Origin of the sequence: Pararobbsia alpina, assembly GCF_902859895.1 — a bacterium.
GTDB lineage: Bacteria > Pseudomonadota > Gammaproteobacteria > Burkholderiales > Burkholderiaceae > Pararobbsia > Pararobbsia alpina.
In genome coordinates this window covers 1-45,895 of record NZ_CADIKM010000035.1, presented here as the reverse complement: position 1 = coordinate 45,895, position 45,895 = coordinate 1, and the positions used below count along the sequence as shown (strand labels likewise).

General features: G+C 61.2%; 37 protein-coding genes and 1 pseudogene. 15 read left to right on the top strand and 23 right to left on the bottom strand.

Going from position 1 to position 45,895, the window contains the following annotated elements; all coding sequences use genetic code 11:
- From HV670_RS23475 to HV670_RS23460, 4 genes are all read left to right on the top strand, one after another.
- Positions 1 to 505: sensor histidine kinase (locus HV670_RS23475; RefSeq protein WP_175107403.1), on the top strand; the 505-nt coding region annotated here is incomplete at its 5' end.
- A 273-nt stretch (positions 506 to 778) separates the two neighbouring features.
- Positions 779 to 1,228 (top strand): hypothetical protein, encoded by a 450-nt coding sequence (locus tag HV670_RS23470; RefSeq protein ID WP_175107402.1) that lies wholly within the window; start codon positions 779 to 781, stop codon positions 1,226 to 1,228.
- A 30-nt stretch (positions 1,229 to 1,258) separates the two neighbouring features.
- Entirely contained in the window at positions 1,259 to 3,220 is a 1,962-nt protein-coding gene (locus HV670_RS23465) for an MFS transporter (protein ID WP_246257867.1), read from the top strand.
- Positions 3,221 to 3,304: 84 nt separating this feature from the next.
- Positions 3,305 to 3,670: a VOC family protein gene (locus HV670_RS23460; RefSeq protein WP_175107401.1), complete on the top strand. Its 366-nt coding sequence runs from the start codon at positions 3,305 to 3,307 to the stop codon at positions 3,668 to 3,670.
- Positions 3,671 to 3,721: 51 nt separating this feature from the next.
- On the opposite strand, the gene HV670_RS23455 is transcribed toward HV670_RS23460, so the two are convergent.
- The 5 genes from HV670_RS23455 to HV670_RS23435 are packed head-to-tail and all read right to left on the bottom strand — an operon-like array spanning position 3,722 to position 10,295.
- Positions 3,722 to 4,774: an ABC transporter permease gene (locus tag HV670_RS23455; RefSeq protein WP_175107400.1), complete on the bottom strand. Its 1,053-nt coding sequence runs from the start codon at positions 4,772 to 4,774 to the stop codon at positions 3,722 to 3,724.
- Complete coding sequence (locus tag HV670_RS23450) at positions 4,771 to 6,381, bottom strand: sugar ABC transporter ATP-binding protein (RefSeq protein ID WP_175107399.1); 1,611 nt, start codon at positions 6,379 to 6,381, stop codon at positions 4,771 to 4,773. The genes HV670_RS23455 and HV670_RS23450 overlap by 4 nt, the downstream gene beginning before the upstream one ends.
- 49 nt (positions 6,382 to 6,430) lie before the next feature.
- A complete protein-coding gene (locus HV670_RS23445) occupies positions 6,431 to 7,657 on the bottom strand; it encodes an SfnB family sulfur acquisition oxidoreductase (protein ID WP_175107398.1) in 1,227 nt (408 codons plus the stop codon).
- Between the two features lie 16 nt (positions 7,658 to 7,673).
- Positions 7,674 to 8,885 carry an SfnB family sulfur acquisition oxidoreductase gene (locus HV670_RS23440; RefSeq protein ID WP_175107397.1) on the bottom strand — a complete coding sequence of 404 codons (1,212 nt, stop codon included), beginning with the start codon at positions 8,883 to 8,885 and terminating at the stop codon, positions 7,674 to 7,676.
- A gap of 12 nt (positions 8,886 to 8,897) precedes the next feature.
- Positions 8,898 to 10,295 carry an LLM class flavin-dependent oxidoreductase gene (locus HV670_RS23435; RefSeq protein WP_175107396.1) on the bottom strand — a complete coding sequence of 466 codons (1,398 nt, stop codon included), beginning with the start codon at positions 10,293 to 10,295 and terminating at the stop codon, positions 8,898 to 8,900.
- 263 nt (positions 10,296 to 10,558) lie between these two features.
- Here HV670_RS23435 and HV670_RS23430 point away from each other — a divergent pair, with 263 nt between their 5' ends.
- From HV670_RS23430 to HV670_RS23420, 3 genes are all read left to right on the top strand, one after another.
- Positions 10,559 to 10,888, top strand: coding sequence for a hypothetical protein (locus HV670_RS23430; RefSeq protein ID WP_175107395.1), 330 nt, complete (start codon positions 10,559 to 10,561; stop codon positions 10,886 to 10,888).
- Between the two features lie 308 nt (positions 10,889 to 11,196).
- Positions 11,197 to 12,357: an MFS transporter gene (locus tag HV670_RS23425; RefSeq protein WP_175107394.1), complete on the top strand. Its 1,161-nt coding sequence runs from the start codon at positions 11,197 to 11,199 to the stop codon at positions 12,355 to 12,357.
- 435 nt (positions 12,358 to 12,792) lie between these two features.
- Positions 12,793 to 13,968: a porin gene (locus HV670_RS23420; RefSeq protein ID WP_175107393.1), complete on the top strand. Its 1,176-nt coding sequence runs from the start codon at positions 12,793 to 12,795 to the stop codon at positions 13,966 to 13,968.
- Between the two features lie 876 nt (positions 13,969 to 14,844).
- Here HV670_RS23420 and HV670_RS23415 read toward each other — a convergent pair.
- Both HV670_RS23415 and HV670_RS23410 read right to left on the bottom strand, forming a co-directional pair.
- Positions 14,845 to 16,491 carry a tetratricopeptide repeat protein gene (locus tag HV670_RS23415; protein ID WP_281362452.1) on the bottom strand — a complete coding sequence of 549 codons (1,647 nt, stop codon included), beginning with the start codon at positions 16,489 to 16,491 and terminating at the stop codon, positions 14,845 to 14,847.
- Positions 16,492 to 16,556: 65 nt separating this feature from the next.
- Complete coding sequence (locus HV670_RS23410) at positions 16,557 to 17,744, bottom strand: GGDEF domain-containing protein (protein WP_175107391.1); 1,188 nt, start codon at positions 17,742 to 17,744, stop codon at positions 16,557 to 16,559.
- Positions 17,745 to 18,568: 824 nt separating this feature from the next.
- Here HV670_RS23410 and rpoD point away from each other — a divergent pair.
- Complete coding sequence (rpoD, locus tag HV670_RS23405) at positions 18,569 to 20,551, top strand: RNA polymerase sigma factor RpoD (RefSeq protein ID WP_175107390.1); 1,983 nt, start codon at positions 18,569 to 18,571, stop codon at positions 20,549 to 20,551.
- Between the two features lie 133 nt (positions 20,552 to 20,684).
- Here the strand turns inward: rpoD and HV670_RS23400 are convergent, their stop codons facing one another.
- The 4 genes from HV670_RS23400 to HV670_RS23385 form a co-directional block, all read right to left on the bottom strand.
- Positions 20,685 to 21,836, bottom strand: coding sequence for a 3-deoxy-7-phosphoheptulonate synthase (locus HV670_RS23400; protein ID WP_175107389.1), 1,152 nt, complete (start codon positions 21,834 to 21,836; stop codon positions 20,685 to 20,687).
- A gap of 128 nt (positions 21,837 to 21,964) precedes the next feature.
- On the bottom strand, positions 21,965 to 23,620 hold the full coding sequence (locus HV670_RS23395) for an ABC transporter permease (protein WP_175107388.1): 1,656 nt from the start codon (positions 23,618 to 23,620) through the stop codon (positions 21,965 to 21,967).
- Positions 23,614 to 24,684 (bottom strand): ABC transporter ATP-binding protein, encoded by a 1,071-nt coding sequence (locus tag HV670_RS23390; protein ID WP_175107387.1) that lies wholly within the window; start codon positions 24,682 to 24,684, stop codon positions 23,614 to 23,616. The genes HV670_RS23395 and HV670_RS23390 overlap by 7 nt, the downstream gene beginning before the upstream one ends.
- Positions 24,685 to 24,987: 303 nt before the next feature.
- Positions 24,988 to 25,923, bottom strand: coding sequence for a LysR family transcriptional regulator (locus HV670_RS23385; protein WP_175107386.1), 936 nt, complete (start codon positions 25,921 to 25,923; stop codon positions 24,988 to 24,990).
- 97 nt (positions 25,924 to 26,020) lie between these two features.
- Here HV670_RS23385 and HV670_RS23380 point away from each other — a divergent pair, with 97 nt between their 5' ends.
- Positions 26,021 to 26,854: an MBL fold metallo-hydrolase gene (locus tag HV670_RS23380; RefSeq protein WP_175107385.1), complete on the top strand. Its 834-nt coding sequence runs from the start codon at positions 26,021 to 26,023 to the stop codon at positions 26,852 to 26,854.
- Positions 26,855 to 26,992: 138 nt separating this feature from the next.
- Here HV670_RS23380 and HV670_RS23375 read toward each other — a convergent pair whose 3' ends face one another.
- The 5 genes and pseudogenes from HV670_RS23375 to copM all read right to left on the bottom strand — a co-directional run bounded on the left by HV670_RS23375 (position 26,993) and on the right by copM (position 30,085).
- A complete protein-coding gene (locus HV670_RS23375; protein WP_175107384.1) occupies positions 26,993 to 27,376 on the bottom strand; it encodes a DUF3564 family protein in 384 nt (127 codons plus the stop codon).
- Between the two features lie 85 nt (positions 27,377 to 27,461).
- Positions 27,462 to 27,637: pseudogene (locus HV670_RS31225) on the bottom strand (SagB/ThcOx family dehydrogenase); the annotation flags it as partial.
- A gap of 147 nt (positions 27,638 to 27,784) precedes the next feature.
- Positions 27,785 to 28,912, bottom strand: a complete 1,128-nt coding sequence (locus tag HV670_RS23370) for a VIT1/CCC1 transporter family protein (RefSeq protein ID WP_175107383.1) — start codon at positions 28,910 to 28,912, stop codon at positions 27,785 to 27,787.
- 277 nt (positions 28,913 to 29,189) lie between these two features.
- On the bottom strand, positions 29,190 to 29,444 hold the full coding sequence (locus HV670_RS23365) for a hypothetical protein (RefSeq protein ID WP_175107382.1): 255 nt from the start codon (positions 29,442 to 29,444) through the stop codon (positions 29,190 to 29,192).
- Positions 29,445 to 29,647: 203 nt separating this feature from the next.
- On the bottom strand, positions 29,648 to 30,085 hold the full coding sequence (gene copM / locus HV670_RS23360; RefSeq protein WP_175107381.1) for a CopM family metallochaperone: 438 nt from the start codon (positions 30,083 to 30,085) through the stop codon (positions 29,648 to 29,650).
- A gap of 330 nt (positions 30,086 to 30,415) precedes the next feature.
- On the opposite strand from copM, the gene HV670_RS23355 reads away from it, so the two are divergent.
- The 6 genes from HV670_RS23355 to HV670_RS31920 all read left to right on the top strand — a co-directional run bounded on the left by HV670_RS23355 (position 30,416) and on the right by HV670_RS31920 (position 36,568).
- Entirely contained in the window at positions 30,416 to 32,062 is a 1,647-nt protein-coding gene (locus tag HV670_RS23355) for a sigma-54 interaction domain-containing protein (RefSeq protein WP_246257865.1), read from the top strand.
- 319 nt (positions 32,063 to 32,381) lie between these two features.
- Positions 32,382 to 32,867 (top strand): OsmC family protein, encoded by a 486-nt coding sequence (locus HV670_RS23350; RefSeq protein WP_175107406.1) that lies wholly within the window; start codon positions 32,382 to 32,384, stop codon positions 32,865 to 32,867.
- Positions 32,868 to 32,934: 67 nt separating this feature from the next.
- Positions 32,935 to 34,074: an acyl-CoA dehydrogenase family protein gene (locus tag HV670_RS23345; RefSeq protein ID WP_175107380.1), complete on the top strand. Its 1,140-nt coding sequence runs from the start codon at positions 32,935 to 32,937 to the stop codon at positions 34,072 to 34,074.
- A complete protein-coding gene (locus HV670_RS23340) occupies positions 34,071 to 35,495 on the top strand; it encodes an FAD-dependent oxidoreductase (RefSeq protein ID WP_246257863.1) in 1,425 nt (474 codons plus the stop codon). Before HV670_RS23345 ends, HV670_RS23340 begins: the two co-directional genes overlap by 4 nt.
- A gap of 136 nt (positions 35,496 to 35,631) precedes the next feature.
- Positions 35,632 to 36,081 carry a cyanase gene (gene cynS / locus HV670_RS23335; protein WP_175107379.1) on the top strand — a complete coding sequence of 150 codons (450 nt, stop codon included), beginning with the start codon at positions 35,632 to 35,634 and terminating at the stop codon, positions 36,079 to 36,081.
- 358 nt (positions 36,082 to 36,439) lie between these two features.
- Positions 36,440 to 36,568: a hypothetical protein gene (locus HV670_RS31920; RefSeq protein ID WP_281362451.1), complete on the top strand. Its 129-nt coding sequence runs from the start codon at positions 36,440 to 36,442 to the stop codon at positions 36,566 to 36,568.
- Between the two features lie 221 nt (positions 36,569 to 36,789).
- Here the strand turns inward: HV670_RS31920 and HV670_RS23330 are convergent, their stop codons facing one another.
- The 7 genes from HV670_RS23330 to HV670_RS23300 form a co-directional block, all read right to left on the bottom strand.
- Positions 36,790 to 38,229, bottom strand: coding sequence for an efflux transporter outer membrane subunit (locus HV670_RS23330; RefSeq protein ID WP_175107378.1), 1,440 nt, complete (start codon positions 38,227 to 38,229; stop codon positions 36,790 to 36,792).
- Positions 38,226 to 39,125: an efflux RND transporter periplasmic adaptor subunit gene (locus HV670_RS23325; RefSeq protein WP_175107377.1), complete on the bottom strand. Its 900-nt coding sequence runs from the start codon at positions 39,123 to 39,125 to the stop codon at positions 38,226 to 38,228. The genes HV670_RS23330 and HV670_RS23325 overlap by 4 nt, the downstream gene beginning before the upstream one ends.
- Before the next feature lie 7 nt (positions 39,126 to 39,132).
- Entirely contained in the window at positions 39,133 to 39,360 is a 228-nt protein-coding gene (locus HV670_RS23320; RefSeq protein WP_175107376.1) for a DUF1656 domain-containing protein, read from the bottom strand.
- The gene (locus HV670_RS23315) at positions 39,357 to 41,402 is read right to left on the bottom strand and encodes an FUSC family protein (protein WP_175107375.1); all 2,046 of its coding nucleotides are present in this window, start codon (positions 41,400 to 41,402) and stop codon (positions 39,357 to 39,359) included. Before HV670_RS23315 ends, HV670_RS23320 begins: the two co-directional genes overlap by 4 nt.
- 337 nt (positions 41,403 to 41,739) lie before the next feature.
- Positions 41,740 to 42,570 carry a formate dehydrogenase accessory sulfurtransferase FdhD gene (gene fdhD / locus HV670_RS23310; RefSeq protein ID WP_175107374.1) on the bottom strand — a complete coding sequence of 277 codons (831 nt, stop codon included), beginning with the start codon at positions 42,568 to 42,570 and terminating at the stop codon, positions 41,740 to 41,742.
- 220 nt (positions 42,571 to 42,790) lie between these two features.
- Positions 42,791 to 44,554: an MASE4 domain-containing protein gene (locus tag HV670_RS23305; protein WP_217478500.1), complete on the bottom strand. Its 1,764-nt coding sequence runs from the start codon at positions 44,552 to 44,554 to the stop codon at positions 42,791 to 42,793.
- 327 nt (positions 44,555 to 44,881) lie between these two features.
- Positions 44,882 to 45,124: a DUF4148 domain-containing protein gene (locus tag HV670_RS23300; RefSeq protein WP_175107373.1), complete on the bottom strand. Its 243-nt coding sequence runs from the start codon at positions 45,122 to 45,124 to the stop codon at positions 44,882 to 44,884.
- Between the last annotated feature and the right edge of the window lie 771 nt (positions 45,125 to 45,895).

The window sequence follows — 45,895 nt, the reverse complement described above, 5'->3', positions numbered from 1 at the left end:
AATCGAGAGCAATGCGCGGCGAGGCAACTTCGTGACGGTCGATCTCGTCGCGGTCGCCGACGACGTCATCGAGTTCTATGAGCCGACTGCGGAAGAAAAAGGCATCGTATTCGACTATCGACGCACTGCGCCCGGCGCGATCGAAGTGCACGGCGACCGCAATCTGCTGTTCGAAGCGCTCGCAAACCTGGTGGAAAACGCCATCAAGTTCGCGCCGGATGCAGGTCACGTGTCAGTGCATGTGTTCCACGATGCTACGGGTTTCGGCATCACGATCGCTGACGACGGCCCGGGAATCGCACCGGAGGAGCGACAGGCGGTGTTGCGCCGCTTCTATCGGAGCGAGGCCAGCCGTCACACGCCTGGCAACGGCCTCGGACTGAGCCTGACGCACGCCGTGGCCGGCATGCATGGCATGTCGATCCGTTTCAACGATGTGCCTACGGGATGCAGCGTAACGCTCATCAGAAATAGCGGAGCGGCGCTTATCCGAATGGCGGACTGACGATGACGGCGCCATCACCGAGATGAACCTGCATGTGCTCGCGTACAATCTCAAGCGCGTCATGGCCATCGTCGCCCTCTATTAATCTACACCATGGCCACCTTCATGGCAGCGTCTTTTTGCCCTCAGACTTTCTGCACAATACTCAGAACACCACCAAGCAGCCGGTCACTGGTCGTTCCGACCGATTGCTAACCGCCCACGTCGAATAGAAACGTGCACTCACGGATTGCGCTGAATGGACAGAAGCGGACGCTACACAATAAGATTGGCTTGATTGTTGTATTCGACTATTCGTGGATTCGTCTCGCCAACCGGAAACCGTCTGACGCCGCGTTCGGCAATCGCCACAGGCATCCAGGCCGGTTCAGCGGCGCTATCGCTGGTATCTTTGATCATTCGCATGAGTCGGTTTCTTATACGTACCGCGCGATTGTCGCCGATTTACTACTTGGTCGACCGGCTGTTCATGGCCGCAATGCGTCAATCATGTTTGAGAGGCGTCAAGGCCCGGTACCCAACAACGCGCAGCGACAAATGATAGTTCCGAAATGGCGAGAGGCGCTTGTCGCTCCCGTCAGTTCGACCCACAATTTCAGAATTATCCGCTTTACTTTTTCATGCGGATGGTCTTTTATTAAACTCTATGGATCCCGTATTGATCGAAATGCCAAAGATCGCGCTGCGGTGTTGATTCCTAATAGCCATAACGCGCCAACGTAACCCAAAGAATAATCGCTACGGTGACGAGATATGAGCATGGCATCAGCGGCGGAAGAAGACGCAGACGGTATGTCGGGACAATCGACCCAAGGCGCAGTAGAGCGGCAGCTGGAAAAGATTATCGTGGCGATTCACGGAGTCGGGAATCAGCGCCGAAGCGACACCATTCGAACCGTAGCCCATCGATTCGGCGCTCTAAACGCCCCACCATTGCCGGTCATGCCGCTCGGTTTCTTCAGCGTCGCCAGCAGTGGAGAAGTGTACGTAAGCCAACTCGACGTGAGAGAAGATCACCCGCTATGGAATGTCGGCTTCGCTGAGGTCTACTGGGCTGACGTGCCGCGCGATGTCGTGACAAAAGGCGACACGCTCGAAGAGAGCAAGGCCTGGGGCCAGACAATTGTCGGTCGTGCGCAGGCGCTGTATAGAGGCCAGGTCAGTCAAACGGCCTGTCAGGTTTCAGATGCTGATTTCAACATGACTGCAAGCGTGACGGAGGAGATTGTAGAGGCGATCGCAGTAATGGAAAACTTGTCCTGGGTGGCCGGCAAGGCGGGGTTGTTCAAATTTGATCTGGCGCCGCTACTGACCGATTACATAGGTGACGTTCAGCTGGTGGCCGAGTTCCGGTCGTATCGTAAGGAAATTGTGGACCGGTTTCACGACGTGCTTAGTCAAATCGTCGAGCATTTCCGCAAGCGTTATCCAAATTATCCGCACGATCCCGAAATCCATGTGATAGCCCATAGCGAGGGCACGGTCATCAGCTTCCTTGCAATGCTGGACGCGCTTTCCTCTATGCCGGACAGCGCAAACAATTATGGTTGGATTCAATGCGTCCGCGGATTCATGACAATCGGTTCGCCGATCGATAAGCATATTCTGCTTTGGCCCAAGCTCTGGCCGGACAACAACCTCGAAACAGCCGACTTCGAAGACTGGCGTCCCGACAAGCCCGTATTGCTTAAAGACGCAAACAAAGACACGCGAATTTGCTTGCCGAAGCCGATTAAATGGCGCAATTACTATGATTTCGGCGATCCGATCGGCTTCCAGCTCGACACAACGAGAAGATATTTGCGCGAGCAGCGTTGTGGCGCGTTTCAGTTCGGGTTCAAGGACGATTTCGGTTTCAGCCGTTATCCCTTTCCCGGCAAGGCGCACACTGACTATTGGTCCGACACCAACTTGTTCCGACACTTCGTTGACAGTGTGGTTCTACCGGATCCATTGAGTAAAACCAAAGAAAGTGACGTGAAGCCGCCGAAGAACAGGCCGTTAATGAGTGGCATCAGCTTGTCGATTCCCTACGTCTTATGCGTGTTCCTGCATCTGGCGGCGGTGTACATCATGTTCAAGGCGACCACTGCGTTTTTAGTGCAAGGTCAATGGAGCACGGTGGATGTCTTCCGCACCGTGGTTTCGTTGTCGGTCCTTCTGTGCAGCGTGACTGTCGCGAGCCGCTTGCCGCGCCTCGTCCGACGGTCCTCCCTTCGTTGGCTTTTACTTGCGGCGGTGATTTTCTTCTGTGGTGTCGTCATCTGCTTGCTGACGCTTCCAGCGAAGGTCAGCGATTTCCTTGCAGGTCCGTTCTTGAATCTCATCTGGGTGACGTCGACGTTTGGCGCTTATTCCGGCCGTGCTTTCCTAGTATTGATTGCGGTCATCATCCCGGTGACCTGCTGGCTTTTACCGCGTCGGCCGCGCGTGGGGAGGCGCGTGATGGTCGGATCAGGGACCGCTGTGATTGCACTGGCCACCTTATGCGCTTACCCGGCCCACTCGACCTCGGCACCGCCCCTTTGGCCACTCGTCCTGGCTGCGCTGATGTTTCTGTACCTCTGGTGGCTGGGCATTCTGGCCTTCGATCTCAGCTTCATATGGCACCGATACATTCGCAACTCAGTCGCCCTCGACACGTTGCGCGACTGGCGAGAAAGGAGGGACACGACGCCCCGAACACTCAGTTTTAGACAACCAAAAGATTGGTAACCCGGACGGGCGTGCTAAAGCTCCCGGTCGCCGTGGTTGCGCCGCTGACCAACGCCAACGCGCTTGTAACGAAAGGAATTCACCATGATCGACCATATTGGACTTCGCACCCCGCAATTCGATGCGCTCGCGCGCTTTTACGAGGCGTGCCTGGCGCCGCTCGGCTACACGAAGCTTTTCGCGTGGGAAGGAGCCGCAGGATTCGGTCGCAATGACACGGCGCCGCTGTGGCTTGGCGCGTCGACGACGAGGCCGACCGGCATCCATATCGCCCTGTCGGCATTGGACCATGCTGCGGTCGATGCTTTTTACAAGGCCGCTCTAGATGCCGGGGCGGTCGATAACGGGAAGCCGGGGCTGAGACCGGACTATCACGCCAACTACTATGCGGCGTTCGTGATCGATCCCGATGGCAACAATCTCGAAGCGGTTTGCCACGTCGCCACATGACGTCTCGGCTCAAGGGTTAGGAGGAAGTTCGCCCGGAACGAAGCAGAGCCCTCAGCGCGCCTTGCGGCTCAGACTGAACGTGACGGCCAGGGCACTGACCAGAATCAATCCCTTCACGAAGTCCTGTGTGTAGTACGGCGCGTTGAGCATCGTCAAACCGTTCAGCAGCACGCCGACAAAGATCGCGCCAATCACGGTGCCGAGCACGTTCGGCCGGTTGGCGCCCCAGACCGCGTAGCCGATCAATGCAGCAGCGACGCTGTCGAGCAGCAGCGAGTTGCCGACGCTGACATCGCCTCGGCCGATTCGGGCCGAAAGCAGTACACCGCCCAGCGAAGCAATGACGCCGGACACGACATACGCCGTGACCCGATAGCGCTGGGTCGGCGCACCGGCGAGGCGTGCCGCGGTCTCGTTGCCCCCGACCGCATAGAATACGCGGCCCCAGCGGGTGAATTCCATGAGGAACCACAAGGCGAGTGTAATCGCCGCGAGCACCATGACGGGCACCGGCACGACACCCCCGATCCTCAGGCGGCCCAGGCTGAGAAATGCATCGGGAAACGAGCCGGTCGCGGTCGTGCCGTCGGGAAGGATCGTGCCGGTCGTCAGCGAGCGGCCGCCCGTCGGAATCAATTGCAAGCCGGCGAGCAGGAACAGCGTGCCGAGGGTCGCGAGCTGATCGGGAATGCGCAGCCTGACGATCAGAAGGCCGTTCAGCAGGCCTGCCAGCACACCGAATGCGATACACCCGGACACAGCCGAAACCGCCGAGCCGTGCAGCACCACGAGGATGTAGCTCGCCGTCATTTGTGAGAAGGCTGCGATACTCCCCACGGAAAGGTCGAAGCCGTTGACCGCGAGCGTGATCGTGATACCGACGCCGAGCAGGGCGACGATCGAAACGGCCTGCATGATGCTGAATATATTCGCGACGTCGAGGAAGGAGGGCTCTCTGGATTGAAACAGGATGACCAGTCCGGCGAGCAGGATGAAGATGGCGGCTTGCGCCAGGCGCTCGCGCAGCGCGGTACGCTGGTGCGCCCCGAGGCGCGTGATGTCGGGGCGGCCGGGCGCAGGCGATGAGTGGGTCGGGGTCTTCATGGGGAAGCCGCGGTGTAGTTGGAAAGAGAAGGGGATCCGGGCGGAGATGTAACCGCCGTGGTCACAGCAGCCGACGCCGCAGCCGCCGGGGGCGTGCTCGTGTCAGTCCTGGCTGCCGTCGCCGCGACGAGCTGCGCGATATCCATCTCGTGACGCGGGTGATCGGCCACCACGGTGTGCCGGTCCATGACGACGATCCGATCGGCGACTTCGAGCGCTTCCTCATGGTCGCTGACGAAGACGATCGTCGCGCGCGTCGAGGCTTCCTCGCGAATCGCACGGATGATGTCATCGCGCGCGCCGATATCGACGCCCTGGAACGGCTCGTCAAGCAGCAGCAATCGAGCGGGATGAGCGTGCCAGCGCGCAATGACGACCTTCTGCTGATTACCGCCCGACAGTGTCTCAAGGCGATCGCCCGGACCCGAACACTTGATGCCGAAACGGCGAATGGCTTCAAGTGCCACCTCGTTTTCACGGCGCGTATCCACGCGTCCAAGCGGAAACCAGCGGGACAGAAAGGGAAAGCTGAGGGTACCGGCGATCGATGCGAACGGAACGCTCGCCGGAAACAGCGACGTGCGCCAGCGATCCTCACCAGCGAAGAACACGCCCGCACGAATGGCGTCGGCTGGCCGAGCGGGCTTCCACGCGTTTCCTTCGAACGACATCGTGCCGCCGGCAAGCGGCCTGACGCCGACGATCGCTTCGGCAAGCGTCGTTTTTCCCACACCGACCGCGCCGGTGATCGCGACGACTTCGCCGATGCCGACTTGCAAGTCGAAGGGCTCGCGATCGCTGCGCAAGCGCACCCTCGAGAGCGACAGCGCCGGTTTTACTGCCCTGAGCGTTGCGCGAGAATGGGCGGTTTTCAGGTCGCGGCCGATCATCGTCTCGATCGCCGCCTGAAAATCGATTGGCCGACTGAAAGTGGCTCCGACGCGTCCGTCACGCAGCACGACGGCGCGATCGGCGATGCGCTCGAGATCGGCGAGCCGGTGCGAGATATAGAGGATGGCCGTCCCGTTGTCCCGCAGGCGCTCGATGACCTCGAACAGCCGTTGCGCCTCGGTGTCCGACAGACTGGCGGTCGGTTCGTCGAAGATTACGACTTTGGGGCGGCCCGCCAGCACGCGCGCGATCGCGATGAGCTGTCGATCGGCGATCGTCAACCTGTCGAGCCGTTCGCTCAAGTCGAGTTCGAGCCCGATGCGCGCGGCGATTTCCCGCGCGGCCCTCAGTTGGGTTCGGCGCGTGCCGATGAAAGCCTGGCCCGGTGCGCAGAAACGGTCGAGCAGCAGGTTTTCCGCCACGCTCAGACTGGGTACGCCCGTGTCCGCGATCGCCTGGTGAACGGTAACGATGCCAAGTGCTTTTGCATGTTGCGGCGTGGCTGGCCGAATCGTCACGCCATCGAGTGCGATGTGCCCGCTATCGAAGGGGTGCACGCCTGCGAGGATCTTGACGAGGGTCGACTTCCCGGCGCCATTGGCGCCCATCAGCGCGATGACTTCGCCCGCGGCGACAGTGAGGTCCACCCGATCGAGAACAATCGTCGAGCCGAAGCGCCTCGATATCCCGGCCAAAACAAGTTTGCTGATCGTCATGGTTCAGGGTCGGGTGAACAGTGTGGCGCGGGTTGGCCTCGAATGCAGCCTAGATCGCACCATGCCGCGGCGGTGCCGTGCCGTTCAAAAGGTAGTTGCCGACGGCAAAATACTTCCAGCGCACAGGATCATGAAGCGTGTGCGCGCGGGCATTGCGCCAGTGCCGGTCGAGGTTGTGCTGTTCGAGTGTCGATTGCGTGCCGGCGAGCTCGAATAGTTTGTTGGTCGCGAGAATGGCCGCTTCGGTCGTCAGGGCACGCGCTTCGGCGACGGCCACCGAAGCCCCCGCAACGGATGACGCGTCGGGTGCATCACGTGCCTCGTCGATCGTGCGTGCCGCACGCTCGAGCAAGGCATCGGCTGCGCTGATGCGGATCTGTATCTCGCCGACCTGGATGAGTGTCAACGGGTCGTCGACCGCGCGTTCGGCCGTGCTGTCGATCCAGGGGCGCGTCTGCCGGCGCGCGAATTCGAGCGTGTCCTGCAGGGCCGCGTGAGCAATGCCTGCGTCGACTGCCGCATGGATCAGTTGCCCGACGGGTCCGGTCAGCGTTGGCTTGGTGAACGCGGCCTTGTACGGCAGCACGGCGTCCGGTTCGACCCGCACGTTGTCCAGCACCGTCGTGCCGCTGCCGGTGCCACGCTGGCCGAAGCTCGACCAGTCGTCGATCACGCTCACGCCTCGCGCATCGGACGGCACAATCACGAAGACCTGGTCATCCTCGCCATGGTTCGCCCCAACGGGAATCCAGTGCGCGAACAGCGCGCCCGACGAGTAGAACTTCTTGCCATTGAGCACAAGCCCACCCTCGGCATCATCGAGGCGCGTCTTGAATTCGGCGACGCTGCGCGTGCCGATTTCGGACAAGGCATTGCCGAACCGGTCGCCATTCAGTACGCGATGGAAATAGAAGCGCTTTTGCGCTTCGTTGCCCGTCGCGCGCAGCACTTCGAGCAAATAGAAGTGATTCTGCGGAACTTGCCCGATTGAAGGATCGGCGGCTGAGACGGTGCGCACGACATCGACCAGCGTGCCTGTCGAGACGTCGATGCCGCCGTACTCGCGCGGCACGGTGATGGCCCAGAGGCCGCTTTGCGAAAAGCGCTCGATCTCGGCATGAGGGCGCGCGCGCACGCGGTCGCGCTCGGCCGCGCCTGCCGCGATGCTTTGAGCGAAGGCATGGGCTGCGGACCGCGCATCGTCGTCCGACTTGATGCGCCGGACAACGGAGGCTGCGGATGGAAAGCGCTCGGTGTCGATATCGGTCTGGGTCATGAGGGCGCTCTCGATCTCAATTCCATGCGTGACGTGGGGGTTCGACGCCATTCAGGACATAGTTGCCGATGAGGTGGTATTTCCAGCGGACCGGATCGTGGAGGGTATGGGTGCGCGCATTGCGCCAATGGCGGTCGTAGTTGTGTTCGGAGAGCACGGACTGCGTGCCGGCGAGTTCGAACAACTTCTCGCCTGCGCGCAGGGCGGCTTCGGTGGTCAGGACCTTCGCCTGCGCGACCGCGACCGATGCGCGCGCGATGTCCGCCGCCGACGGTGTGTCCGGCAACGCGTCGATGACCTGGGCGGCCTTCTCGAGCAGTGCTTCGGCGGCATGATGCCGGATCGCGAGGTCGCCGACTTCGCGGATCGTCAGGGGATCATCTGCCGCGCGCTCGACACCGCTGTCGACCCAGGCGCGCGAGCGCTTGCGCACGAAAGCAAGGGTGTCGTCGAGCGCGGCCCGGGCGATGCCCGCATCGATGGCTGCCTGGATGATCTGCGAGACGGGGCCGTTGCACGTGGGACGATCGTAGGCCGCATAGGCCGCAATCACCGACTCCGGCGGCACATGGACTTGATCCAGCTTGATGGTGCCGCTGGCCGTCGTGCGCTGACCGAAACCGGACCAGTCGTCGACGACGCTCAGCCCCGGTGCATCGGAGGGCAGGAAGGCCAGCACGCCGCGGTCCTCGTCATCGAGCGCGAGGATCGGTACCCAGTGCGCAAACAGGGCGCCGGTCGAATAGAACTTGGTGCCGTTGAGCCGATAACCGTCGCCATCCGCTCGCAGGCGGGTCTTGAGGTCCAGCACGTTGCGGGTGCCACGTTCGGAGAACCCATTGCCGAAGCGCTTGCCCGCGAGTACCTCAGCGAAGAAGCGTTCCTTTTGCGCATCGGTGCCGACCTGGCTGAGCACATCGACTATGCCGAGGTGGTTCTGCGGCAATTGTCCGAGCGAGGGATCGGCTACCGAGATGATCTTGATGACCTCGGTCAGGGTCACGAACGAGACGGCCGCGCCACCGTAGTCCGCGGGTACCGTGATGGCCCAGAGGCCGCTTTGGGAAAACACATCGATTTCGTCGCGGGGCAGGCGGCGTTCGCTGTCGCGAACGGCGGCCTCCTTTGCAAGGATTTCGGCAACGCTATGCGCGGTGGCGATCGCCTCCGCGTCGTTGCGAATGATGTGGGCCGGGCGTGTGGAAGCGGATTGTGCGATTGCGTTCATGAGAGGTCTCGGTTATGCGAGTTCGGGAACGAGGCCGCGGCGCTTGACCGCTTCGATGTCGCGATAGCCGGCGCCTGGATGCTCGGGGGGCAGCAGCGGGCCGCGTCCGAACAGCTTTTCGCGCAGGGTTCCCTGCGTGTAGGCGGTGCGATACACGCCACGCCGCTGCAGTTCGGGCACCAGCAGGTTCACGACGTCTTCGAACGTTTCGTGGGCGACCGCATAGGCCAGATTGAAGCCGTCGACATCGGTGTGTTCGACCCACTCCTGCAGGATGTCGGCGACGGTCGACGGCGAGCCGACGAAAACCGGCCCCATGCCACCGATTCCGCCCCAGGCCGCGAGTTCTTCGACGGTCCACGACTTCGCGCCGCCGGCGAGATGTTCGATCGCGGAGACGATGGCGTTCGTTTCGACCTTCTTCACCAGATCGGTCGGCGCATACTGGCCGAAGTCGATTCCCGTCCAGCCCGACATGAATGTGAGCGAGCCGTCGTACGACGTGTAGCGCCGGTACTCTTCGAATTTGGCCTGGGCCTTTGCGTCGGTTTCGTCGAGGATGACGGTCACGAGGTTGTAGATTTTCAGTTGCTTCGGATCGCGGCCTGCCGCCGCGGCCTGCAGTCTCACATCGGCGACGTAGTCCTTGAGCACGGCCTGGGTCGGCGCGGCGACGAAGACACATTCGGCGTGCTGCGCGGCGAATGCCTTGCCCGGGCCGGAAGCGCCCGCCTGGTACAGCACGGGTGTGCGTTGCGGCGAGGGCTCGCACAAGTGGTAGCCGGGGACCTCGAAATACTTGCCCTTGTGCCCGATCTCGTGGACTTTTTCGGGATGGGTGAATATGCGGTGGGTGCGGTCGCGCACCACGGCGCCTTCTTCCCAGCTGCCTTCGAACAGCTTGTAGAGCACCTCGATATATTCGGCCGCGACTTCATAGCGATTCGAATGCTTGCGCAGGCCCCCCTCGCTGATGTTCTTCGCACCGCTTTCAAGATAGGACGTCACGATGTTCCAGCCGATTCGTCCCTTCGTGTGATGATCGGCTGTGGAGAGACGGCGCGCGAAGGTATAGGGATGCTCGAACGTCGTCGAAGCCGTGATTCCGATTCCGAGGTGTTCGGTGACCATCGCGATCGGTGCGGCGAGTTGCAGGGGATCGTTGACGGGAATCTGGGCCGCCTGGTGAAGGGCGTGATAATTGCTGCCTTTATAGACGTCGTAGTAGCCGACTACATCGGCGATGAAGATTCCGTCGAAGAAGCCCCTCTCGAGAATCTTCGCAAGATCGGTCCAGTATTCGAGGTCCTTGTACTGCGCCGACCGGTCGCGCGGATGTGACCACATGCCCGGCGACTGATGGCCGACGCAGTTCATCTCGAACGCGTTGAAGTGAATGGCTTTGCTCATGGCGGCCTGCTATGGGGCGGTTTCTAGGAGTCGTTTCAGGCGAGAAGCTAATGTAGCCGTGGCTCAATCCGCCTGCTCTATCGATTCGAGCTTTAGATATGAGTCAGTTGATTAGAACGATATTCAAGAGGCAGCGAATATTGGGGGGTCTTTCCGGCGCTTTGAACCGATAAGCATTCCAGAAAAACGCGCTTGTGCATTGCGTTACAGATGACTAGAGTGGGGTAGTCAGGTAGTCAATTGCTCCGTTTCGGAGGTGAGCCATGTCCACGCGAGAACCTGCCCGGGGACTATCCTTTCTGGGCCGCCTCAAGCAGGGATTCAGGCAATGGAAGCGCGGCCCCATGCCAGACTGCGCGTGCGGGGCGAGCAATTTGGCCGCCCCGGTCGACAGGCGGACCCAATGCGCGACGGCCGGACGCGGGCCGACCGGGCAAGCCGGGCCTGTCGAGCATATCGAGCCGGACCCTGAGCGCCTCACACGTGTCGCGATATATGCATTGGGCGGCTATTTTCATTCAGGCTGCCTCGGCGACATGTTTGTTTCCACGCCCGATATATGGATCGAACGGGTCGAAGAACATGGCCGGTGATTGAGGCTGATACTCGAACATCCGGACGTCACGGATACGCGGACGTCTTTTGCTCTCTGAATTTGCCCGGACTGGCGGGTGCGAAGAGGCGCACCCCGACCACATTACCAGCACGGCGCGTTGTCCCATATGAATTCAGAATAATCCCAGTCATTTTTGTTTGACGTACAGGGCCTGCCGATCTACCTTGCTAGCGACTTAATTCGGTGCCGACAAGGTCAATGAGGTCGTCTTTTCCCGCTGACGCAACGCATTCCGTTTTCTCTCGTTTTTTATGCGGCATGGGCTTCGGGGAAACTGCCGCGAACATGATGGCGCTGGGTATTCCGATTCTTGCGGTGGTCCTGCTGGATGCGAGTGCCTTCGAAACAAGTCTGCTCGTGGCATCCGCATCGAGTGCACCGCTGGTCTTTGGACTTTCGGCAGGCGTATTCGCCGATCGCGTGAACAGACGACGTCTCATCTTTGCATGCGCATTGGCACAAGCTGCGCTCTCCATCATCCTCGGCGCCTTTTACGCATTCGACTGCCTCAATCTGCAGGTCTTGATGCTGGGGGCTTTTGCCGCATCCGCCATCAAGCTGCTGTTGGATAGCGCGACGGTGGCGGCCATACCGGCGCTCGTTGCCGAGTCCGAACTCTCCAAGGCCAATGGCTGGTACGAAGCTGTCAATTCGAGCACGCAGGCCGCAGGCCCGATTCTGTGCGGGTGGTTGATACAGTCGGTTTCGCTACTGGCGCTGTTCATCACACAGTGCTTCGCGTGCGTGCTGAGTGCGTCGATCTTCGTCAGACTACCAGTTGATTCAAATCAAGCGGTTCATGTTCGAACCGAGGGTCACCTGGCCGGGATCCGGGAAGGAATGGCGGTGCTTTGGCGAGATCCAGTTCTCAGGGCGATTGCCGTTTCCTCCGCCTCGTTCAATTTCTTCCATAGCGCGTTTTTCGCGATCTTCACGGTTTACGCGATCAAGACGCTCGATTTTTCACCGGCCACGCTCGGGCTGATCATTTCCTGCGCGGGAATTGCGGGCGTGGGCGGCGCATTGCTGGCGTCCGTCGTGGTCCGCGTGCTGACGCCACCGGTGGCCCTGATCGGTTCGCTCTTCGTCATTGCGCCGATGGGTATTCCACTGATGTTTGCCGACTCGCTCGGCGAGTTTCAGGGTGCCGTGCTGATCGCTGCGATCTTCGCCGCATGGGACTTCGCCATCGTCACCAATCTGGTCATCGAACAGACCGTGCGGCAGACCAGGGTGTGTTCGTCGCAGCTTTCCTGCGTGTCGGCGACCACGCGCTTTTTCACATGGGGAGTGGATCCTCTAGGCGCGCTACTGGGCGGTATTGCCGCCAGTTCGACACTAGGGCTAGAGGGGACCCTGATAGCCGCCGTGTTGGGAATGGGAGCGTCCGGCCTCGTTCTTTTCGTGTGTCCTGCCGTGCGTCGACTGTCATTCGCGCAGGCTTAACGCTCTCTAGCTTCCACACGCAACTCCCATTCGACGGAAGTCCTGCACTTCGGTTCCTGCACAAGATCAGGCCGGTGACCGACGCCCGGTTATATGAAGCCAAGCCTGTGACATATGACTGAATGATGAAAACAAGAGAAATTTGGACCCCAAATAGTTGACCTGCGCTGCTTGCTTGCATTGTAAGGGCCGTGAAAGAATGCGGCTCGCAGTACGACAGGAAACGGGACAAGGGGCCGATAAGACGCTTCAGTCGGCGCTCTCGCAATGAAAGCTCGCATGCGCCGATACCTTAGGGATCCGGATGATTAGCGCATATTCGCTTCGCGTGATTTGCACAGTCCTGACTCTGCTTTGCGCGTGAAATGCGATATCCGCTTCGAATTGAATATCCACAAGCGGGGACCGGCAGGGCTCCCACAACAAGGACCAATGATGCAAAGAAGGATTTTGATCGCCTCGCTTCTCGCCAGCTACGGGGTCATCGCACATGCGCAAAGCAGCATGACACTCTATGGTGTGCTCGACGCGGGTGTCTCGTACGTGAACAACGTCGCGACGCCGACGGGCCACAGCAGTGCGGTCAAGTATGGCGATGGTGTTGCGCAGGGCAACCGGTGGGGTATGAAAGGCGTAGAGGATCTTGGCGGCGGGCTGCGCGCGATCTTCACCCTCGAAAGCGGTTTCAACACGGGTGACGGCAAGGCGGGCCAGGGCGGCGCGCTGTTCGGGCGGCAAACGCTTGTCGGCTTCAGCAAGGAGGGCATCGGTTCGTTGACCTTCGGTCGTCAATACTCGTTCTCGACGGATTACCTCGGTAGCAACTATTCCGCCGGCGGCCTGACCGCGGCCGGCAACTATGCGTTCCACATCAACGATCTGGATCAACTGTCATCGAGCCGCATTAACAACTCTGTCAAATTCAGTAGTGCAAACGTCAAAGGTCTGACGGTGGGTGCCTTGTTCGGATTCTCGAATGGGACCGACTTCGCTGGTTCGCCGGCCACGGCTGCGGGCGCGGGTTCATCGAGCGCGTATAGTTTTGGCGCGAACTATAGTCAGGGCACGTTCGGAATCGGCGCAGCCTATACGAACATTCGTTTCCCGCGGAGCGCGGCGCCGCAGTTCAGCACCAGCATCGCGAACGTCAACACGCTCGGCCCGACCGATCTCGACTTGCGCAGTCTCGAGACCTACGGCCTTGGTGCCCGCTATGCGCTCGGTTCCGCGACAATCTGGGGCTTGTGGACCCATACGAATCTCGAGCCGCTCACGGCTCCCAAGTCCAGGCTCGACAACCTTGAAGCGGGCTTGCGCTACGCGTTCACTCCGGCTCTCAGTGCGTCGCTTGGCTATACGTACTCAAGGCTCTACGACAATCTTACGGGCCATTGGAATCAGATCAACAGCTCGCTCGACTATGCACTGTCCAAGCGCACTGATGTGTATCTGTTGACGATCTATCAAAAGGCGTCGGGCAGCAATGTCGTCGGTGGTCGTGTGGTGCCCGTACAGGCCGAAATCGGTTCGAGCTCGAGCCTTGTGGGCAACTCGGGGACAGGTGCCGATAACCAGTTCGTCGCCCGCGTCGGCCTGCGTACGAAGTTCTGAGTTCTGCTTGCAGGCGGGTTCAAGTTTTTTGGCTCGCTCGCGAACGCACGCTCGGGGAGCTATCACGGTAACGAGAAGAGGGGAGCGTGCTGTGAGCTGGCGCGGACCGGCCGCGCTTTGAATGTGGACCCGTTTATGTTGCAGCGCAGATCGTCGTGCTAGTGATTGTCGCGGCGCCTGATCACGCGTTGCCATCTCAAAATATGTCAGAGAGAAGGGCACGGTGACTGAGCTTTTGGCGTTTTGCCGCCAAGTCAGTGGAGTCACCCGCCCCGTATGGCGCGATGCCTGTCAATCATGCGGCAACACGGTAGCGCGGCGGAGACGAAAGTCCGTCGTTTTTTCTCTTCTACACGTCAATCCGGGTTCGACACCCGATTTCTTGCAAATGCGGGCAGTTCAAAACTTACCCATGCGATATGAAAAACGGCACTGCGTACAGACAGGCGGTGGCCGCGCAGATGAGGCCAAACAGCGCCGAGCGGGCCTTGCTGCCAAGGTGATACTTCCAGGATAAGTGCATGGTGGCTCTCCCGAGTCATGATTCGCGAGATAAACAACGCTTAGCCAACCGAAGCCCAAGCATTTTACATGCCTCAGCAGGGAATCATCGCGGGAATCGCGGCGACTTTAAAACAGATGCGTTTTTGTTAAGCGCCGCGAATTAGCACCTTCTGACAGTATTTGGGATCGGCTTTCGATATCGTCTGCGGCATTGCTACGTTGCACAAAAACAAATGAATGAGCGTCCCTCTACGGCATCTTCGGTAGATTGAATCTGGCCAGTGCGTCCGAAGAGGTGAGTGCGACGGATCGCGCCGAGCTTCGCCGGTGGCATGGCGTTCGCGAGCGAGAGTGGGCCTGACGAGGCGCACTTCACCCGCTTCTGAGGGTGGTGTGCAATGAGGAAAGCTCAGCCAGGGCATGAGCGACTCGCCCAATCACCTCGTCCCAGTCGCCTGCCTCGGATTGCCTGAACAGTCGCATCGTCGGATACCAGGGACTGTCCTGCCGTTCCATCTGCCAGCGCCAGTCCGGGTCGAAGGCCAGCAGCAGCCAGACCGGCTTGCCCATCGCGGCGGCCAGATGAGCGATCGACGTGTCGACGCTGATGACGAGGTCGAGGTTGGCAATCAACGCGGCGGTGTCGCCAAAGTCCCCGAGTTCGTCACCGACATACCGCATATCGGGTAGACGCGAAAAAGTCGATGCGTCTGTCTCGCGTCGTTCCTTTTGAACGATGAAGCAGTCGGCCATGCCCGCCAGCGGTTCAACCCTGACGGCATCGAGCGAGCGTGTTCGATCCCGCTTGTGCGCAGGATTGCCCGACAGTGTCAGGCCGATTCGCAGCGGGTGCCGTCGTGGACCGAGCCGCTGTTTCCACACCGCAACGCGCGCAGGCTCGGCGGCAAGATAGGCGGGCGCATAGGGGATGCTGCCGCTGTCGGTACCGAATGCGAACGGCAGGCTCATCAATGGCGTCGCACAGTCGCACGGCGGGACGGGATCCCCTGTTGCAACGACGACGGCTATATTGCGCAGGCTCGTCGCCAGCAAGGACTTCAGCGACGGCTGGACTTCGCATACGACGAGCGCACCGAGTGCCGCGACCATCACGGCATAGCGGCAAAATTGCAAGGTATCGCCCAGGCCCTGTTCGTGCCATAGCAACACGCGTTTCCCGCGAAGGTCGGTGGCCCCTAGCCATACCGGCAGATGCGTATGGCGTCGCGATTCGAAGCCGGGCATCGACCATCGCGCCTCATAGGCGCGCCAGCCGGCGGGAAAATGCCCGAAGAGCAGATTCAGCAGGCTCGAATTCCATTGCGCCATGGTTGAGTCGGGCGCAATCGCCAGCACATCTTTGACAGCGGCCAGCGCTTCATCATGGCGCCGCAGTATCGCGAGCACATTTCCGCGATTGATCCCGGCCAGGACGAACTCGGGATCGAGCGCGAGCACGCGGTCGAAACACAGCAGCGCTTCGTCGTATCGTTCAAGCTTGCGCAGTGCTTCTCCCCGGTTGTTCAACGCGCCGGCATGGTCGGGTTTGAGCCGGAGCGCGGCGTCGAAACATGCAAGCGACTCCGCTACACGCTCGAGTTCTCCGAGGCTGTTACCCCGATTGATCCAGGCCTCGACATCGTCCGGCGTCGCCGCGAGCGCACGGTCGATCGACGCGATCGCTTCCTCGTGTCTGCCCAGGGCCATCAGGGCACGACCAAGGTTCGCGTGCAGGGAGGCACGCTTCGGATCGATTTCGATCGATTGGCGAAACTGTCCGGCTGCGGATTGCGCGTCGCCATCGGCAAGCTGACTGATACCCAGCAATTCGATGACCTCGCCATGACGCGGCTCCTGGTCGAGAAATCGTTGGTAAAGCGCCGCCGCTTCTGCGAAACGACCTTGCATGTGCAGACTCACCGCCTGCTGTAAAGTCGCCCCGTGATCATTCTGGTGCCCCGCTTGCGCGCGGGCCGTCGGAGCGTCCCGATTCACCGGCTCAGCCTGCTCTTCGCTCATTCTTGGCAATTCCCGGACTGAAAGTCGAATCGGGATGTTACCAATCCGAAGGCGAGCGGCGCGCGTCAAATGGGCTCGCGTGGGGGATTCACACTATCGGCCGGAACTCTGGGGTCGGGTGGCTCGATCCTGTTTCGTCCTCCGCTTTTAGCGCGGTAAAGCGCCGCGTCGGCCACGTGCGAGAGCCGTTCCAGGGTCGCATCGAAGCCGGGCAGACACGCGATACCGATGCTGCACGTGTAAGGGGGAAGCGCGGCATTCGCTCTTTGCTCGACCAGGCGGCGAATCCTATCGGCTTGCACGTAGGCGGCGGTGGCATCGGCGCCCGGCAATAACACGGCAAACTCTTCACCGCCGAGTCGCGCGAAATATCCAGGCGCCGCCAGCCTGCTCGCGATGCGCTCGGAGAAGTCGACGAGGACACGGTCGCCCATCCCGTGGCCATGGCGGTCGTTGATGTCCTTGAAGTGGTCGAGATCGATGATCAGCAACGCCAGCGTGTCGCCAAGCTGCTTGATGCGCTGATGCTCGATGCCATGAACATTTGCGAAGGCGCGCCGGTTGAGCAGGCCGGTCAAGTGATCAGTTGCCGACTGCTGTTCCAGCTGGAGGCGCAGGCGGCTCGTGGCGGCCATCACGAAACCCACGGTCACCATCAGGGTCATGAGTTCGCTGACGCCAAAATACAGTGTCTGAATGAGATCGCTGACGAAGTAGCCCGTGCTTGCCAGGCTGGAAACGAAGCTCGTCACGCAACGCACGGCCGCGGACGTGGCCTGGATCAGGAACATCGCGCCGAGAAAGGCGGTGTTGCGTCCGCCATGGCGCAGCAGCCGCCCGCCCGCTACGCCGTACAGCACGGCGAGGATCGCACTCATCCAGATGAGACGGCCCGTATAGCTGGGCCGCACCCAAAGCAACCATGCGAGGCATGCGGTGCCCAGGATCACCGCGCCGACGACCAGCGCCCACGATGGCTTGCGTGCGACAAACTGGTCACTGCCGATCAGCCACAAGCCGACGCCGGTCAGTACGCAGGCATTGGCGAAGACGATCGAGACCCCGTCGGGTACGGTACCGCGCAGCGCAAGCAGGACTGCCGCGACTGAAATGACCAGCGACCCCGCGGCCCAGTAGCCGAGCCCCCGGATGTTCGATGGAAAACCGCGGCGCATGAAATACAGCACCGCCGACATCATCCCTGGCATGACCGATGACATCAATACAACCGTGCGGAGGTCTATTGCAATCATTGTATTTATTGTAGGGTGACTCACGTATCCGGTCGGATGCGTTCACGCTGCTTCCGGCAGTTTGCCTTATTTGCGAGACTGAAGTTCGCCGGTTCGCTAGCGGTTCGGCGCAGGGTGAAGCGACAAGGTGCGCGGCTGGGCGAAGCGACCCCGCAAGGCTATTTTCCCATGCCGGCGCCGGTTCGGAGTAGGGCGCGGTTGAACCGTCCGCATTGTGTTGCTGGGGTGCGTCGTGATGTTTAGTGGAGACAGTGCGGGTAATTGAAAGCATTTCAAGTAAGCGTCGGATCAAACCGCTGGACTGCGGCACGCTTACTGAGTGGTGTGAGGCGAGGAGATTTCATGCCAATCTGTCTGCGCTTACTGCCACACACTACGCGGATGCTGTCGCGAATGAAGGGGTATGCGTAGAATGTGCGGTTTTGTGTAAGGCGTTATAGTCGCCGAGCTGAATGCCGCCTTGAGGCCGCCCTTGCGCGAACACGTGCCTGCTATGTGGGATGGACGGGGTGCCCGAGGTACGAGGCTTGGCGTTGTTTTCGTCGAAATTCTACGTTCGGCGGCCGGTGTGCCGGCCGGCCCGGATGTATTCATTTGGCCTGCAAAGCAGGCACGCGGGCCCGAATTGCTATAGACTGCCGGGCCGCGCGAATTCTGCGCATGTTGGCGCGTTCCGTCCCGGGAACGGCTCGATCGTTGTCGAATACCGGCATCGACGAGCACATCGAGACCCGGGTGATGGCCCCTCGGGGTCCTCGCGGTGTGCGTGTCCAGTCGTCCGTGCGCTGGCTTGCCGCCACAAAGCGAACCTGTTGAGGAGAGGTATGGTAAGTGTAGTTCAGAGCAAGTCTGCGGCCGGCAATGCGGCGCCCGCAAAAAAATCCAAATCCCAGCGCGCTACGACAGACAAGTACCTGCGCGACGCGGCTGCCGACAGCGCCCCGATTTCGCCCGAGCAAACCGATGAACGCCAGCGCCAGATGCGGGCTCTGATTCAACTGGGCAAGCAGCAAGGCTTCGTCACGCACGCCCAGATCAACGACCACCTGCCAGGCAATTTCACGCAGACCTCGGCGATCGAAGCCATCGTCAGCACCTTCCGCGACATGGGCGTGGCGGTCTACGAGGAAGCCCCTGATTCCGAGACACTGCTTCTGAACGACACGGCGCCGAGCGCCGTGTCGGATGAACAATCGGAGGAAGAAGCCGAAGTCACGCTGACGACAGTCGATTCGGAATTCGGCCGGACGACCGATCCGGTACGCATGTACATGCGCGAAATGGGTAGCACCGAGCTGCTTACGCGGGCGGGTGAGATCGAAATCGCCAAACGTATCGAAAGCGGTCTCGGCGAGATGATCCAGGCCGCGGTCACGTGCCCGGCGACGGTGGCGATTCTGCTCGCGACCGTGGATCGGGTGGTGGCGGGTGAAACGAGCATCGACGAGCTGGTCGACGGCTTCAACGAAGCGGGTCCGCTCGATGAGGACGCGATCTCCGACGACGCCGATCCGGCCGAGCTTGCCGCCGAAGACAGCGATGCGGATGAGGACGATGACGGCGAGGAAGAGGAAGAGCTGGCGACGCGTGCGAATGCCGCGCGCCTCAAGACCCTTCTGAACGATTGCCTGCCCATTTTCGCAAAAGTCCGGGAGTATTTCGACGCGTTCCGTACCGGCGATCGCGCGACGACGGCCTGGGAGCACGTGCAGGAACGCATCCAGCTCGAACTCGCCCCCGTGCGATTCACGGCTCGCACGATCGACCGGCTTTGCACGGAAGTTCACGACCAGGTCGAGCAGGTCCGCGTGATCGAGCGGCGCATCCTGAAAGTCGCCGTCGACTTGGCTGGCATGCCGCGCGAGGCATTTGTCGGGGCGTTCCCGGGCCATGAGACGGATCTTGGCTGGACCGCCCGTCATGCTGCCGCGCCGCAGGCGTACGGCCAGGCACTCGCGCGAAGCGAACCGGCCATTCAGGCCGAACAGCGCAAGTTGATCGAGATCGAAGCGAACCTGATGATCTCGCTGCCGCAGCTGAAGGCGTTGAATCGGCAGATGGCCTCGGCCGAGCTCAAGATGCGTCAGGCGAAGCGCGAGATGACCGAAGCGAATCTGCGACTGGTCATTTCGATCGCAAAGAAATATGTGAATCGCGGCATGCACTTCCTGGATCTGATCCAGGAAGGCAATATCGGCCTCATGAAGGCGGTCGACAAGTTCGAATACCGGCGCGGCTGGAAATTCTCGACCTACGCCACGTGGTGGGTGCGCCAGGCCGTGACCCGCTCGCTCGCCGACCAGGGACGCACGATCCGGGTGCCTGTGCACATGATCGAGACGATCAACAAGCTCAACCGCGTTTCGCGCGAGATTTTGCAGAAAACCGGCTCTGAAGCCCATCCTTCGGTGCTCGCGGAGCGCCTGGGCCTGTCGGAAGACAAGGTCCGGGACATTCTGAAGATTGCCAAGCAGCCTGTGTCGCTCGAGACGCCCTTGGGCGAGGACGGCGATACGACGCTCGGCGACATGGTGGAAGATGCGGCTACCGAGTCGCCCGCGGATGCCGCCATGCACGCGGACATGCGGCTCGCCATCAAGGACGCGCTCGATTCCTTGTCGCCCCGCGAGGCCAAGGTGCTGAGAATGCGGTTCGGCATCGATACGACCTCGGACCATACGCTCGAAGAGGTCGGCCAGCAGTTCGACGTGACGCGCGAGCGGATTCGCCAGATCGAAAGCAAGGCGATGCGAAAGCTCGTGCATCCGAGCCGTTCGGAGAAGCTGAAGTCGTTTCTCGCCCGCTAGAGGCGGGTGGCTGGCCGTCTGCGATATGGCCGGCCAGGACAAGCTCGGCGCGTGGCTCGCACTCGAACAGTGCGAGCCACGTTTGCAGGCTGCGTGAGGCGTGCCCGCGGGCCGCTCTCTGAGGCGAAGGGCGTCAGCTCGACGCCGCTGACTTGTCCGTCATGATCCGGCCCTTGCGCCGCGTGCGGACGGCCACTGCCAGCGTCTCGAGTGCCGGCAGCGTCTGTGCCCAGCTCAGGCACGCATCAGTGATCGAAACACCGCGTCGCAGGGGTACGTTCGGCTTCAGATCCTGGCGGCCCTCCTCGAGGTGGCTCTCGATCATGACACCCATGATGCGGTTTTCGCCTTGCGAGAGTTGCCGGCCCAGGTCTTCGGCGACGTCCAGCTGACGCAGGTGCGATTTGTTCGAGTTGGCGTGTGAACAATCGACCATGACCTGTTCGCGCAATCCGGCGGCCGCGAGCACGGCGGCGCTGGCGTCGACGGACGCGCTGTCGTAGTTCGGCCCGCTCTTGCCGCCGCGGAGGATGACATGCACGTCGTCGTTGCCGCGCGTCTCGAAGATGGCAGCCATGCCCATTTTCGTCATGCCCATGAAAGCATGCGGTACACCCGCGGCGACAATCGCATCCGCGGCGATCTGCATGCCGCCGTCCGTGCCGTTCTTGAAACCGATCGGGCAGCTGAGCCCCGAGGCCAACTGGCGGTGGCTCGGACTTTCCGTCGTGCGTGCGCCGATGGCGCCCCAGGCGATGAGGTCCGCTATGTACTGCGGACTCAGCAGGTCGAGAAATTCGGTGGCTGTCGGCAGGCCGAGTCCGTTGATATCGAGCAGTAGCTGCCGCGCACGCCGTAGCCCCTCGTTGATCCGAAAACTGCCATCGAGCCGCGGGTCGTTGATATACCCCTTCCATCCGAGCGTCGTGCGCGGCTTCTCGAAGTACACGCGCATCACGATCAGCAGATCTTCCTGCAGCGCATCCGCGGCGGCCTTGAGCAAGCGGGCATAGTCGAGCGCCTGGTCGTGATCGTGGATCGAGCAGGGGCCGACGATGATCACCAGCCGGTCGTCGCGGCCGTGGAGGATATCGGCGATCGCTGCGCGGCTGTGTTCGACAAGCGTCTGCACGTCGTCCGGCACGGGCAAGTCGTCTTGCAGCAACGCCGGAGAAATAAGCGGACGCACCGCGCCGATGCGGACATCGTCGATACGTGTCACATCGCGGATGGCGTCGGCGGAGCCGACCTCCTGGTCGTGCAAGGGATTGTCGAGCTTGCCCATGGTGGTCTCCGAGGATGGTCTGTCGCCCAGACCTCAATACTCGCACAGGATCGCTGACCGGCTTCGCTTGCGCCCGTGCGCGATCGGCATGCCCGCGAGAAAAGCCTGTCCGCTAGCAGTGGCAGTCGTTATTCAATGGTTCCTATTCTGAGGCGGAAGATCCATCTGGCAATGGCCAGCGGGACGAAGATGGCCAGTAGTAGAAGAAGGCTGTACGCACTCGCGAGCGCCAGGCGGTCGCTATCAACCTGCTGAAAAATCTCGATGGGGATCGTGCTCATGCCACCAAAGTACAGAACGATGGTGGATGAGAGTTCCGATAGCGTGGTGACCCACATCAATACTGCCGCCGCAGCAACCGAAGGACCCGTCACGGGCAGTACGACCTGGAAAAAACTTCGGATCGGGCTCGCACCCAGACTCATGGAGGCTTCTTCGATGTCGTCCTTGAGATGGTGAAGCGGACCCATCGCCGCGCGAACGCTGGTGGGCACGCGCCGCAGAAAATAGGCAAGCGCCATGATGACCCAGCTTCCCGTCAAGACAAGCCAGCCACTACCGAATGTGTTCGTCAGCGCGATGCCCAGCACCGTGCCCGCGATAGTCAGCGGCAAGGCGAGCAGAACATCCAGTGTGCGGGTGAGCGACGAGCGCCTTTTGACGATGAGGTAGGCCGCTGCGATCGCGAACAAGGTGCCGGCGATCATCGCAACGGTAGCCAGGAGCAAGGAGTGGTACAGGGGCTCGGGCGCTTGAAACAATACGTGCTCCATGTTGTCCAGCGTGAAACTGCCATACCGCAGTACAGGCCCGACTGACGGCGTAAACGCGGTAACGATCACCACGATAGCCGGTAGCATCGACAGCGCGATGACTAGAAACACGCTGACTGTCGCGGCGAGCGCGCGCCAACCCGCGATCGGCGAAGCCGTTGGGGCGCGCTTTGACTCCATCTGGAATTGGCGACGTTCTACGACAAACTTCTGGATCAACAACACACCCACACCCAGGAAGACCAGCAGGGAGGCCATCGTCGTCTGCATCTGCGCGTTGCCGCCCATTTCACTGACGAACTCGTTGTAAGCCTTGACGGCCAGCACTGGCGTTCGAGCCCCAAGGATTGCCGGCTCGCCGAAGCTACCGATCACATGGGTGAAGACGATCATGGCACCGGCTAAAACCGAGGGCAGCAACGTCGGCAGGGTGACGCCGCGGATCACACGACCCATCGGACTTCCTAAACTCTGCGCGGCTTCTTCCAGATTGCGGTCCATGGATTGCAACCCAACGAACACGGCCACGAACGCGTAAACGTAATTGTTGAGCGTCATGACAAAAACCAGCCCCCACCACGAATAGAGAGACGGCAGTTCAATGCCCATCGGGGCGAGCCATGCGTTGATGAGCCCCTCCTTGCCGAGGACCAGCACCCACGCCGCTGCGACGACCACATCCGGGATGACCAGCGCGGTGAGCGGAAGCGCGGTGACAAGGCCGACGAACGGGAACTTGCATCGGGCAACGACAATAGCGAGGCCCGCTCCCACGAGCATCGAGTTGAACGTAACGGTGATCCCGAGTATCAGCGTGTTAGAGATGGCTTCGCGATAGGAGCGCTCCGAGAAGAATTGCACATAGCCACTGAAGTCTACGGAGCCGTCGGGACCGATCAGCGATTTCCCAAACATCGTGATCAGTGGCCAAACGAGAAAAACGCCAAGCATTCCGACCGACAAGATCGCAAGCGCCAGCCAGACGGGGTCGCGTCGTAGCGTCCCTAACATGCCCGCCCCTCGACGATATGTGCGGTGCGCGGCATTTCCAGCACGACGGCATCACCACGGCCTCGCATACGCGCATGTTGACGCGCCCAGGTCTCGACCTGGATCGGCCCGACGGCGGTTTGTATCGTGTAGCCAACCGTGCTCCCCCGGTATTCGACGTGCTCGATCACGCCAGGCAACTCACCCTCCCGCACAGGGCTGCGGTCCACGACTGAGATCTCTGCTCCGCGCACGGCCAGCAATGCCCCTGACATCCATGGGGCGTCGCTGTTTGAGAAAAGGATTCCCGCAGGCGTCTTGAGGCGCCGCACACCGGCGCTGTTGGGCGACAGCTCCTGCAAGATCGGGATCAGATTCGCATTTCCGACGAAGTCCGCTGCGAAGGCGGTTCGGGGTTTCGTATAGATATCGTGCGGCGGACCGATCTGCACGACTTGTCCTCGGTCCATCACGGCAATCTGATCGGACATCGCCAGCGCTTCCTCCTGATCGTGCGTGACAAACACGGTGGTAATGCCTGCCTCGATCTGCAGTTCCCGAATCATTCTGCGCAACTCGACTCGCAGCTTGCCATCCAGTGCTGAGAGCGGCTCGTCGAGCAGGAGCATTTTGGGTTCGATGACCAATGCGCGTGCCATCGCCACACGCTGGCGCTGCCCGCCGGAGAGCGCTGTGGGGGCGCGGTCGATCAATGCCTCGAGGCCGACTCGCTCGAGCATGGCGACGGCGCGCTCTGCGGCCTCGGCTCTAGGTACGTTGCTCGCGAGAAGACCGTAGGCAACGTTCGCCAGAACGGAGCGGTCCGGGAACAATGCACAGTCCTGAAAGACGATGCCCACACCACGGCGATGCACCGGTACCGCAGTGACATTCTCGCTACCAAACAGAACGCGTCCGCTGTCAGGCCGCACAAAGCCCGCCAACATGCGCAGCAGCGCGGTTTTGCCGCAGCCGGAGGGCCCGAGCAGCGTAAAGAACTGACCGCTCGGGATCACAAGATCGAGCTGGCGGAATAAAGCTTGGCCGCCGTAGCTCAGATCGATGCTTTCGAATGAAACCTGCATTTTCTTACCCTTGGCGCGTGGTCGTGCTAGTTTGCGGACACGAGTGGGTGCCACTGCCTGAGGACGGCCGCACGATCTGCTTCCATCTTGATGCTCTCGAGCGCGGGCAGACTGGATAGGGTGCCGGTGTCGATGTCCGTACGTTGTTTTTCTCAATGAATATAGCGTGACACCAGTGCTTGAAGAACGCTTTTAACCTTATTTAATAAGATTGGTGATTATTAAGAAAGCCACCATCCCGGTGATGGCGATCCGTGTATGTTCAACTATTGGGCGGTATGAAGATTTCAGTGCGGGACGACGTCAAACAGGCCGGAACATTCCCGCGTTCTTCGTTCCGGGAATCCTTGCGAGTTCGTTCTTGAGTTCAGCACACCAGGCCTGCAGACGATACGCCGGATTCCTGACCGGAAACATGGCATTCACCGGCCACTCGGGCCGCTGCCAGTCGGGAAGGAGCTGGACAAGTCTGCCCTCGCGGATATCGGTGTCGACGGCATATCGATGAATCAGCCCGATGCCTGCACCTGCCAGCAGCGCTTCACGGTGCCCATTGATCTGATCGATTCTGAAACGGGGCATGACCGTGATTTTCTGCTTGTGAGCGTTGCGTTCAAAAACAACTTCGTCGCCGTCAGACAGGCCCGAGAATGCGACCCATGGTAAGGTCAGCAAGTCGACGGGCCGGGCAATGGGTCGACTCGACCAGCGCGGATGACCGACCAGAATCTCCTCCAGCGCCACCAGCGGCCTTGCGAACAGGGAGGAGTCGCCCAGCTGTCCAATACGGACTGCGACGTCGATTCCCTCGCTGATCAGATCGCTGCGACCATCAGATAGACAGAGCTGTAACTCGACCCTCGAGTACCGTTCGACGAAACGGCCGCAAAACGGCGCGATCACGAATGCGCCGAAACCGGACGGCGCGGCGATACGAATTCGTCCTTCAACCTGCGCGTCATCGCCCATCAACCGCTCTCGCAGGATGTCGTCGGATTGCACGACGAGCCGCGCCTGTTCGTAGACCATTCTTCCGGCATCCGTGACACGCAAGGACCGGGTTGTCCTGATGAGGAGCGCTGCGCCATATGTCGTCTCGAGATCCTGGAGTTGCCGTGACACAGTCGGCTGCGTCGTGCCGAGGTCTTTCGCCGCGGCCGATAGACTGCCGCGCTCGACGATTCTCAGAAACGTTCTCAGTTGCGGCAGGGAGGCATCCTTCATCACTCGTTCGCTCATGCGGCCTATGCATGAATTATATGTGCTTCGTACCCCTTCTCACATACCGGACTGCACTCGACAATTCGCGGACTTTTCAATCTGTCCAGGAGAGGGAATGTCTCGCGTCCACGTCTTTGGCTCCCCCGAATCCGCGTTTTTAGTCAACTCTTTCATTATCGAAACCAGGCATGGCCTGGTGCTCGTCGACACCCAGTTCCTGAGGTCCAGCGCGCTCCAATTGCGCGACACGATCCGGGCCCACGACAAGCCGCTTCTGGCGATCTTCATCACGCACCCTCATCCCGATCACTTCAATGGCACGGCGGAGATTGCGCGTGACTGGCCCGGACTGCCGATCTACGCAACCCAGTCGACGATCGATATGATCCGCGCGACGCAAGCCGAAAAGTATGCTGAATGGACGCCCGTCTACGGTACCGATTACCCTCCCCGGACGGTGGCGCCGAATACAGCGGTCGTGGCCGGCCAGTCCATTTTCGTGGATGGTCTCGAACTGCGGGTCGACGATCTCGGCGAGGGAGAATCCGCCGACATCAACGTTATCCACTTACCGCAGAGCGAGCAGTTGATCGCTTCCGATCTGCTGTATCACCGTGTCCATCCCTGGCTTGCTGAAGGTCGGACACAGCAGTGGCTGAACCAGTTGGAACTCGTTCGTCAGCGTTACCTGAATGCGACGGTCGTATTCCCAGGGCATGGCGAGGTCGCCGACTTGAACGCCCTGGAGCAGCAGGCGGAGTACCTCACGGTGTTTCGTGATTGCGTACGCGAGGGATTCGCCGACCTGGAGCGGCCCACGCCGGAAGAAAGGGGCGCGATCGCTCGGAAGCTACTGCGCCGCTACCCGGACTATCCGCTTCAGGCCCTTGTTGAAATGAACATCAAGGGGGTTGCAAAGGAACTTGCCCGCCAGGCACTGGCCCCCTGAATGGGCGGCTCACGCAACGTAAGGAATGCGCAATGCACTACGCAAGAACACTCTGCAGGCCGCGCCCTGGATCTCGGTTGAGCCAAGGGTTTGGGTGTCAGAAACGCCGACGAACGGGTAAGCATATCGCCATAAGATTCAAGCGTGCGATGTGTAACCGGGGTCAGCGAAAACGCCATGTTCAGGATGCGGTATATCGAGATCGACGAACTGTACATGCCAACGCCCAGGGATTGGGCTGCCGGCTGGCGGCGCGTACCAAAGGGCCTCGCCAGTGTCCCCCACGCGGGGACCCGTCTGGGAGCCCAGTTTGAGTCCCTCAAGCACGCAGAGCGCCCGAAGGCCCTCGGCCCCCCGAATCTGGGTGCTCCTCCCATCATTGGCAAGTCTCCCCCACGCGGGCAATTCGATGCCCGCATGTCCTTCGCGTGACCATTGACCCGCTTCCTTGTCCAGCCACAGGACAGCGTAGGCGCTCGGATTGAGCCCGTTGAACGTGTCGAGATGAACGGTGATGCGCATAGATCCTCCCGTTACCGGTTCTCGGTTTGCCCGGCGCTGCAGCCGGTATGGTCGACACGATCTCGATGTCGAGATGACATGTGTTCACATAGAGGAGATCGAGCGTCGCCTCGCCACCGAAATCCTGATAGCCCGTCATGTTCTGCGCATCGATCCGGTGTTTGAGGGGCAGCCGATTGCCGGGGCGCCGTAGCGGTAGATGCCGCATGGCAGCGCCACGGAGATGTCGACTTCAAGAAAGGTGTGCGCAGAGGGTGCGCTGGCTCGTCATCGGCGGGTTGATGCCGTCGGCGACTCACGAGAGGCTGACGAGCATGCCGATCGGCAGAGGCACTTGTCGTGGTTTGACCGAAGCCCGCTCGCGAGGTTCGTGGCGCCAAGCTGCTCATCGAACATTTCGCAGGCGACTCATGAGATGGAAACACCAAGCAGTCGTCCCGCGCCGAATGTAAAGGCTGCCGCAACCATCCCGATAGCAAGCTGGCGCACTGCGGAGAACGCAGCACTGCGACCATTGAACAAGGACGTAAAGACACCGATAGTCACCAGCGCAAAGCCACTGAAGGCAATGCATTGGGCCATGGCTGTGAAACCGCTCGACCAAAAGAACGGCATCGCGGGGAAAATTGCGCCGACCGAGAAGAGACAGAACGACACACCTGCTGCTGTCCAGGGATTGCCCCCCAACTCTGCGGGGTCGAGCCCCAACTCCTCTCGGGTGAGGGTGTCGAGGGCCTTGTCCTTGTCCTGCATGATCTGGGCGGCGACGCGCCTGGCCTCATCCGCGTCGATGCCCTTGGCGCGAAAAATCAACGCCAGCTCGTGTTCCTCGGCTGCAGGGGTGTGCTCGAGTTCGTCCGCTTCCTTGGCAATCTGGGTGCTTGCCAATTCGCGTGCGTTCGTGACTGAGAGCCATTCGCCCAGCGCCATGGAGCAGGCGCCGGCTATGAGTCCGGCCAGGCCCGCAAGAAGAATGGTCTTGTTGCCTGAACCGGCACCTGCTACGCCCATGACCAGGCAGAAGTTCGAGACCAGGCCGTCGTTTGCGCCCAATACCGCAGCCCGTAAATCGTTGCCCGACGATACGCCCTTATGCCATGACTCCGCCGACGCGATCTGAGCGCCTTTGGACATCTCGGCATTGCCGCCGTGAGCGAGCGCCCGAACCACATCCGCATGGTGGTGCTCGTCCGCCGACATCCGACCGGCATCCGGTTGCCCGGAATATTTGTTGCGATCGGCATACTCGGCCGCTGCGAGCGTCGGCAACACGAACGCGGGTCCGAAGACGCGCACTAGTGTCCGCATGAGTTGTGTCTTGATACTGGGGCCGCTGCGGCGCGCATGAATACCATGGGCCTCCAACTTGTCAGCCCATACCTGCGCGTGGTCTCGCTCTGACTTGGCGAGCTCGCTGTAGATTGCTTTTCTCTCGTGGTCTTTCTCGACCAGTGCGAGCGTTTCGTACAATGCCGCACTGTGAAGCTCGTCAGCCAGATTTGCCGAATACCTTTTCAGTTCATACTTCGATGCCATTGCACTATCTCTCGCGCTCGGATTGCTCAACGCGTACGGTAACCCATGGTGCCGTCAAAACACACGAAGACCCCGCAACGAGGCGTGACCGAGAATGCCAACCGTTCTCATAGCGGTTTGTCCCGTGGCGCATGGATGCATACAAAGATGAAAGGTCGTGCCGCCGGCTGTCTGGCTTCAGGCCGGGGAGAATAGAAGAGGGTGTTGACGTTGTTTCCCCTTCCTTCAGGGAGGGGAAGATGTCGAGTCTGACTTGAGACGTCGGAAGCGCAATCTCTTAGCCACCGAAGTAGATGTTGCAAAAGCTTGCGGGGCCTACGCAACTATCTGCCGGCCTGCTGCTGCTTGTATTGAACTGGTGAAAGAAGCTCGAGAAGAAGCCCTTGCATTGTGCGTTCTTGCCTTGCGCGTCCTGGGGCGCATTCGTGGTGTTGGTCGCCGGGGCAGGTTGCGCCGACGAATCTTGGGCTTGAGCAACAGCAGCGCAAAGCGAGAACGAAAACGAAACGAGAAGCAGCTTGAGCGAGTTCATGTTAACTCCTCTTGAGAGGGTTCACTGCCTGGCATCTCCTCGAGCGATCGGATCACCCGTTTGCGCCGCACATTCGAGTGCCCGAGGTTGTCATGCCCCGATAATCAATCTACCAGCTATACCGATATCCTGCCTGGCGGAACACGCTTTGGCCGGTTTGGCTACCCAGGTTGTGCGCAGACTTGTCTTGGCTTCCCGCCGCGTCACATCCCCTTCTTGTGCATGACTTGCCATTGTTTCATATACGAAATCTCTTCCTGCTGAGTCTTGATAATGTTTGCCGCCAGTGCCCTCATTTTCGGATCTACGCCATACTTCAGTTCCACTTTGGCTTGATCCACCGCACCTTGATGATGCGGGATCATGTGTGCCACAAAGTCTGCGTCTGCATCTCCGGTGTAGGCGGGTGCGCTCATATTTTTCATCATCCTCGCCGCGTTTTGCTTAAACGCTTGAGTTGATGGTGACTGGCTATCGCCGGCTGGTGCAGGCATGCCCATCTGGTCGTTCGCCATCTGCCCGTTCGCCATCTGGCCATCCGCCATGGCTCCCGATGGTTGCGCGCTCACTTCGAATGCCGCGAGAGACAATGCGATGCCGATGCTCGTTGAAAGGATGGTGACCAAACGGTTAGCTTGCATTTCAATTCCTTGACAGGGGGTTAATTTGATCGCTGGACGCAGCGATAGCGGGTCCTTTTCCGAGACCGAACATGCTGATCCTCAAGCTTCCCGCCGCTGGAAGGTCAAGGGGTCAGCGCGCAGAAAAGCGTGTTGCGCGTGACTGCGCGCAGCCGGCCGAATGCGGCTATCTGAAGTTGGCCCGCGATGTCGATGGCACGCGAAGCCCATGCGCTGCCAGCCGAGAAGACCCCACGCCGCCAGAACCTTGGTGAATCCGCTGGTGTGCCTGCGAGCATCTCGATGTTCTGAAATAATAAGTGTCGCTCACGACCGCAGCGGCCGACGCCCATGCAAACACGATCTGACGCCTCCGCCGACAGCACATCCGCCGGCTACTGGCGCGAACATGAAATGCTGCTGTTGCAGCAGGTGATGGCACTGGTCGGCAAAGGCCTGTCCCCCGCGCCCGCGTTGCGCGAAATGCTGCATCTGATGTCCGAGCTGCTCGGACTGAACCGGGGCCGCATCGTGCTCGCGGACGAAACGCGTCGCAGCGGGCGCATCCGGTATGCGTACGGGCTGACCGCCGAGGAAGTCGGCCGAGGTGTGTATGCGTATGGTGAAGGCATCACCGGGCGAGTGCTGCAGCATGGCCAATTGACGATCATCCAGGACATCGATCGAGAGCCGGATTTTCTGGCTCGCGCGGTTGATCGTTCACGGCTGCCTGCCGACCCGGTCGCGTTCATCGCGCTGCCGATCGTCATCGAACGGAGGGCGATCGGCGTGCTTGCGTGTCACCGCATTCGCCACCGTTCGCGTGCGCTGGCAGACGACATCACGGTGCTGCGCATTCTGGCGACCCTGGCGGGGCAGCTGCTGCAGCTGGAAGCCGGCCTCGAGGAAAAAACCCGCGTGCTCGAACAGCAGAACGCCGTGCTCGCGCGTGCCCTCGAATCGGCGGCGGCCCGCTATGGAATCCTCGGTACCTCGCCGCCTTTGCTGCGTGCGATTTCCGAACTGGAGCGCGTATCGGATTCCGCCGCAAGCGTGTTGTTGCTCGGCGACTCAGGTACCGGCAAGGAGTTGTTTGCACGGGCCTTGCACTTGGCGAGTCCGCGCCGCGACCGGGCTTTCATCAAGATCAACTGCGCGGCGATACCGGATACGCTGTTCGAGTCCGAGCTGTTCGGCTACGAACGCGGCGCGTTCACGGGCGCGAACAGCATGCGTGCCGGCTGGTTCGAGCAAGCCTGCAAAGGGACGCTCTTTCTCGACGAGATCGGCGAACTGCCGCTGACGATGCAGACCAAGCTGTTGCGCACGCTTCAGGAAGGGACCATCACGCGCCTCGGTGGCAGGGCGGAGATCCGGGTCGATGTACGGCTCGTCGCGGCCACCAATCGTGATTTGCAACGCGATGTGGCGCGCGGCACCTTCCGCCAGGACCTGTACTACCGGCTCAATGTGATTCCGATCCACCTGCCGTCGCTCGCTGAACGCCGCCAGGATATTCGCGTCCTCGCACTGCATTTCATCAGTCATACGAATCAACTCAACCAGCGCAACGTCAATCTCACGGCGGCGGCGCTGGATCGGCTCGAGGAGTATCCGTGGCCCGGCAATATCCGCGAGTTGACCAATTTCATCGAGCGGATCGTGTTGCTGGCGGAGAAGCCGCTGCTCGAGGCAGCGGATATTGGCCGGCTGCTGCCGTCGTGCGCGACGGATGACCTTGCGCACGCGTCGGCACATCCGGCGGCTGTCGTGCACGGGCAGGGTGGGGCGCTGGACATTTCCTTGCATGATCCAGTGAGCTACCGTGCGGCGCTGCCGCTTCGGCCCTACCAGCGTGTCAGCTCGCATCCGGCGAAGGCGCTCGTCGACGCGCTCGAACAGTGCGGCGGCAACAAATCGCGTGCGGCGCAAAGACTGGGCATGACCTCGCGCCAGTTCACCTACCGCTGGCAAAAGCTCGGCCTGGCGAGCGACTGACAGTGGGTCCGGCACATCCACTTCTGGATGATCAATGTTAACAATGTCGACAATGTCGGTTCGATGACGGATTGCGCAAAACCCGAGACGTCGTGGGGGCACCGCGTGTATGGCCCGAAACCCCGCCAGAAAAGCCTTCCGACGACACATCACCAAACTGGCACGCCTATTGCGGTAACGAAGTTGTCGGCGCCGCGTCACACCTGATGCGACGGCCGCTCTTTCACCATTCACGCATCAGGAGCGTCACTTGAACACCGTCAACGATACTGCTACGACCGTTTCCACCTATCTGCGGGCGATCGACCGCGATGGGCTGATGGTCTTCGCCGAAAAGGGCCGCAACAATCCCGGAATGCGCGGCAAGAACAACGTGCACACGGTCATGCAAGGTCAATACCGCTCGTTGAGCTACGTCGGCAACCATGCGCCTGTCGTCGTCGATGAACCGCTGCATTTGTTCGGTGAAGACACCGCGCCGGCGCCGGGCGAGATCGTGCTGTCCGGTCTCGGCGGCTGCCTCGCGGTCGGCATCACGGCCGTCGCGACGTGGAAGCAGGTCAAGCTGTCGAAGCTCGAGGTGTTCCTCGAAGCGGATATCGGCAATCCGGCTGCATGGGGCGCAGGCGGCGCCGACATGGAATCGGCGCAGATGGGCTTCCAGGCGATCCGCGTGAAGATCGTGATCGAAGGCGACGCGACGCGCGAGGAACTTGACGACATCGTTCGTCGCGCAAACTACTTTTCGCCGGTTGCAAACTCGATGCGCAATCCGATTCCCATGACCGTCACGCTCGCTGACTAATGCGTCTCGCTTTCCTCGTCTGCGCCGCGCATAGCGGCCGCCCCAGCTACCCGCAAGGAAAGCCAACATGGAACACGTGGTAGCAGAAGAGTCCAGCCCGCACACCTGGTGTGATGAAACGGTACTGGCGCGCGTTGCCGCGATCGCTCGCGGCCCGCTCGCGGCGGCCGCGCCGCGGATCGACGGCGAAGGGCTCTACCCCCTGGACATCATGGGCGAGCTGGGCGCGGCAGGCGCGCTCGGCGTTCACCTCGACCGGTACGGCGCGCGCTTTGGGCTGTCTCTCGCCGCCATGCAGGAAGCGAGCCGGGCGTGTGGCTCGACCGGCTTCCTGATGTGGGCCCATGATGTCTGCGGGCTGTACATGGAGCAGTCCGGCAACCCGCATCTGGGCGGCGCGCGGCTCGAGGCGCATGCCCGTGGCCTGACGTTCGGCGGCACCGCGCTGTCGAACCCGATGAAGGCGTTCTCGGGCATCGAGCCCATGTCGTTCCGCGCCACGCTCACGCCAGGTGGTTATCTGATCAATGGCACGCTGCCATGGGTCAGTCATATCGGCCGCGGCCAGTATTGCGGCGCGATCGCCGCCGTGCATCGCGGTGACGGTTCGGTCTCGCATGAGGTGATGTTCCTGCTGAACTGCGACGAGCGGGTCGAGTTGCGCCACTGCCCGATGTTCTCCGGGATGGAAGGCACCAGCACGTGGGGCATCAAGCTCACCAACTATTTCGTCGGCGAAGCCGAGCTGATTGCCGATCCGGCGCGGCCATTCGTCGCGCGGATCAAGGCGGCATTCATCCTGTTGCAGGTCGGCATAACGTTGGGCATTGCGCAGGGCAGTATCGATTCGAGTCTCGAAGTCGAGCCGGTGCTCGGTCACGTGAATCGCTTTCTGCACGACCGGCCGGACGAACTCACGGCCGAACTCGACGAGGCGGTGCGCGATACGCAGCGACTTGCCCGCACCGCTTACGACGGCAGCACCGACTATCTGCTGGAGGTGCTCGATCTGCGTGCGCGCGGCGCGGAACTGGCGTTGCGTGCGGCGCAGGCCTCGCTGCTGCACCAGGGCGCGCGCGGTTATCTGATGAGCGCGGCGCCGCAGCGGCGGATTCGCGAGTCGCACTTCGTGGCGATCGTCACGCCCGCGATCAAGCATCTGCGTTGGGAAATGGCTCGTCTTTCGGCCGAGGAGCTTCCTGCATGAGCGTCGCGATTGCCGACTGGAAGAAATACGTCTGCCGCGCGTGCGGCGTGATTTATGACGAAGAACTGGGGGACCCTGATAGCGGCATTGCGGCCGGTACACGCTTCGACGACATCCCGGAGGACTGGGAGTGCCCGCTTTGTGGGGTGACTAAAGCGGATTTTGTGTTTTACCAGCCGGTTGAAGTCAGTGCAACAGTGCGCGCGCCGGCTCTCGTCACGCCGTCGCGCTCGCCTGGGGTGATCGTGGTCGGCGGCGGTACGGCGGGCTGGTCAGCCGTCGAAGCACTCCGGGCGCTCGATCCGGACGTATCGATCACGCTCGTGAGCGCCTGTTCGGCGGACCGTTACCGCAAGCCGGAACTGTCGGTCTCGCTGAGCGAAAAACGCACACCGGAGCGGCTCGTATTCGAGAGCGGTCAAGCCGCGGCAACGCGCCTCGGCATACGGCTGGTCGCCCATGCCTACGCGATCGGGCTGTCGCCGGCGCTGCGCCAGCTGCGCACGACGGCGGGCACGTTCCGTTACCGGCAACTGATTCTCGCCCAGGGGGCGCGGCCGATCGTGCCGTCAGGGTTGCCACGCGAGTTGTGCTGGCGCGTCAACGATCTGTCGATGTGGAGCCGCATGCAACGGCAGTTGGAAGCGGGGCCGGTACGCGTGGCAGTGATCGGCGCGGGACTGATTGGCTGCGAGCTGGCGGAAGACCTGGCTCGAGCGGGACATACGGTCACCGTGCTCGAAGTGAGCGACAGGCCCCTCGCGGCGCTGTTGCCGGTGCCCGCGTCGCGCCGCTTGCTTGCCAACTGGACGCGGTTAGGCATCCGCTTTCTGCCCGGACGCAGGGCGAGCGTCGACGAACAGCGTGCGACCGATGCGTGCGCCGCACAGCGCACGAGCGAGGCGAGTTCGGGAAGCCCTCTCGCGAATGTCCGCGCGATGCAAAGCGAAAAGGTGATCACCACGCAGCACGGCGAGCGCATTGCCGTCGATCTCGTGCTGTGTGCAACGGGGCTCGCCACCGAAGGGCGCCTTGCGAGAATGGCAGGACTCGAATTCGCGCACGGCATCGTCGTCGACAAGAGGACGCTGCGGACCAGCGTGCCGGATGTCTATGCGCTCGGCGACTGTATCAGCTTTGCCGGCGAGCCATGCCGCTTCATCGACCCGATTGCCGCGCAGGCCGCAGCGATTGCGCACGCGGTGAGCGGCTTCGAACACGCAGGTTATCATCACGAGCCGCCCGTGATCCGCGTGAAGACGCGCTCGACGCCGATCGTCGTGCGGGGCATGCCTTCGCGCGAACTGGACTGGCAGATCGTCGAAGAAGATGACGAACACCTCGCGATGGCGCAGTACCGTGACGGGGAGATTGTTTCGTCGTTGACGGTCGGCAGTCGGCGCATCGAGCTCGCGGCCTGACACCCAACCCTCACGCATCGAAAACCATGTGGGCAAGCGCTATCAACTGTTCGATCCTGGCGGTACGCTCGGCACCCCTATCGTGCCGGACTCTATCTCAAGGCGATTGCCTGATCTCTTAACCAAGGAACCAACCATGATTTCCAGCCGCAATGAAGTGACGCAGATGATCGTTTCCGCCAAGGTCGCGAAGGGCCTGAAGTGGAGTGAGATCGCCGAGAAGATCGGCCAGAGCAAGGAGTGGACGACAGCTGCCTGCCTCGGCCAGATGACCTTCAACAAGCAGCAGGCGGAAATTGCCGGCAAGATTTTCGGGCTGTCGGACGAAGCCGTGGCGTGGTTGCAGATCGTGCCGTACAAGGGTTCGCTCGAGACCGCGGTGCCGACCGATCCGCTGATCTACCGCTGGTACGAAATCGTCAACGTGTATGGCACGACGATCAAGGAACTGATTCACGAAGAGTTCGGCGACGGCATCATGAGCGCGATCGATTTTTCGATGGATATCCAGCGTGAGGCGGATCCGAAAGGCGACCGCGTCAAGGTGTTGCTGTCCGGCAAGTTCCTGCCGTACAAGACGTACTAAACGTACGAACGCTGTCTGTCGAGGCTTATTTGAAGTGGCGGGGATTGGGCCGAATAGCAGGCTTGCATTTGGCTCAATGGCGACATGACCACTTCGGGTCTAAGCGAGGCGGGCGAGAACGGATGCGTAACGTCCTCGCACACAGATACTTGCACTTACCCGTGGTCTTCGACGATCACTTGAAGAAATTCCGTTTGCGGATAAGACGTTAGAGAGGTCGGCCATATCACGGTGGTCGATTTCAATGAGAAGCAGCGCGAGACTGACTGAACCTGGCACGCTCATACGGAAGCGCTGAATTGACACCACAGAAAAACGCGTGTTTCAATTCACTTATCCTATAAAGCATGAGGTGCGTATGTTTGGACGTTGCGTGGCGGTGTTGTCGCTGTTGGGTGTTTTGCTTTCGTTGACGGGCTGCAACACGGTGGCCGGCCTCGGTGAGGACATTACGGGTTCGGCCCGTACCGTTCAGCGCGCGCTGTAGTACGGGACCGCAAGGGCACGGCAAGCTTTCGGCGCATCCTACCGCGGCACGCCAACCAAGCGCTCAGCCGCTTGATAAACCCCGAGTCGGTGATCGGCGGCTCCGATCGACTTGAGCCGCTCGAGTTCGCGCATGCTCATGGTGATCATTCCGCGGTGAGGGTTCACGTTTCGGCGCTGACTTACGTAGGGGTAGTCATATCCTTACCTTATTCACCATCTTCAACGTGCCGCCTTGCCCCATCCGCCGCCGAGCGCCAGGAACAGGTCGATCTGGTCCTGGGCCAGCTTGACTTCCTGCGAGGCAAGTGATGCATCGCTGGAGGCGACGGTTTGCTCGGCACTCAGCACGGGCAGGTATCCCTGTCGACCGCTCTGTTGCAGACGCATTGCGTCACTCAAGGCGGTCGCGGCGCGGGCGCGCCCGGTCTTAAGGTCAGATTCACGGTCCAGGTCGCGCGCGTAAACAGTGAGGGCGCTTTCGACCTCGCGTAGGGCGGTCAGAACCACGCCGTCAAACCGGGCATAGTCGGCCGCGGTGGTCGCGTTCGCCGCTGCGATCTTGGCCTTGGCCGCACCGACGTTGGGAAACTCCCAGGAAATCAGCGGTCCGAGCGTATAGGTGTCGGTTTGCTTTTGGAGAAAAACGCTGGTGTAGCCTATGGAGCCCACGTTGAGACCCAAAGTAATCTTGGGATAAAGATCGGCGACAGCCACGCCGATGCGTGCCGTCGAGGCGGCCAGCGTTCGCTCGGCGCCGCGAATGTCGGGGCGGCGCTTGAGTAGTGCGGCCCCGTCTCCGACGGGAATCGGGGCGGTCAGCCGGGGAGGTGTTTCGCAGTCCTGTACGGCTTTGGGGAATTCGGCTGGCGGCCGACCCGTGAGGGTGGCCAAGTGGTAAAGAGCCAGTTTTTGTTGAGCCTCAAGCGTTGGGATGCTGGCGCTGGTCACAGCGACCTGGGCTTCAGAATTGGTCACGTCGGTAGAGACCCCTCGCCCCGCCTGCACCATTTTCGCCGTCAAGTCCGAGCTTTGGTGCTCAAGATCGAGGATGTGGTGGGCGGCGGAAAGTTCGAGTCCTGCGCCGCAAACGTCAGCGTAGGCGCGCGCGGTTTCGGCAGCCACGGTAACGCGCGTGACGTCATAGGCGGCTTGCGCAGCTTCGGTATCGGCCTTGGCCGCTTCGATCCCGCGCCTGATCTGCCCGAACAAATCCAATTGATACGCGACATGGAAGTTCATCTGATAGATGGATCCAAACGGCGGGGCTGCGGTCTGCAGATACTGTTCGCCCGAAAGCTGGCCTTCCGTCAGTCCCGCGGTAATGCCCGTGGACGGGCGGCGCAACTCCTCGACCGCTTCCACCCCGGCTTGCGCGCGGGCGAGATTGGCCTGGGCGACCCTCAGGTCGGTATTGGTCGTCAATGCCTGGCGCACGAGGTCGTCGAGCACGGGTTCCTGGTAAAGCTGCCACCATTCGTCGGGGAGGGGTTCGCTCGAAGCGGCGCGCGGCTCGACGCTGATGAAGGGTGCGCTCGCCGCCGGCTGCTTGGCCACGGCGTGGTCCGGCATGTGGTAGTTCGGACCCACCGCCTGACACCCTGCCAGCAGCGACGCGGCAATCGCGGTCGACAACAGGATTGGAACAAGGCGGCGATTCATGGACGTACCTCCGCCGGCGTGTGGACCGTGGTGGGCTCAAGCACCGTCACGGTGGCCGTGCGGCCAGAGATCAATCGAATATCCGGCGGAGCGGTGTCCAGCTCTACGCGCACGGGAATTCGTTGTGCCAGGCGCACCCAGTTGAAGGTCGGATCGACGTTCGACAGCAGGTTGCCCCCCAACCCGCGCTCGCGATCCTCGATACCTGCGGCGATGCCCTGAACATGACCATAGAGCAGAGTGGGCACGCCCATGATTCGTACCGATGCCCGATCGCCGACGCGGATGTGGCGTAGTTTGGTTTCCTCGAAATAGCCGTCGACACGGAGCGTTCCCGTATCAACCAGGGCGAGGGCGGGCCGGCCAACGCTGAGATAGTCCCCAGGCCTCAACTCGAGGTTGGTCACCACCCCGTCGACTGAAGCGCTGACCGACGTGCGCTCGAGGTTCAGGCGGGCGCCGTCTCTATTGGCGAGGGCCTCGGTAAGGGCCGCCTCGGCTTCATTCACGCGGGTGGCGCTCTGCTGGCGCGCTTCAGCGCCGACCAGTTCACCCAGCGTGCGGTCGCGTTGATCCTCGCGCTGGGCCTCGGCCAGGCTGGCGCGGTCGCTGACGACAACCGCTTCGGCCTGGCGCAAGGCGATGGCGTAGCGGGGCTGGTCAATCATGAACAGGAGTTGCCCCTTTCGCACGCGCTGGTTGTCGTGGACCGCGACCTGCGTCACCCATCCTGCCACGTCAGGCGCGACTTGTACCACATCGGCGCGCACGCGCCCGTCACGGGTCCAGGGGTCATCGTGGTAGTGAATCCACAGCCACTCGCCGGCGAACCCGGCGATGGCGACCACCGTAGCGGTGAGCGCGAATCGGCCCAATTGGATCAGAAGGATATTCATAGCCAGACTAGCGAACGGGTTCCTGAAGGAATGGAAGGTGTGCGGAAAGAGCGGCCACCAGCGCCCAGAGGATGACGAACAAGGCCGTGTCGAAAAGAGCCGGGTGCCAGACCATGCGGTACAGACCAACCCGAATCAGTACCTGGCGCAACAGCTGATTGACGCCGAACGCAACCACGGCCCAGACCGCGAGAGGCGCGACAAACACCCCCTCGATATTCAGTTCGCCGATCATCGCGCGCCCTCCGAGGGTGGCTGATAAGCCGGCACATCGTGGAACAGGTCGAGGCGCAGGCTTGTCAGGGCGACGACCCCTGCTCGGCCTCCAGGGCTTGGCGGATTCGCGGTGATCGCGCTGATCGCTTGATCCAGATCACCTAGCAGTTCGAGCGGCGCGACGTTCAGGCGACCGCTCGAGGCGGTGCGGAAGTAATGGCCCAAGCCTTTGAGCACGCGGCCGATCGCTTGATCCGCGACGGCTCCGATGGCGGGACGGGCCCGTTGCAGGTCGACCACGTGCATTCCGACGCGCAGGTCGTTGAGCGCGTCGGTCGCCACCAGGGACCCATCTGCCGACGCCAGGGCCAGACGCGGCGCCAGCAGGTTCAACCGATCAAGCATCCGGCTCGTCCACGCGGCGCGATCCGCCGCGGCGCCGGCCTGGGCCAGACCCGCGAGTTCACGCCAGCCGGATCGCAGGATCCGCCACGCGGCCCAACCGGCGCCCACCGAGCGGCCAAGGCGGGTAGTGATCAGGGCAGCGGCGAGGCCAGCGAGAGAGCTGAGACCCACATTGGCGAAACTGCCGAAGTCCGCACTAAAAGTATCTTGTAGGCTGAGTATGCCGGCGAAAAGCCAGATGAACGGAAGCACCTTGCTAGCCCCGCTCGTCTCGCCCTGGAGATAGCCGATCACGAGCAACAGCGGGGCTAAAGAGAGCGCCAGCACGGGAAAGCCATCGACCGACGGCAGAATGGCGAACAGATAAAGCGCCGCGACGGGGAGGCTGACCGCGCCATAGACCAGGAATTTGGCGATCGCCGGCGCCGGATCGTCCTGAGTGGCGAACAGCGCGCAACCGATCGCTGCCCACATGGCGGCCACCGCGCCGTCGGGCCAGGCGGTGCCGATCCAGGCCGCGCAACATAAAAGGATGGCCAACACACATGCCACTGCGGAAAGCAGCGCCATGCCCGGGTCGAGGTGCAGACGGCGTTCGGACCGGGCCCGTACCGGCGGCTCCAGATGCATCGGCGCACACGAGGGATCGTAGACGCACGCGCTCAGGTCCCGGCAGTCCTGCAGCGCGCGGATCAGTTCGCCGAGCCGTTGGAGCAGGGTCGTCTTGAGCAGGGTGGGCCAGTCGCTCGCGGCGTCAATGGCGGGCTCAAGCGCCACACAGGCTTGCATCAGGTAGTCGGCCTGCTTCCCCGAAATTGTCGTCCCCGCGTCGGCGAATTCGCGCACCTCGCCTACGAGACGCCGCAAATCCGGCTCCAACGGGTGGCCATTGGCCTCCAGAGCTTCGAGATGACCCTCGACCGCCGTCGCCAGCGGCAACAGCACTGAAAGTCGATCTTCCAACGCATGGACGGCGCGGGTTTTCAAGGGCGCTGGCATCGTGTCGAACGGAAGATGCGTGCTCAACATGTGCAGTTCGGTCACGTGTGAAGCGAGCCGGCGACGTTCGCGGTCCATCTCGACAGAACACCGCTCGTTCAGGGCCCCCCGGACCCAGGCGGACGCGTCGGACAGAATATGGTTGACACGATCACCCAGGACTTCGATGACCTGCCGCGGGAAGAACAGGCTGTGGGTGAGGCTCGCGCAGATGATGCCGAGCAGTATTTCCTCCGCCCGCGAGACCGCGACGTCGAAGACGGTGTCCGGGGCCAAGACGCAGGGAAACCCAATGATGGCGGTGGTATAACCGGCGAGCATGAATATATAGGCGCGCGGTGTGCGATCCAGTAGCGAAATGAACAGGCACAATCCGCTCCAAATCGCCAGAGCCAAAGACAGCCATATCGGAGAGTCGACCACACTTGGGATCGCCGCCACCGCCACCGCCGCGCCTGCGCCTAACAATGTGCCGATGGCTCGGTAGACCGCTTTCGACCTTACCGCCCCGGACAGGGGGTGGGCAATGATATAGACAGTTGCCAGCGCCCAATAGGGGCGCGGCAGGCCGATGCTGAACCCAAGATAGAGGGCCAGCATGGCAGCAGCAAAGCTGTTGATCGAGAGGATCGCCTTTCGGTGGTCGATGCGGGTCACGAGGTTGTCGGATACGGATTGCAGGTCAATGGTTGTTGTGCGCGTGGCCGTCCCCGATTTTCAGGTGTAGCACTTGGAGCGCGCAGGACTGAAGGTTAAGAGGCTTCGACCCTGCGTAGAGCGCACACATTTTTGCTGACCTAGAGAGCACAGTTATTCTATGGTTCGCACACCATAGCAATATGCCATCTTGAAGCGTGCAGTAGACCGTCAAACCCGCGACGCAGCTCGGGTCGGGATCCTGTCGCGGCCGGAGTCAATCGAAGAGAGTCGGTGAAGCTATAGGAAAGATGGCGCGGCTACAGGCATCAGATCGCGACACGTTGGAACGCCGCGGTCACACCGGAACTGGAGAGGCGCTCGCGGTGTATTCGGCAAATCCCTCATGCCGGCAGAAACTCAACAGACGCATGCCGACACGTTGCGCAACGTCGATCGCGAGCGAGGTCGGGGCGGAAACCGTGGCGAGCAACGGAATGTTCATTCGTGCCGCTTTGCAAACGAGTTCGTAGCTCGCCCGGCTCGATAGAAAGACGAAGCCATCCTGCATGTTTTCGCGCAGCCGAGCGAGACCGCCGATCAGCTTGTCGAGCGCGTTGTGGCGGCCCACGTCCTCGAACACTTCGACAATGGAGCCGTCGGGCTTGCACCATGCCGCAGCGTGGATTTCCCCTGTCTCGCACATCAGCATCTGCCGGGCCGGCAATTCGCACGCGGCCGATTCGATAGCCGAATGGGATATTGCGGGGGCATCGTTTGGACGCGCAATCTTCTGCGGTTTCAAATCCAGCAATTCAAAGATTTCGATGCCGCATACCCGACAGCCGGTACGGCCGGCGAGGGCGCGCCGCTTGCCTTTCAATTGCAGGAAGGCCGATTGTGCGATTGTCAGCTGCACCTCCGCGCTGTCGGCATGGATGAAGACTTCGAGATCAGAGACGTCGGCGGCGCGCTCGACGATACCTTCCGTCAGCGAAAAGCCCACCGCGAACGCTTCGAGATCAAGCGGCGTTGCCATCATGACCGCATGCGACATGTCGTTGAAGACGAGCGCGACCGGGAATTCCTCGACGACTCGAGCCGTGAGGGCCGTCGACTCACCTCGCCGCCGGCGAATGATCGGGCGCGAAACGCTTCCGGCATGTTCAGTGGTTGGATCGCAGGGCATCTTTTCTCCTTCAGGACAACAGTGGAGTGGGGGGCGGCGGCTTGAGCCGCCCGGCACTCGGTATGAAGGACAGTGCCTGAAGGTTAAGGGCCTTCGGTCATGCGCAGAACGCACACATCTTCGGTGATCGAAAGAGTACAGTGCAACGTCTGATGCGCGCCATGGCGAGCAGCTATCGAGCCAAGAATGTCGAGGCGGTCGTAGACTGATCTCATCAGAATCAGGCGTGCGAACTATGCGGGAGATTCTCGGGTTGCTCTCCTCGTAAAGCACCGGCAGAGGTCGCACCGTTGGCGAAAAGGACAAACTGAAAAATGGTGCCCTGAGGCTTGTTTGGGGCCACCAATATGCGGCCGCTATGCGCCTCGATAATCGAGCGGCAAATTGCCAGGCCCATTCCCATCCCGCCAGGTTTCTTGGTGAAGAGCGGGTCGAATATCCGATCGATGTCTTGCGAGCTGACTCCTGTACCGGTATCCGCCACCGAGACCCTTACCGCACCATCGTCGTGGATGTCGGATTTCACACGCAAAACCCGCTCCTTATCGCTGACGGCCATCGCATCAATGGCGTTTGTGATCAAGTTCAGAAGCACCTGTTGCAGTTGGACTCGATCCCCTATTACCAACGGTAGCTGTGCATTCAACTCGGTCCGGACCAGTATCCGGTCCTTCTGCAGGGCATCTCCTACCAGGGTAAGGGTCTCCCCGACAAGGCTATTGAGGTCGAACGCAGTTCTGTTCAGATCCCCCTTGAACATTGCCCGAACCCTGTCGATCACTGCTGCCGCGCGATGGCCATCGGAGACGATCCGATCGAGTGCCGCCTTCGTTTCATCGAGATCGGGCATCGCGCGATTCAGCCAGCGCAGGCCTGCATCGGCATTCGTCACCATCCCCGTCAATGGCTGCTTGACCTCGTGTGCAATCGTGGCCGCTACCGCGTCCCCGGTCAGCAGCCGCGCTTCGCGCTCGCGGCGTCTAGCAAAGACGGCGCTCAGCAGATTCCCGTAGAGCGTCGTGATTTCGTACAGCAGGACACACAGGACGAGACTGCCGGACACGAGCCCGCAGAGTCGGCCGGCATACCAGCCCAAGCTGAAGCGAACAGGAACGGGAAACACGATCAGACAGAGTTCGATCAGGTGGGCGCACATCGCCACCATCAGCCACAGATCCAACAAGGAACGCCGCTGGACCCAGAGCACAACGAGCGCAGCAACGTTCAACAGGACTTGAGATCCCGCAACATACAGGCGGAGGGTGGAAAAACGGACCGGGTCGAGCATGGTGCGGGGCAAATGCGCATGTCCCGCTGTGACAAGAAGTGTCGCCGCACCTACTACGGCCGCGATCAGGGCCACACTTGAAAGGATGGCTGCACCCGCAGAACCTTGCCACAGCCCCTTGGTAGGATCGGCATCCTTCAATAGGGCATACGCGATGATGAACATCGAAAAACCGGCGTGCCACAGGATATAAAGCCAATTCGCGCTCTGCAGCCCGGCGCCAAGCAGGCCACCTGGCGCGAAGGCGCCCGGAAAGGTCAGCATCCAGGGGATCACGGTCAGCGCCGTGAAGAGATATCCACTCGCGATCACGAGAAGGGCACGCGAACGAAGGATAGAGAACTGGGCGAACAGCAGCACCGCGGTGATCAAATCGACCACGAACAGAGCCATCGCGTAGGCCGGGACGAATGCGTAGATCCGTTCCGGTTCGATGGTCGAGAGGGGTCCCTCAATGAGGATAAGGACAACCAGCAAGGCGAGCACAACGGCAAGGGCGAGCCGTCTCTGCGCCCGGCTGGGCGCCAAACTCGAGAGGATGAAATGCTGTTCCTCCGGGACAACGGTGGCTAGCTTCACCATCGGAGCGACGCTTCGCAGCGGCTGGAACGAGCGGCACGAAGCTCGCACCGCTGCGTCCCCGGCTGCCTCGGTTCGCCGCCATTGCTCCTCATCAACCCGGCTGACGACGAGCAAGCAACACTGCGATATGTGAAAAGGCTGGAGTGGCAGAGATTCCTGCGGCGGAGCATGAGATCGCGCCGGTGGCCGACTTCAGAACTTTTTTCTCGGTCCATCGTCCGCCTCTCCCCGGCGCGGCCGGACACTCAGCGTGTTCTCAATGTATCTCGTTTGCGGGCATTTGTCTTTGTCTACGAAGCGACAGGCCTGCTTGTGACAGACCGCCTTCAGGCCATGGGAGCAAGGGCGAAAAAACGCCGCTGGGATGAGATCGGGACCGACCGCAGCTTGCGCAAGACGAGTGCCGTAGTCGATTCAACTTGCCATCTCTGGCCGATACAGTCAGCGCTTGTACTCCTCATGAAGGCGTGCCATCGAGCCGTCCTTTTCTGCCTGAACCAGCTGGGCGTAGACCTGCTTGCGCGTCAGTCCGGGCCCTTGCTGAATCGCGGGGGCGGAGGACAGGTTCTGGTTTTCGGAAACTTGCGGCTGCGTGTCTGCTTGCGCAGCATGTGCTGCCGAACAGAACAGCGATGCCGCGAGTGTCAATGCGACAGGGAGGGTGGAAGAGAAGAGCTTGCTCATTTTTGGTCCTTACAGTTGGGTAGGCTATGGGGCCTCTCTGACGCGAACGTAGCGCGGAGGCGCGGCGGTCGGCACGCGCTTGCGTGCGTCCCGGATGTCGGGTGTATCGCTCGGCATGCCGTGACTAAAGGTTACGAGTGTTAAGCAATGTGCAGAACGCACACATCGGCGGAAACGAAAAGAGTACAGTCGATAACGAAATTTTCATTGAAGGCTTCCGCCGGTGCTTTCCAGCCAAGCGTTTTGTGTGGCCGATTGTTTAATGCGAGTTGCTTGAGCGATACGGGGAGGCTTGAAGTCTGGAGGTAATACTCACCGTGACGCGCGAAGCGGCCGGCACAGACGTGGGTTCTTTCACATATACATTCGTATCATGTCGCCGGGCGCCGTTCCAAGCTAATCTGCAACTTGAAAGAGGTACGCGACGCCGCTCGTCATCCCCTGGAAACCAGATTACGCCTGTTGTTTCGATATCGACGATGAAACGCCGTCCGTCTCGGGTTAGGCAGCAGCACCCGGTCGCTTGGCCTGCAGGTTCGCATGGTTGAGGCAGGTCGAGTCAGGGTAAGCACCGGCAGTGCCGTAACTATTGTGGTTCAGGCTGTCTTGATTTTTTGCTGCAACGATTGCCCTAAACGTCTCCTGTTGGCCGCCAGCTCACCGGCGGCGTCTTTTTTTTCATCGCAGGCCAATTCGAATGGACTGCCGAATCGAAAGCATGGCACGTCGCCGCAGCGAAAATCTGTATCTTGAGCATTAGGAGACCTTCGA

Excerpts from the sequence above, each read along its gene's own strand:
- HV670_RS23465 (WP_246257867.1), top strand. The coding sequence starts at position 1,259 with ATGAGCATGGCATCAGCGGCGGAAGAAGACGCAGACGGTATGTCGGGA.
- HV670_RS23460 (WP_175107401.1), top strand. The coding sequence starts at position 3,305 with ATGATCGACCATATTGGACTTCGCACCCCGCAATTCGATGCGCTCGCG.
- HV670_RS23455 (WP_175107400.1), bottom strand. The coding sequence starts at position 4,774 with ATGAAGACCCCGACCCACTCATCGCCTGCGCCCGGCCGCCCCGACATC.
- HV670_RS23450 (WP_175107399.1), bottom strand. The coding sequence starts at position 6,381 with ATGACGATCAGCAAACTTGTTTTGGCCGGGATATCGAGGCGCTTCGGC.
- HV670_RS23445 (WP_175107398.1), bottom strand. The coding sequence starts at position 7,657 with ATGACCCAGACCGATATCGACACCGAGCGCTTTCCATCCGCAGCCTCC.
- HV670_RS23440 (WP_175107397.1), bottom strand. The coding sequence starts at position 8,885 with ATGAACGCAATCGCACAATCCGCTTCCACACGCCCGGCCCACATCATT.
- HV670_RS23435 (WP_175107396.1), bottom strand. The coding sequence starts at position 10,295 with ATGAGCAAAGCCATTCACTTCAACGCGTTCGAGATGAACTGCGTCGGC.
- HV670_RS23430 (WP_175107395.1), top strand. The coding sequence starts at position 10,559 with ATGTCCACGCGAGAACCTGCCCGGGGACTATCCTTTCTGGGCCGCCTC.
- HV670_RS23425 (WP_175107394.1), top strand. The coding sequence starts at position 11,197 with ATGATGGCGCTGGGTATTCCGATTCTTGCGGTGGTCCTGCTGGATGCG.
- HV670_RS23420 (WP_175107393.1), top strand. The coding sequence starts at position 12,793 with ATGCAAAGAAGGATTTTGATCGCCTCGCTTCTCGCCAGCTACGGGGTC.
- HV670_RS23415 (WP_281362452.1), bottom strand. The coding sequence starts at position 16,491 with ATGAGCGAAGAGCAGGCTGAGCCGGTGAATCGGGACGCTCCGACGGCC.
- HV670_RS23410 (WP_175107391.1), bottom strand. The coding sequence starts at position 17,744 with ATGATTGCAATAGACCTCCGCACGGTTGTATTGATGTCATCGGTCATG.
- rpoD (WP_175107390.1), top strand. The coding sequence starts at position 18,569 with ATGGTAAGTGTAGTTCAGAGCAAGTCTGCGGCCGGCAATGCGGCGCCC.
- HV670_RS23400 (WP_175107389.1), bottom strand. The coding sequence starts at position 21,836 with ATGGGCAAGCTCGACAATCCCTTGCACGACCAGGAGGTCGGCTCCGCC.
- HV670_RS23395 (WP_175107388.1), bottom strand. The coding sequence starts at position 23,620 with ATGTTAGGGACGCTACGACGCGACCCCGTCTGGCTGGCGCTTGCGATC.
- HV670_RS23390 (WP_175107387.1), bottom strand. The coding sequence starts at position 24,684 with ATGCAGGTTTCATTCGAAAGCATCGATCTGAGCTACGGCGGCCAAGCT.
- HV670_RS23385 (WP_175107386.1), bottom strand. The coding sequence starts at position 25,923 with ATGAGCGAACGAGTGATGAAGGATGCCTCCCTGCCGCAACTGAGAACG.
- HV670_RS23380 (WP_175107385.1), top strand. The coding sequence starts at position 26,021 with ATGTCTCGCGTCCACGTCTTTGGCTCCCCCGAATCCGCGTTTTTAGTC.
- HV670_RS23375 (WP_175107384.1), bottom strand. The coding sequence starts at position 27,376 with ATGCGCATCACCGTTCATCTCGACACGTTCAACGGGCTCAATCCGAGC.
- HV670_RS23370 (WP_175107383.1), bottom strand. The coding sequence starts at position 28,912 with ATGGCATCGAAGTATGAACTGAAAAGGTATTCGGCAAATCTGGCTGAC.
- HV670_RS23365 (WP_175107382.1), bottom strand. The coding sequence starts at position 29,444 with ATGAACTCGCTCAAGCTGCTTCTCGTTTCGTTTTCGTTCTCGCTTTGC.
- copM (WP_175107381.1), bottom strand. The coding sequence starts at position 30,085 with ATGCAAGCTAACCGTTTGGTCACCATCCTTTCAACGAGCATCGGCATC.
- HV670_RS23355 (WP_246257865.1), top strand. The coding sequence starts at position 30,416 with ATGCAAACACGATCTGACGCCTCCGCCGACAGCACATCCGCCGGCTAC.
- HV670_RS23350 (WP_175107406.1), top strand. The coding sequence starts at position 32,382 with ATGGTCTTCGCCGAAAAGGGCCGCAACAATCCCGGAATGCGCGGCAAG.
- HV670_RS23345 (WP_175107380.1), top strand. The coding sequence starts at position 32,935 with ATGGAACACGTGGTAGCAGAAGAGTCCAGCCCGCACACCTGGTGTGAT.
- HV670_RS23340 (WP_246257863.1), top strand. The coding sequence starts at position 34,071 with ATGAGCGTCGCGATTGCCGACTGGAAGAAATACGTCTGCCGCGCGTGC.
- cynS (WP_175107379.1), top strand. The coding sequence starts at position 35,632 with ATGATTTCCAGCCGCAATGAAGTGACGCAGATGATCGTTTCCGCCAAG.
- HV670_RS31920 (WP_281362451.1), top strand. The coding sequence starts at position 36,440 with ATGTTTGGACGTTGCGTGGCGGTGTTGTCGCTGTTGGGTGTTTTGCTT.
- HV670_RS23330 (WP_175107378.1), bottom strand. The coding sequence starts at position 38,229 with ATGAATCGCCGCCTTGTTCCAATCCTGTTGTCGACCGCGATTGCCGCG.
- HV670_RS23325 (WP_175107377.1), bottom strand. The coding sequence starts at position 39,125 with ATGAATATCCTTCTGATCCAATTGGGCCGATTCGCGCTCACCGCTACG.
- HV670_RS23320 (WP_175107376.1), bottom strand. The coding sequence starts at position 39,360 with ATGATCGGCGAACTGAATATCGAGGGGGTGTTTGTCGCGCCTCTCGCG.
- fdhD (WP_175107374.1), bottom strand. The coding sequence starts at position 42,570 with ATGCCCTGCGATCCAACCACTGAACATGCCGGAAGCGTTTCGCGCCCG.
- HV670_RS23300 (WP_175107373.1), bottom strand. The coding sequence starts at position 45,124 with ATGAGCAAGCTCTTCTCTTCCACCCTCCCTGTCGCATTGACACTCGCG.